Origin of the sequence: Alishewanella longhuensis (assembly GCF_014653435.1) — a bacterium.
In the GTDB taxonomy this organism is placed as follows: Bacteria; Pseudomonadota; Gammaproteobacteria; order Enterobacterales; family Alteromonadaceae; genus Alishewanella; species Alishewanella longhuensis.
In genome coordinates, this window is record NZ_BNAO01000002.1 from 160,672 (window position 1) to 218,342 (window position 57,671).

Consider the following 57,671-nt stretch of genomic DNA (forward strand, 5'->3'; position numbering starts at 1 on the left):
CCTTTGTAAACTCTACTAAATATTAGCTCAGCTGTGAGAACACCACCCACTCTTTACTAAGACACGGTTGCCACTGGTTCGAACCCAGTACAATCCACCAAATCCCTTTTTGTCCCGATGAAATTGTTAGTAACGTGCAAGAGCACCGCCCACTCTTTACCGCTTGAATTCTAGCAGCTTGCTTTAGTCGAATCGCCAGGCTGCTTATAGCCGATATTGCACACAAAGACGCCGTGAACCCATCCTTGGGGGCTCCTGTCCGGCATCCATGCCGTACACGCTTTGTTTAGCAATATCGGCTCGCTGCCTGGCTGCATCGGCGTTTTTTAATAGATAGCAAAATGGCTCCCTGACATTAGTTTTGTGTTAGTTTGTTGGCCATTTTTCGGCGTAATGCGAAAATCGAACAAGGTGGTAAACGCATAGTACACTTTGCTCTGGGAGGTGTTTTTCAGGGGTGAAAAACAGACAAATTCGTCGGGAACGAATTTGAACAGCGCTTGTGCTGGCCCGCAGGGCAAACTTCAAGAAGAAGTTTGTAACCCCCCAGGGAAGGGTTCACAGCGTGCCCCGACAAAGTTGTACGGCGCGTTTAGCCGCCGGATGCACCAATCTTACGCCAGCTCAATCTGCATAAAAAGCTAAAACGGCACAGCGCAAATTTGCATGGTCTTTTTACAGCGGATAAAAAAAATACTAACCACCTTTCATTCACAATCATAAAATCAGGTAAAGCGAATTAAGCCAAAATTAGCAAACTAAGACGTAACAGTGCCTGACAAAGCACAGCGGAAAAGCAAATAATACCTATGGATTACTTACCAATTTCTAAATTTCCTTCCACAAACCAGCAATAATTGATCTTTAACAGTTATTCTGTACGAAAAAATTGCTATAGTATGATCATCTCACCCACGCTGGATAATTGCTGTAGATGGATAGTTCGCTAAAACGCAATGAACGTATTCTGATTATTGATGAACAATCATTATCTCAGAGCTATTTGCGCTACGCTTTAGAACAGCTTAATTATCAAGATATCACCATTGCCGACCGGCCGCAGTTAGCATTAAACCTTTGTCGCGACAACCAGTTTGATCTAGTTATCTGCTCTTACAATCAGGGCGATGGTAAAGACGGCTATCAGTTATATGAAGAGCTTAAACTAAGCGGTCTGCAAAAACATACCACCGGCGTGATCTTCATTAGTGCGGAAACCGATCCCACCCTGGTGCATAGCGTTATCGAATTACAGCCAGACGAATTTCTGGCCAAGCCTTTTGTGATAAAAGATCTGCAGCTTCGGATTGAACGGGTACTAAAACGTAAAGAACAATTAAGAACCTTATATCAGTTGCTCGACTCGGGTAATCACCACGCTGCCTTGCAATATATCGACGAACAATTATCTAACGCCGCACAACGCAAATGGTTTCCCCTTTTGCTCAAATTAAAAGGTGATATTTTGCTTATCCAGCAACAATATGCCGATGCCGAGCAATTCTTTAAAGCCATGCTTGCCATTCAGCCATTCAGCTGGGCAAAGATGGGCTTGGTGCGCTGTTATCTTCACCTTGGCAAAGAAGCGGAAGCCTTTGGCGAACTAGAATCGATGCTCATGCGCACAGATAGCCGACTGTTCGCACTGGATTTACTGGCGGAGCTGGAGTTTAAGCAGCAACGTTACCAAATAGCTCAACAACACCTTATCGATGCGGCCGATCTAGCGCCCCGCAATTTACTGCGGCAACAGAAGCTATTGCATTTATCGCGCTTAAATCATGATTACGAAATACAATACCGGGCGGCCAAAGATATGGTGAAATTTGCCCGTTATTCGATCTTCGAACAACCAGACCTTTACTTAAATCTCGCGCGCGCCAGTATTGATTTTGCGTTGAGTAGCGAAGACGAAGAACAAAGCAGTCGGTTAAACCGACAAGCCAGCCAAAGCCTGCAAAACTTACAAAAGCAGTTTGCGAAGCAAGATCTCAATGAGCAGCAACAAATTTTAAAAGCTCGCATCTTGTACTTGCAAGATCATAAAGATAAAGCCAAGGCGCTATTACGTGATTTGAAAATTGATAGCCCAATAGCATCACTGGAAGATGCGCTGGATAAAGCAAAAGCATTACATGAAGTCGGTTTAACAGAAGCATCGCAACAACTGTTCGAGCACATTAGCGAACATTGTATCAAGCAGCAAGCTGATCCCATGTTTAGCGCTTTTCTGGCACAAGAGAAAACCGAACGAAAACAGATGCAGCAGGGACCACGGGAACTTAACAATAACGCGGTACAGTTATATCAACGCGGGCATTGGGAGCAAGCCTTTGAAGCCTTTGCCTTGGCGCATCAAGTTATGCCTAAAAACGCAGGTATTGCACTAAACCTCTGGCAAACTTTGCTAACGTCTCCAAGGCAACTGTGTTCGGTACAGGAAAAAAGCCGGCTATTACAACAATGCTTACAAATCATTGAACAAGCCAATCTCAAACCTGAGCAAAAGAATCGCTATGAACAGCTTAAACTACGCTTAGCTGAAAATACCATGAGAAGTTCTGTCGGCTAAGCAAGCCATGTTACTTTTTTATCACTGGCTCCGGCCACTCCCGAAAAATAATCGGCAAAGTGCTAGACCTTACTAACCAAAATAAACATAACCCCAAAGCCACCACAGACACTAATCGCCAGGGCGCATCCAGAATGGCATCTGTCGGTAAATCATAAAGCGTGTAGATTAGATCTGCACTACAGCAAAGCAAAAGTAACGGCTGACTGACGCGCCAAACTGGGCGCCAGGCCGCACTGCGCTTATCACTGCGCTGCGTTAGAGCCACCACCACCAGCAACACCGGCAAAGCGATTAAACAGGCCATCAAAAAATCTTGTTGTTGTGGATAAAACAGCTTTAACAGATCTTTCTGCTGAGCGGGTAAGGTCAACACCAGCACCCAGCTCAAATAAGGCCGCAGTAATACTAATAACAGCCAATAAAAACGCTGTGGAACGGGCGTTAAGCCGTATTTATCCAGTAAGGGCCAGTCGTTCATACTTGCCGCTTACGCTGCGCTAACATGCCTAAACCGCTAAATACCGCCAGACAAAACCACGGCAACCACAGGTTGCTAAACCCCGCTAGTTGGCGGGCGACCCAGGGCGTTAAAAACAGGGTTAAAGCGCCATAACCAAAGGCACAAACCAGAATAAACACTAAGGTTCGCCAAACAAAATGCCAGTGGGCAATTTGCCGGCGAATAATCCGATTCAGATCATCCCCAAATACCACCAAGCTAGTAGCAACCATCGCTAAGGCAATATCTCGTGCATAAGGGCGAAATAATGCTCCCCACTGCTGCAACAATTCCATCAACCAATCTGGCATGACTGACCGCTCCTACTACTTACTTAATTTAAGCCCTTGCTGGCCCGTTCTAATTTGCCACGCCATACTGTTGAAATAATGCCAACATCTGCTGTTCATCCCAGACTGGCACTTGTAATTCGGCAGCTTTTGCCAGTTTTGAACCGGCATTCTCACCGGCTATAACGGCATGCGTTTTTGCCGACACCGAACCCGATACCTTAGCGCCCAAGCGCTGCAGTAAGGCTTTAGCATCATCCCGCCCCATAGTACTTAGCGTTCCGGTAAGTACTATGGTTTGCCCTGCTAGTGGTTGCTCACTACTTTGCACTTTAGCAATTGCTGGCCACTGTAACCCTTGCGCTAACAGTGCGGCCACGACTTGCTGATTATGCGGCTCGCGAAAGAAGTTATACAAATGCTCAGCGACCACGGTACCCACATCCTGTACTGCTAATAACTGTTCCAGACTAGCAGCGGCCAGAGCATCCAAGGTCGTAAAGTGATTCGCTAAATTAAGTGCCGTAGCCTCGCCCACTTCACGGATACCCAGCGCATAAATAAAACGCGGTAAGCTGGTGTTTTTAGCCTGTTTAATCGCATTTAACAGCTTAAGAGCCGACTTTTCTGCCATCCGCTCTAAACCGACTAACGACGGCATATCCAACGCAAAAATTGCATCTGGTGTTTTTACTAAGCCCTGATCGACTAATTGTTCTACCAACTTATCGCCCAGCCCTTCAATATCCAGCGCTTTACGCGAGACAAAGTGCTTTAGTGCTTCTTTTAACTGGGCGGCACAAAACAGGCCACCGCTGCAGCGTGCCACCGCTTCGCCACTTACCCGTTCAATACTGGAGGCGCAAACCGGGCATTGCTCTGGAAAAACCACTGGTCGCACCGTATCAGGACGTTGCTCTAACACCACCGCCACAATTTGTGGGATCACATCACCCGCGCGACGGACGATAACGGTATCGCCAATTTGCACGCCTAAGCGGTTAATTTCATCCTGATTATGTAAGGTCGCATTACTGACCGTAACACCACCAACATTGACCGGTGCTAAACGGGCAACCGGGGTAATAGCACCGGTGCGCCCAACCTGAAAATCGACATCCAACAAGGTGGTGAGCATTTCCTGCGCTGGAAATTTAAAGGCAATAGCCCAGCGCGGTGCCCGGGCGACAAAGCCCAGTGCTTGCTGCTGGTTTAAATTACTGACCTTAATAACCACACCGTCGATTTCATAAGCCAGGCTAGCGCGCCGCGTCAAAATATCCTGATAATACGCCAGCGCTGCTGTTTCTCCTTCAACCAGACGAATTTCCGGACAAACCGGTAGGCCCCAGTCTTTTAGCTGTTGTAAACGTTGATAATGGCAACTGTTATTGAGGTAACCTGCAGGATCGTCTACCAGACCAACGGCATAAGCATAAAACATCAGTGGGCGCTTAGCGGTAATCGCCGGATCTAACTGCCGTAAGCTACCGGCAGCGGCATTACGTGGATTGGCGAAGACCTTGTCACCTTGTTGTCTGGCCTGTTCATTTAACTGCGCAAAGCCCGCTAGCGGCATAAAAACCTCGCCGCGCACTTCCAGTACTGGTGGCAGGTTATCGCCCTTAAGCTTCAATGGAATAGCCCGGATGGTGCGGATATTAGTGGTAATGTCTTCACCGGTGTTGCCATCACCACGGGTAGCAGCCTGCACCAGCACACCATTTTCATAACGGATGCTTACCGCTAAACCGTCCAGCTTGGGCTCGCAGCAAAAACTAAATTCACCAGCAAGATCCAATCTATCGCGCATCCGTTTTACAAAGGCACTAAAGTCGGCCGCATCAAAAGCATTATCCAGCGACAACATAGGAATGCTATGTTGCACCTGCGAAAACTTGGCTAAAGGGGCACCGCCTACCCGCTGTGTCGGTGAGTCACTACTTACCAACTCCGGGTGTTGCTGCTCAAGCTGCTGTAATTCACGATAAAGCCGATCGTATTCGGCGTCCGGCACTGTAGGGGCATCTAACACGTAGTATTGATAATTGTACTCGGCAAGTTGCAGGCGCAAGGCGGCTATTTGCTGTTCGGGGCTTTGTTTCATAATGGAACTCTTCAATAAAAACGGCAGGTATATACCTGCCGTGTTAATTTAACTGTGGCTCTTAGCGGCGGATTAAACGCTGGCGTTGAAACTCACGAATACGTTCAACATAATGGCGCACAGTTTGCACTGTCAGCACGCTACGTTGCCCATCCAACACCTGACCACCGAATTCCTCTGCTAGTTTTTTCGCAGCGTTATGCATTACATTAAAGTTCTGCAACGGCTCGCCTGGTCCAGGTAGCGTCATAAACAAGCTTAAACCGCGAGTGCTGAGCTTATCCATATTATCGATATCAAAGGTGCCGGGGTTAAACATATTCGCCAGGCTGAATAGAACTTCACCGTTACCTGCACTGTCTTGATGGCGATGAAAGATATCCATCTCGCCATATTTAAAGCCTAATACCGTTAACGCCGACAGTAGCTCCTGACCTTTTAATTCTTGCTGCTCAGGTAACAACACATACAAAATCAGGACTTCTGATGGTTCAGCATCGCCAGCATCCTCTGCAGGTGACTCAGCGGCCGGCTCGTCATACTCATCATAGTCAGGGGCGTCTTGCGTTGTGGCAGGCGGTAAGTCTTCGTCGGCTAACGCAGAAAAATTTAACACCGGTTCCTGCGGTTCCTGAAACAAGTCATCTTGCTCAGTAGGCTCAACCCGGCGCTTTAAGTCGATAGGTCGACTTTGCGGTTTAGCATCTGGCTTAGGTGTTGTGGTAAAACGCGGCTTGGGTTCAACTGGCTTTTTGCCCGCACCCTTTACCACCCGCACCGGGCCTATACCCAGCTCGTCGAATCCTTCACCACTACTATTGTCTCTTTCGTTATCCTCAGGATGGTAACGATGCTGTGTTTTGCTACTATTTTTGCGCACCGTCCATAAGCCATGTAAGAATAAACCACCCAATACCAGGGCACCCAAAATAATTAACACTAAACGCAACTCGCTAGCCATTTCTTATACCTTTAACTTTTTAGGCTACTGCCAGTTTGACAGCATCATCCACATCTACCGCCACGACTCGGGAGACACCGGGTTCTTGCATCGTAACACCCATTAACTGCGCCGCCATTTCCATGGCAATTTTATTGTGGCTAATATAAATAAATTGTACCGTTTCAGACATTTCCCGCACCAGATTACAAAAACGCCCCACATTGGCATCATCTAAAGGTGCATCTACTTCATCCAACATGCAAAAAGGTGCCGGATTAAGTCTGAAGATTGAAAACACTAATGATAAAGCGGTTAACGCTTTTTCACCACCGGATAATAAATGAATTGTACTGTTTTTTTTACCAGGAGGGCGCGCCATGATGCTTACCCCCGTTTCCAATAAATCCTCATCGGTTAAATCCAGGTAAGCACTGCCCCCACCAAAAACTTTCGGGAACAGCTGTTTTAGGCCTTCGTTAACCTCTTCAAAGGTATCTTTAAAACGCTGTTTGGTTTCCCGATCGATCTTACGCATCGCCGTTTCTAACGTCTCCAGCGCGGAAACTAAATCCTGATGCTGATCATCTAAATACTGCTTACGCTCAGCCTGTTGCTCATATTCTTCTATCGCTGCCAGGTTAATCGCCCCTAAGCGGCTAACAGCATCCACCGTTTTATCCAGTTGCTGCTGCCACGTCTGTTCATCTGCCGCTGCAGGTAGCTCTGCCAATACCTCTTTCATACTGACCTGCTGTTCACGTAACAGTTCCAGCATATTATTAGCACGGATACGATAGCCTTCTGCATCCAGCCGCAGCGACTCTAACGCCTTTTGCTGCTGTGATACCCGTTGCACTATACCTGATTGTCCTTGCTCCAGCTCACGGATTTGCTGCTCGAGTGTACCCAGAACGTTATTGGCCTGTTTTAATGCTGATTCGGCATCTTCACGCAGCAATAAGCTTTCTTGTAATTGCTCTTGTAACAATAACGCCGGATCATCATCGGCGGCAAGCTGCTGTTGTAACTCTGTAATTTGCTGTTGCAACAAGCCTTGCTGTGCAGCTGCTCGCGCTAAATTTTGTTCCAAGCTTTGTTGCTGGCGCTGACAGAGTTGACTTTGCATTTGCAGTTGCACTAAACGCTGCCGCTGCTCTGCACTTTGTGAGCGCAGTAACTCTTCTTGCTGACGCGCCAGTTGCAACTTCTGTTGATACTGCTGCTGTTCGGTTTGTTGCGCTTGATAAGTGTGTTCGGCCTCATCCTGCAATACTTGTTGTTCGTCATATCGCGCTGTCAGTATCTGCCGCTGTGCACTCAGCTCGGCAATGCTCTGCTGTAATTGCTGACGTTGTTGTTGCACTTGTTGCAAGGTTAACTGCTTAAGTTGGATGGTAGTATTAACTTGTTGCAGTTGACTTTTATAATCTTCTTGCTGTTGTGCAGCCATTTGCACTAACCGCTCAAGCTGCTGGTAACGTTGCTTAGCCTGCTCCGCTGCAGCACTTGCTAAGGCGAGCTGTTCGGTCAGCTGTTGCAGTTTTTCAGTTAGCTGCTGTAAACGCTCTTGCCGCAGTAATGCACTGTCTGTGGCATTAGCATCAGGTTGCATCCCCCAGTTTATGCCAAGCCACACACCTTGCGGACAAATAACGGATTGCCCGGCACTAAGTGTCGATTGCTTCGCCAAAGCCTCGCCTAAGGTGTCAGCTAATAAAATATGCCGGAAGCTTTCCGGATAAGGGCCGCGCTTTATCGCACTGGCCAAGGTGCCTTGAACTGCTAATGACTTGTCGGCCTGTGAGTTGGCACTTTGCCAATCTGTTGTCAGGTAACTTGCTATGCCTGACTCATCCAGATGATCCGGATGCTGCTCAACAATATTGGCATGTTGTAAATTCCCCAAGGCAAAAGCCACAGCCAAGGCCCAACCGGGTGATAATTCCAATTGCTGCAATAGCTGCTGTTCGCTCGCGGGCAGAGCTTGTTGCAGTTGCTCAAGCCTTTGTTGCTCGAGCTGTAATACCTGCTGTTGATTCTGCCATTGTTGTAACTCTTGCCTGGCGACAGTAAGCTCTTGCTCAGCTCGGCTTAGAGCTACTTGTTGCTGCTGCCAAGTCTGCTGTGCCTGTTGTTGGGCGCAAAGTAAGGTTTCGTGTTCGTGTTGCAGCACTGCCAATGCCTCGGCCAGAGACGCATCATCCAACAAAGCCAACTGCTGCTCTTGCCGCAACTGCTGCTCTGCCAACTGTTGCTGCTGTTGCTGTAGATGCTGTAGCTGCAGCCGCAACTGCTGCGCTTGTTCACGCAGACTAAAACTATTTTGCTGCCAGCTTTCAAAATGTTGCTGTTGCTGACGAACCTGCTGCGTAGCATCTTGTAATCGCCATTCCAGCTCTGCAGCCTGCTCTGCTTGTAGCTCAGTGTCCGGCTCTAATTCTTCTAACTGGGCGACAAGTTCTGCCAATTGTTGTAAATCAGTTTGCTGGTGTCGGTTAAACTCCTGCAGGCTTTGTTGTTTTTGTTGCAACTGGCTCTGCAGCATCTGTTGTTGCTGACGCTGCCCCAGGATTTGTTGCTCTAGCCGGCTAATCGTCGCACCGAGTTGATAGAAGTGCTGTTGCCGCTGCTCTTGTTCACTGCGGGCATTTGCCGCCTGTTCTTTCAGTTCCAACAAAATCCGCTGATCACCGGACTGGGCTGCGAAGTATTTTTCCAGCTCAGTTTCTTGTTCGCGTAATTGTTGCTCTAGCTGTGTCAATTGCTGATTAAAGCCTAACCATTTAATGGTGGTAACTTCAGCTTTTAATTTACGCTCTTGCGCTTTTAACTCTTTATAACGCTGCGCTGTTGCGGCCTGACGCTTTAGTTTTTCAATATTTTTACCCAGCTCCTCGCGCACGTCTGCTAAGCGATCCAGATTGTCCCGGGTATGTTTAATCCGATTTTCTGTTTCGCGCCGCCGTTCTTTGTACTTGGAAATACCCGCCGCTTCTTCAATAAAAACCCGCAGCTCCTGCGGTTTAGATTCAATTAAACGGGAGATCATGCCCTGTTCGATAATGGCATAGCTGCGCGGCCCCAAGCCGGTACCTAAAAATATATCAGTAATATCACGGCGGCGGCATTTACTGCCATTGAGAAAGTAACTGGACTGGGCATCGCGGGTGACCAGGCGTTTAATAGCAATTTCACTGCGATCAGCTAACTGACCAGCTAAACGCCCCTGGGTATTTTCAAACACTAATTCAACCGAGGCTTGTGACACCGGTTTACGCTGCGCTGAGCCATTAAAAATGACATCGGTCATAGCGTCGCCGCGCAGGTTTTTAGCCGAGCTTTCACCCAGCACCCAGCGCACTGCATCTATGACATTAGATTTACCACAGCCATTGGGACCCACTACCGCCGTCATCGCTTCCGGAAACGGCACTGTCGTCAGGTCAACAAAAGACTTAAAACCGGCAAGTTTAATTTGTTTTAAGCGCATTTAGCCGCAACTTGCTTTTATGCAAGCCGCTATTAAGTTGTTATTATTCAGTTTGTTCAATCTACCGAATTTGTTTTGTACTGTCACTTGCTAATTCTGCTGATTGAACGGGTTTGCAAATTTTTCTTACGCCAACGTTCGGCTTTAACTAACACATCTAAACTTTTTCGCACAGCAGGCTTATCTACTACCGAACTGACTATGACTACAGGTCTGGAAATAATCAGGTTATTAGGGTAGATAATACGCTCTTGCTCTTTGGTAGTGAGCACGGTGTTAAACAGATGAATTTCCGAAATATCCCCTTCCAGCGAGTTATTGCCATCGATAATCCGCACTTTGCTGCCCTCGGCGAAGTCTTTTTGCCCCAATAAAATAAAGAAGGCGGTAACATTACTAATCAGTGACCAGGAAGCAAATAAGGCGACACCCGCTACGGCAATAATGGACGAGGCCAATACCAGCAAACCGCGAATATCCACCCCCCAAACGATACTTAGCACTACCATAAGTAACAGTAGCAATAAGATATGGCATACCACCAAGGCTCGTTTATTCATCTCTGGCCGCATACGATTGCCAGCCAGCAAATTATACATCACTGGCACTAATCGACGGCTGATAATGATATAGGCTAAGAAAGCGAATACCGATAAACCTAACTGGATAAAGGTGGGGCTCAGGTAGCTGCTCAGCTCTGTTAACAGATCACTTTCCGCAATAATTGACTGCTCAACACTCATAGCTTAATCCAAATCATTTAACGGCCAGCTAACGATATAGTCTTCAAACTTATCCATATCGACCTGGTCCTCAGAGATGGTTTTATTCCGCACCGACATTTGCTTTTTGTGCATCAGACTTTTTTTGCCACCATTTAATAATGGATGCCAGGAAGGTAAACCACGCCCTTCATGTAAACGACGATAAGCGCAGCTGTTGGGCATAAAGAAAATATCTTTAAGGTTTTCTTTGGTTAGCTTAATACAATCGGGCACTAACACCGTGCGCAAATCGTATTGGGTACATTCACACTTGTGGCTATTTAAATAACGACAGGCAATATTGCTAAAGTGAACTTGCTCATCCTGATGGATGACTGCGGTAGGACCTTCGTCTTCATCATCATCAATAAATTTATTTAAACAGCATTTGGCACAACCATCACAGAGTGCCTCCCACTCTTCGGTATTCATTTCGGCCAGTGTTTTATGCTGCCAAAAGTTTTCTGCTAGTGTCATTTAGTTTGTTACCAGGGTAGTGATTGAGAAAAAATCGGCCAGTTGTAGCTGCAAGGTATCGCCGGCTTCTAATGGCCCCACGCCAGCCGGTGTGCCGGTAAGTACCACATCGCCTGGCAACAGGGTAAAATGCTGGCTCATTTCGCTAATTAATTGACTAATGCCACGGATCATATTGGCACTGTTACCCTGCTGACGCAGTTCGCCATTTACCGTTAGGCTGAAATCTAATTGCTGTGGATGTTGCACCGCCTGTTTCGGTACAAAGCCACTTAGCGGGCAAGCACCGTCAAAACCTTTGGCAATTTCCCAGGGACGGCCCAGTTGCTTTAATTTAGCCTGCACCTCACGTAAGGTTAAATCCAGCGCCAAGCCATAACCCCAAATTGCCTCATTGACTTCGGCAAAGCTGGCCTGCTTTAACGGTTTGGCAATTAACACGGCAATTTCCAGCTCGTTATGCACGGCACCTTGCGTTGTAGGGATGCTAAAGCCCGGAGTCAAAGGTACCAAAGCCGTAGTCGGTTTAATAAAGAACAAGGCCTCTGCAGCCGTTTTGCTCTGCATCTCAGCAATATGATCTTGATAGTTTTGACCAATGCACACCACCTTACCCAGCGGTAAATCGATGTGTTGTAATGCTACAGTTTGATGCTGGTACATTTAGCCTTGCTCCGCCACGATAAGATCTGCCAGATAGCCGACACTGGTAACAAAATAGTAAGAGCGGTTCCAGTGCATCAGGCTTTTGTAGTTATGATAGGCTAAGAAAGCCCGGCCATCAGGGCCGTCGGGCAATACCAACGCGGCCTGCAAATCACGTTGTGGCAATTGTTCACCGCTTAGTCTGCGCACGCCCAGTTTATGCCAGTCAGCAAGGCTGCGCTCTGACGCACTCCAACGTTGTAACCATTCGTTGCGGGCTAAACTACCGCGCTGAATAGCATGCCCCGCATCAAAGCCTTTGGGCAGCAACACTTCACGGCCCCAGGTACCATTATTGTCCCAGCCCTGTTGCTTTAAGTAGTAAGCAATAGAGGCAAACACGTCCAGCTCGTTCGTCCAGATATCTTTTTTACCATCACCATCGCCGTCTTGCGCATAGGCTAAGAAGGAGCTTGGCATAAACTGGCTTTGCCCCATAGCACCAGCCCAGGAACCTTTCATATCTTCCAGGCTAATATGGCCTTGTGCCAAGATGTCGAGGGCATTAAAAAATTCTTGCTTAAAAAAGGTTTCTCTGCGGCCTTCGTAAGCCATGGTGGCAAGCGCTGAAGGAATAGAAAAATTACCCATAAAACGACCAAAACTGCTTTCTAAACCCCAGAGAGCGATAATAAAGCGCGGTTGCACGCCATAACGTTTGCCGATTTCTTCTAATTGCGGCAAATATTTTTGATAACGTTCACGCGCCATCCGGATCCGCGTCTCACTGACTCGCTTAGGTAGATAGGTATTTAATGTCTCTACTATTTCAGGTTGACTTTTATCCGCACTGATGGCTCTTTCATAAAAGGTGAGTGAACTAAAAACGGCATCTAACAACGCAGCATCATAACCTTTGGCTTGCGCTTCCACTTTTAATGCCGCTGTGTATGCAGCATAGTCAGGCTTAGTATTATCAGTACTGGTTTGAGCAAAAGAAAACTGACTAATTGCTAACATGAAACCCGCTACCATGCAGCGATTTAATGAGAAACCCATAATAAAAACACTCCCTTTCCTCTTAACGGCTTAGATTGTTCGCCGCCTTATGCGCAGCTAACAAATTTTCTGGTGGTGGTGGTAATTGCAAATAAAAGCCTTGCTCAACTAAAGCGGCCCTTAACTTATTGATATCAATCTGTGCCAGATGTTCCCGTTTTGCCAGATTAATTACAGTCACCAGCTCGGGTTTACCAAAGCTTTGTAATAACAACGCAGGAACTTTACTAAAGTCGTCCCGCTTTTCTATATATAAATAGGTGCCTTCTTTGCGCAGGCTACGATAAACGGCGCATAACATACAATAAAACTACTTCGCTAACTTGCCTAACAGATAGCAAGACTATAACATGAAGCGCATGTATAACGCTGCCACGGCAGTGATAATAATAGTAAAAGCGCTGAATTTTTATGTCTGAACACTCCTTAGAATTAAAGGGCAGTTTATTCCCTTTGTCCGTGTTACATTGTACTGATGCAAGTGCCGCCACTCTCGGCCCGCTGTTAAGCGCTAAATTAGCGCAAGCACCCGGTTTTTTTTATCAGGCGCCCATAGTGCTTAATCTGCAAGACTGCGTGGATGTACCCGATTTTGCAGCATTAAAGCACTTATTTAGTGAGCTGAAATTGGTATTAGTTGGGGTAACAGGAGCCAGTGCCAGTGTTAAAACAGCGGCGCAGCAGGCGGGGTTAGCCGTACTGCAAGCCGGTAAAGCAGCTACAACAAAATCTGCAGCCAGTGAAGCGCATAGCACATCATCGTCAGCGCAATCAGCTCAGAAAACAGCGGCAACGCACTCCCTCGCAGCACAACCAGTGATGATGGATAGTAAAGTGGTTGAACAAACTGTGAGATCCGGCCAACAAATTTATGCTAAAGGTGCCGATTTGATTGTTAAAGGTGCCGTTGGTGCCGGTGCGGAAGTGATTGCTGATGGCAATATTCATATTTATGGTTCATTGCGCGGCAAAGCGATTGCAGGGGCCAGTGGTGATACCAGCAAACGTATTTACTGTTATAACATGCAGGCTGAACTGGTATCCGTGGCCGGAAACTATTGGTTAAGCGAAAGCCTGCAAGGTGAGTTTTGGGGCAAACCGGCTTGCATTAAATTGCAGGACGAGACGTTAGTCATTTCAGAATTAGTGTAAGGAACCTCACTATGGCAAAGATTATTGTGGTTACATCGGGCAAAGGCGGTGTCGGTAAAACCACCTCCAGCGCGGCTATTGGCACTGGGCTGGCACTTGCCGGACACAAAACAGTTATTGTTGACTTTGATATCGGTTTACGCAATTTAGATTTAATTATGGGCTGCGAGCGTCGGGTGGTCTATGATTTCGTTAACGTCATTAACGGCGAAGCGAACCTAAAGCAAACGCTGATTAAAGATAAAAGAGTCGACAACCTGTTTATCTTACCCGCTTCGCAAACCCGTGATAAAGACGCCCTGACGAAAGAGGGTGTAGAGCGGGTATTAAACGAACTCGCCCAGGACTTTGATTTTATCTTATGCGACTCGCCAGCAGGTATTGAGTCTGGTGCTATGATGGCATTGTACTTCGCTGATGAAGCTGTAGTTGTGACTAACCCGGAAGTGTCATCGGTACGAGATTCGGATCGCATTATAGGTATGCTTTCCAGTAAGTCTCGTCGGGCCGAGCAAGGCTTAGAGGGCATTAAAGAACACTTGCTTCTTACTCGCTACAACCCTGAACGAGTGCAAAAGGGTGAGATGCTCAGCGTAGAAGATGTAAAAGAAATCCTGGCAATAGAACTTATTGGTGTTATTCCAGAATCACAAGCTGTGTTAAATGCATCAAACTCAGGCCAGCCAGTGATTATGGATAAAGACAGTGATGCCGGTCAGGCTTATTTGGACACTGTACAGCGCCTGCTCGGTGAGAAAGTGCCGTTGCGCTTTTTAACCGTGGAGAAAAAAGGTTTTATCAAAAGGATTTTTGGAGGATAACTGATGTCGTTACTGGACTATTTTCGTTCAAAGAAAACCAATACCGCCAGCACGGCAAAAGAGCGGCTGCAAATTATTGTAGCGCATGAGCGTAAACGTCGCTCTGGTCCGGATTATCTGCCACAATTAGAACGTGATATTTTGGAAGTAATTCGTAAGTATGTTGATATTCCAGCTGATCAAATTGCCGTATCGCTGGAGCAACGCAGTGACGAACTGTCAGTACTTGAACTGAACGTCACTTTCCCCGATGAAAAGCGCTAGTTGCGCTTTTCTTTTAACTTCTGTCAAAGGAGCAGACAATGCGCAAGACCCTCATCGCCGCCGCAATCATAGCCGCAGGCGTAGCTGGCTATTATGCCATCAATAAAACATCTTCACCTGCAAGCGTAAACCTGAGCGAGCTGGAGTACGTTCCTGCTGATACAGCATTGTTTTCCGGCCAGTTTACCGCCATTGATCTGGTGTCGTATTTAAAAAGTCTTGGCATGTCATCTGAGCAGTTAAACAATGATGAAATGCAACAGGCCATGGCGGCATTATCCGCAGAATCGTCGCCAGCAGTGAAATTTGGTGTTGCACTGTTTCAAGACTATATGACTATTCTGGGTGCACCAGATGATTTTGTAAAAAACACTGGTATCGCCGCAAAAACTCGCTCTCTTACCTATCTGGTAGGTGCAGCACCAGTAGCACGCTTTGAAGTAACAGATGCTGCCGCCTTTCAGGCATTTTTTGAGCGTGCAGCAGCGAAAAGCGGTGTTATTTATCAAACCCAACAATTAGCCGGGCATAGCTATCAGGTTTATTCATTAAGTGAATTACTCGATGGCTTAGAACTATTGGTTAGCGTTGATCGCGGTTGGGGCACAGTAGCGCTGCATAGCAGTAAGCTACCAGAAACACACCGTGCTCAAGCTTTAGCACAACAAAAACCGACGCAAAACCTGGGCAATAACAGCAAGCTTGCTGATATCAGTAAGAAGTACCAGCTAAAACAAGATGGTTTAGGCTTTTTCAGTACGGAACAACTCGGTTTAGCCTTTACCACAACCGACGGTAACCAACTGGCTAAAGATTTACAGCTAACTTTTACCGGTGGCTTACCAGAACCATTACACATTTGGCACACCGCAGAGTGTCGTGCCGATGTTGCCATGCTCACCAAAACCTGGCCAGGTTTAGTGATGGATGCGGAGATTAAGCAGCAAAATGCCTCTGGCATGGCGATGAGCAGTAAAATGCTATTTCCAACGGAGAGCAAAATTGCGCTGGAGGGGCTACAGGGCCTGCAAGGTTATATTCCAAGCAGCCTAAATGGTAGCCTGCACTCATCAATGTTCTATATGGCATTAGGGACTGAGATTAGTCAGCTAACACCCGCTATCAGCAAAATCTGGGCGGGTATGACAGATCTCAGCCTGAAGTGTGAACCACTAGTAGCCGTGCAGCAACAGCTGAAAGATCAAAACCCAATGATGATGTTAGCAATGGCAGGTATGGCAGCAAATGGTTTACAAGGCGTTTCTGTGACCATCAACGGCTTTAGTATGGATATGGCTACCGGCCAACCTACCTCTGCCGATGCGCTAATTACCTTATCTGCCGATAACCCGCAAGCGCTATTAGCCAATGCTAAAGCTATGGTACCGCCATTAGCAGGTATTACACTACCGGCGGATGGTGAAGAAATTTCTGTAGCGGAAATTTTCCCGCCCATCGCCATGATGGGTTTAGATGCCAGATTAAAAGCTAGCGGTAATCACTTATTACTTTATGTTGGCGACAAAGCGAAAGCGCAAGCCGACGTTATTGGCAAAGAAAAGCTCCGTAAAAATGGTTTAATGTCTTTCGGTATGGACTATAAGCAATTCTTTACTGCGATGTCTGACATGATCACCATGTCTGGCCAGCCAATGCCACCTGAGCTAGAGTCTATGATGAATACCGATATGCAGTTAGGTTTGTCTTTCGGCATTGATCAACACGGCGTGGTCATCGCTACTGATATGAAATTAGCGGAGTAATTCCTGCTAAGCTAACAGTAAAGCCAGAGCATTGCTCTGGCTTTTTTTATTTAGACTACTCGGTTACGTCTTGCCCTACTCGCCAACCAAGCATCCACACTGTAACAACATAAGGCCAGCCAAATTAAACCGAAGGTAAATAAGCGCTCTGCCGCAAAAGGCTCTTTATATAACCAGACACCAAAAACAAACATTAAGGTTGGGCCTATATATTGGAAAAACCCCATAGTAGATAACTGCAATCTGCGGGCTCCGGCAATGAAACACAGCAAAGGAACCGTTGTCACCAGACCTGCAGCAATTAAATAGGCATTTAAACCAAGGCTGTTTTGCGCGAAATTGGCAGCAGAACTATCGGCCAATGCCCACCAATACCACAAGGCTACCGGCAGTAATAACAAGGACTCGAAAAATAACCCTTTAATGGCATCAACCGCTAATTTTTTTCTTAGCAAACCATAAAGTGCAAAAGAGCCCGCTAGCACCAGGGCTATCCAAGGGACAGCGCCATAGCTGATGATTTGCCACAACACCCCGCTAGCTGCTAACACTACCGCAAACCATTGCAAACGCCGTAAACGCTCACCTAAAAACAGCATCCCAAGCAGCACATTAAGCAAAGGATTAATGTAATAGCCTAAGCTCGCATCCAGCATATGAGCATTATTTACCGCCCAAATAAATAACCACCAGTTACCGCCCAGTAACAGTGAAGAAAGCAGTAACCAAAGCAGTAATTTGGGCTTGGCTAATATCGCCAGCGTATCACGCCCTTGCTTTAGCAGTAAAATAACCAGCAGCAAAAGTAAAAAAGCCCAGACAATACGATGCACCAAAATTTCCGGTGCAGGGATGAAATCAATTTGCTTAAAATAAAGCGGGGCTATGCCCCAGAGGGTGTAAGCACTGGCAGCAAAAATACCACCAAGCTTTTGTTCACGCGTTAAAGACATACTAACTCCGCCATGCAAGCGGCGATTATAAAGCTTTACGCTCTGGCTGCCTAACCTAATCTGGAAAAATAATGCTCCAGAGCACATCGTCGTTTTGCAGGAATAGTTAGGGTGTGTTGACGTTTTATGCAAAAAATAAACCCGGCTTGCACCGGGTTTATTGTTAAATGGAAGGAAAAACTGATTACTCTACAGCAACAAAGTCATCTAACAGAATTAAACCTACATCACCGGTCAAACCTGCACCGTCACGCGCTATTGCGGTGTAGATACGGTTTGCCGCTAGGTCTAATGCTACAGGGCCTATTGCCGCTGTCTTGCTACCCGTTGGTGTTACCGTTACTACGTATTCACCGGCGTTTAATGATACATAACCTGTTTCTTGTTTAAACTCTACTGCAGCAAAGGCTGGCGTCGCCTCGCTAATATCGTTGGTTGCTGTGACATAGATATCAACCGGACCAGCCAGAGTAGAACCGTGGACGATACGAACCTGAGCTTCTGTTGCAATACGTCTTGGCATGTCGGCTAACACTAGCGGTTCAATACTGCCTTCACCTAAGGAACCCACCGCTAACACGCTGTAAAAGGCCCCTTTCATTAGCTCTAAATCAGCATTGATTACCACTACGCTGTTATCGGCTGCCGCAGCAACTTTAACATTGTAAGTGTCAGGCGCGACACCGACGTAATCGGTAAAGTTAGGGAAAGACAAGGCTTCAACCAATTTGATGCTGTCGTTCACGATAACATCAACCGCAGGAGCATCTGAGACGTTGTGCACTACACGCACTGAGGCGGTAGTATCAACATCGGTAATATCAAAGAAACTGCCATCCGGTGCAACGGCTAACAGCGATACCGGTGACATGCCTGACAATCGGTTATTTATTGCTGCAACAACCAGATCTGTACCACCAGCAAGTTCCAACGCACCTGAGTCGAATACGACTGTCTGTTCACCAGGTAGCGTGATGCGCACACGATAGTTACCCGCTGGCACCTCTACAGCACCGGTAAACTGTTTAAAATCTAAGGTTGCTAATGCCGCACCTAACGCATCATCTGGTGCGGTTACATGCACATCTACCGTCGGTGCAGCTGAGGCAGCATGTACCACTTGCAGGCGCACATTACCAGCAGCTAGGGCCTCAACATCTGAGGTTACAACCAGCGGCTCTAAGGTCTGCGCAGCGACTGAACCGACTGCAAATACTTTATAATTTGTGGCTTCTTCTAGCGTAAGATCCAAAGGTCCTATAACTGTGGCCGTGGCATTGCCCGGCAAGATAGCCTGTACTGCGACGTTGTATGTTGCAGGAGGCAAATCAAAATTATCAGAGCTTTGAGCGTACGCCAGGTTTTCGATTACCGGCTCGCCGCCCACCAGTACATTAACGTTAGGGGCATCGGAGGAGGCATGAATAACCCGAAGTGTGGCGTCAACCACAACTGGTGGTGGCGGTGGTGGTGGTGGCGGTGGTGGAACAGCCACCGGATCACTACTGCTGTTACAAGCACTGAGGGTCGCCAATACAGCGGCGGCTAATGAAAGCTTTAGGATTTTTTTCATTGTTGTTGCCCTTTAGTTGATTTAAGCGAAAAAACTTACGCGCTAAAAAACTTAAGCGATCAACAATTATTGTTGGTAAATTTCGGCTATTACGTTGCAAATTTTGCATAGATCCAAAAGCCTTTGTGAAACGTACTGCAACACCTTCCTTACAACATGATATGAGCGGGCATAGGTAAATAAGGCATTAATATCGTTTTACGCCAACCACTTAGATACTCTGGCGTTGGTAACAAAACGCGCTCAGCATCCGTCACCCGCCAGCACCAATTAAAAAATTCGTGTAATTGCCGACGCGTAGATAAAAACGAGGCCGGAATTTGGGTGGCGGCGGCGGCCTGTTTCACCGCCTGACCTAACTCGGCCAGCACCACTTTTTCACCGGCGAACTGCTCCAGATGATAAAAACGTTGCGGACACAACTCCGCTGGGATCCCTTTGGCAGTATCAATTAACTCAACCAAAAGCTTGGCATGGCGACGCATATCGCGACCAGCCATGCCAGGAATGTTCAGTAAACTCTCTGCAGAGGCAGGACGGCGTTTGGCAAGCTCTAATAGCTGCGCGTCTTTTGCCACCAAACCCAGGGCAAGATCACGGTTGCAGGCATATTGATAGCGCCAGCTGACCAGCTCCCGCAATACCGCCAGCTCGCGGCTGTTTAATTGGGTGCTGTTTTTCACTTCCAGGTATTTAAAAGCATCCGGTAGCTGTTGCTGCCGCCGCTTTAGTAATTGTTGCCCCTCTGCCAGTAACAACTCTAATTTTAAAGATACAGTAAATTCCGCTAGCAGCTTTTGATAAACGGGGAGCAAAAACTTCACATCGTTGGCAGCGTATTCGAGCTGCTTTTGTGCTAGAGGTCTGGCTAACCAATCGGTGCGGGACTCACTTTTGTCCAAGACTGCGCCGGTTAATTGCTCAACGATACGGCCATAACCGATACTAGCGCCCCAATCTAAAATCTCTGCTGCCAGCTGGGTATCGAACAAGGGGCAAATTTCAGTGATCCCAATAGTAGCAAAAGCTTCTAAATCTTCGGTACAGGAATGTAGGATCTTTGTGACCTGAGTTGCCGCGAATAACTGTTGTAATGGCTGCCAATCGGTAATGGCTAAAGGATCGACCAAGGCCAATTGCTCGCCATCGAACAACTGAATCAGGCCAAGCTTGGGTGCCATGGTGCTTTGCCGGATAAACTCAGTATCTACCGCCAGAAGGGGCTGTAATAGCGCTTGCTGGCAAAACTGGGCTAAACTCTGGTTATCACTAAGCAATGACATTATTAACTCTCTGTATCTACTGTGCTTACTATCTTCTGCCTCGCTTAGCCGAGGATAACAAACAGGATAAAGGTGACAAAAAAGCCGGCTTTAAGCCGGCTTTTTTTATTAACCGCGTAATTCGCGGCGCAAAATTTTGCCTACATTGGTTTTGGGCAGCTCGCTACGGAATTCTACCAGTTTTGGTACCTTGTAGCCCGTTAAATGTTGTTTACAATGGGCTATTACTTCCTGCTCAGTGAGTGAAGCGTCTTTTTTAACAATAAACACTTTCACCACTTCACCGGTCGATTCATTCGGGACACCAACAGCCGCTACCTCTAGCACCTTCTCGTTCATCGCAACGACTTCTTCGATTTCGTTCGGGAACACATTAAAGCCCGAGACTAAAATCATGTCTTTTTTGCGATCAACGATATAGAAGAAGCCTTGCTCATCCATACGGGCGATATCACCGGTATAGAGCCAACCGTTTTTAATGGTCTTCGCGGTTTCTTCCGGCCGGTTTAAATAACCTAACATCACCTGAGGACCCTGGACAATCATTTCACCAGACTCGCCCAGCGCCACGTCATTATCATTTTCGTCAACCAGACGGATATCAGTGGAAGGTGCGGGTAAACCGATACTGCCGTTAAAATCTTCCAGATTAAATGGGCTTAAGGTAACCAGTGGGCAGCACTCTGTTAAACCATAACCCTCTAACAAACGGGTTTTGGTCGTTTTTTTCCAACGCTCTGCCACCGGGCGCTGCACTGCCATACCACCGCCTAACGAGAGCTTCAGGTTACTGAAATCTAACTCAGCAAAACCTGGGGTATTCAGTAAGCCATTAAATAGCGTGTTAACACCGGTGATAGCGGTAAAAGGGAACGTTGCTAACTCTTTGACAAAGTTAGGCATATCACGCGGGTTGGTAATGAGAAGATTAGTACCACCGTGCTTAAAGAACACAAAGAAATTCGCGGTCAGCGCGAAGATATGATAAAGCGGCAAAGCCGTTACTACATTCTCTGTACCTTCATCCAGAAACTGATCTAAGAAGCCACTGGCTTGCTCCAGGTTAGCCACCATATTACGATGGCTTAACATGGCACCTTTTGATACACCAGTAGTACCACCGGTATACTGTAAAAACGCAATATCATCACCGCTGACCGTAGGCTTTTGCCAGCTTAAACTGGCGCCACGCGCTAAAACCTGATTAAAAGGGGTAAACGTTCGTAACTGATAAGCAGGGATTAACTTTTTAAGGTGTTTCACCACTAAATTGACAATAGTACCTTTTACGGTACCTAGCATATCGCCCATTTTGGTTAAAATAACATGCTCTAACTGAATATGCTTTTCCACTGCCATCAAGGTATGGGCAAAGTTTTCAACAATAATAATAGCTTTAGCTTTAGAGTCGGTAAGTTGGTGTTGTAACTCACGTGGCGTATAAAGTGGATTAACGTTAACCACGCTACAACCTGCGCGTAACACCCCCATTAAAGCGACTGGGTATTGCAGCAAATTTGGCATCATAATCGCTACAGCGTCGCCAGGTTTTAAGCCTAACTCATGCTGTAAGTAGGCAGCAAAGGCTTGGCTTTGTTTATCTAACTCACGATAAGTAATGCTTTTACCCATGTTGATAAAAGCAACCTTATCTGCAAACTTCTCAATGCTTTGACTGAAAATATCTAACAAAGAGGAATAATGATCAGGATCGATTTGCGCCGGAACGCCCTCGGGATATGAATTTAACCAGACTCTGTCCACCGTCTACTCCTTAATAAAGTTGTTATACTTAGCGCAAGCATTGATATTAAACTGCTAGTAAGCTTGGCTTTTTTATAGTTATTTTAGCTGCATTTAGGCAATTTGCGGTGTTATTGCTTGCTTGCAGCGGTTAATCTGAGTTTTTGCTCTAATGCCATCATCCCATAAATGGGCGAAACAGACAATCTGTCTACTATCTGCATTTTTACAACGTTACATACACCTGTAGGCACGATTCTTTAAACTAAGCCTCATTCTGGTGAATCCGCAGAGTTTGGTTTAACAAATTTCAACGTCATGCGATCGCTTTCACCAATACTTAAATAATAATCACGATCTTCCAACCCCAATGCTAGCGTTGGCGGTAAGGTATAAACCCCTTTGGTATAGTCTTTAGTGTCTTTCGGATTGGCGTTAATTTCACTAGTTGCCACCAACTGAAAACCGACCCGTTCGGCAACGGCAATTAAATAGGCTTCATCGGTATAGCCTTCTACGGCATAACTGGTCAATTCAGTTACTCTGGCGGCACGATGTTCAACCATACCCAGTACGCCACCGGGCTTAATGACCTCATACAAATTTTGCATGGTCGCCAACAAGTGTCCACGTTGATCCCAAATATGAGCATTGCGAAAACTCAGTACCATATCGAACTGGTTAGGTGCTAGTGCTGGAATAAACTGTGGCGGATCTAAAGCTACTCGGGCAATGGGGCCAAATTCTGCTGCTTGTTGCAAAATGCGTTGTTCTAACCGAGCGCTTAGACGGGCCCAGAACAAACTGCGTTCATCTTGAACGTTGCCACCATCTAGGCGAAAATGTGCTACGGTAAGTTGGCCTTGATCTTTTAAAAACGGCGCTAGAATTTCTGTATACCAGCCACGCACCGGCCAAAGCTCTAACACAGACATATGCGGCTCTATCCCAAAGAATGACAAGGTTTCAACGGGATTACGATATTGATTGCGGTGTAAATGAGCGGCACCGCGTTTTGGATTTTCGGCTAATTCAGTTAAACGTGCTTGCCACTGCTCCGAGGCGCTGGCAAAACTGCTGTTGCAAAATATGAAGTGCAGCAAACTTACTACTACTATGCTTGTTGTTATTTTTTTCATAGTTAAGACCTTGGATTAGCTTAATACTGTACTGACGGCCAGGTTGCGTAGCTCAAACGGCAGATTAATTACCAAATTCAGGCTATTAGCCCTAAGATAACGCCCTATTTGCCTAAAAGTCCAGCAAAAGCGCATCACACGCTGATGTCATATTTTTGCAACCTTGTCGCAAGCGGCTTGGTCTAAAACCGATGCTGCTTTAAACTAAGTTTGGTTTTATTCGATTATTAAGGTTACCAGATGCGCGCGTTATCATTTTTGTCGCTATTCGTATTAAGCAGCACAACGGCATTGGCTGCACCCAAAAATGTTATTTATATGATTGGCGATGGTATGGGGCCAGCTTATCTGACGGCCTACCGTTACTATCAGCATAGCAATGAGCATGGCACCAACGCCAGCAGACAGGCAGTTGCCAATACTATTTTTGATGATTTACTAACCGGCATGGCCAGTACTTACCCTGACGATGATACGCTGGTTACCGATTCTGCAGCAGGTGCTACTGCACTGGCGACCGGCGTGAAAAGTTTTAATGGCGCAATTTCGGTCAATCGTCAGCATATCCCTATTGGCACTATGATGCAGCTTGCTAAGCAAATGGGTAAAGCCAATGGGATTGTCGCCAGCTCCCAGGTAAATCATGCGACACCAGCAGCCTTTGTTTCACATAATGTGAGCCGCCGCAACCTTAACGCTATTGCCGATATGTATTTTGATTATCGGATTAATGGTAAGCCGGTAGCCGATGTCATTTTAGGTGGCGGTACCGATTACTTTGTCCGCGAAGATCGTAACTTAATAACCGAGTTTAAAAGCGAGGGCTATCAATATGCCGACAGCTGGCAGCAGTTAGACATTTTAACCCGCAAACCAGCAATAGCGTTGTTAGATAACGTAGGCTTACCCGCAGCGTTAAATACCAAGCAACCACGACAGCTCGCCACGCTGACTGAGAAGGCGCTGCAACTGTTAAGCCCGGCAGAGAAAGGCTTTGTATTGATGGTTGAAGGTAGTCAAATAGATTGGTGTGGGCACGACAATGATATCGCCTGTGCTATGGCTGAAATGCACGATTTTGCGCAAGCTATTGCTGTAGCCAAAGCCTATGTTGATGCTAATCCTGATACCTTGCTGGTAATTACTGCCGATCATGAAACGGGGGGGATGTCGTTAGGTGCCGATGGTAAATACCTGTGGTTGCCTGACGTTATTCAAAACGTAACCGCTACCGGCCGTAAAATTGCCGACGAGCTTAATGCAGCCAGTAGCGATGAAGCGGCCCTAAGTCGTTGGTTAGAGCTGACTAAAATCAAATTAACCACTGAACAACAACAACAACTGTTGGCACAGCGCGGTAAAGAGCAAAAAGACTTACGAGAAGTGGCAGTAGCATTAATAGCAAAATATTCTTATACCGGCTGGACGACCGGCGGTCATACTGCTGCAGATGTGCCGCTAATGGCTTATGGAAAAAACAGCGCGGATTTTCATGGCTTTATGGACAACACTGCCATTGCTAAACAATTACTTCGCTATATTAGCACTAGCCCACAATAACTTATTTGCAAAGATTGCTTTGTTTAAAAAGCCCAGTACATCCCTGGGCTTTTTTGCAACAACAGGCATTTACTCACTGCTTTGGCCGGTTAATTGCTCTCTTAGCTTTGGCGCACTTGTTGCGCTGTCCAACCAAATATTAAAAAATGCCGGGCCAAAGGCCGCGTCGTCTAATATTCCGGTTTTAGTGCCGTTAAAATAAAACTCTACAGACTTATCAGGTAACAGCACTGCAGCTAACTTATCGCCCTTCTTCACATCTTGCCACAGTGTTGCCAGTTGGTCAGCCCATTGCTGCTGTTGTTCATTGCTAGTTTGTTTCAACTTTTTCCATTCATCAACCGTCGCTTTGATAAATTGATCACGGCTTATATTGCGCTTGTAGGTAAGCTCTAATAACAAAGGCGTGCTTTGCTGATAGTTAACAAAACGTCCGTCCTCACTGGCAAGCCTGGCATCGTAAAGTTGCCATAACATATAACGATAACTCCCCTGCCCTACGGTTTCAAGCTCAGGTACAGCCATCAAGGGTGAAGACAAACTCAGGGCAAAAATTACGCTAAGTATTTTACGCATACCATCTCCTGCTATAACCAAAAAATACACCAAGCAAGCCCCACACTAGGGCTAATATCCCATAAGACCACAAACCCGCTGGAAAGCTCATTATGCCGTCGCTAAGCGCCGCACCGCCGATATAGGATAACGGACCGCCTACCGCTGCAAGTAGAAAGGCTAACCAAGGTTTAGTTAAAAAGCGACTCATCACTTCCACCAATGCCAGCGCAAAGATCCCCCAAAGCAAAATAAACCACAAGGGCAGCCAGGCTAGCTGGGCGAAACTTAAGACTCCAGCAAATACCAATAGGCTATCAACCGTAATACCTAGAGCGGCGGTGAGTAATACGGCAAACTGTGCTCTGCTTGAGGGGAGTTGCCACAGGCCATAGAACAAGTAAGCTAACACGGGCCAAAATAACAATTGCTGAAAAAAGACCAGTAAAAACCAACATAACTCAAAGCCGATCAATGCTCGCCACGGAACCTTGCTTTTCAATTCACTCATGATTGCTTCATCCGGGCAGCTAATTTTGAACGCATACCATAGGGCAGCAAACTTAACGCTCTTAGCAAATAACCGAGACGTCTTGGAAAACGCAGTCTTAATTTCCCGGCATTAATCCCGTCAAAAATCCGCTTAGCTGCCTTAGCAACCGGCATTAGAAAAGGCATAGCAAAATCATTTTTTTGGGTAAGGGGGGTATCAATAAAGCCTGGCTCGATTAAGCAAACGTTAATGCCGGTATTAGCTAAGTCCACCCGCAGACTTTCGGTAAAATAACTAACCGCTGCCTTGCTTGCACCATAGGCTTCGGAGCGGGTAAAGGGGAAAAAGTGTGCCATAGAACTAACAATTGCCAGAGTATTGCCGGCTTTAAGCCTTGGAAGTAACAATTTGGTGCTGGCGACAACCGCTTGAAAATTGATAGCAAAGGTTCGCTCAAACGCGGCTAAATCGAGATCAGTGGCATCTACGTATTCACAATTGCCGGCATTGAGCAACACCACATCAAAGTTAAGCGTGACAGGCAAGGTACTCAGCCAGATTTGCATCGCTGTCATATCGGTTAAATCCAGGCTTACCGGCACAATTTTGTCAGAAAATTGCATCGCTAATTCAGCTAATTTATCAGTAGAGCGAGCTAACGCGTAAACATTCCAACCTTGTTGGGCATAATAAAGCGCCGTTTCACGTCCTATACCTGAACTAGCACCGGTAATTAAAATTGTCGCAGACATAAGAACTCCTTTTGTAGTTTTGAGTTATACGTAAAGGAATAAGAACAGTTCAGCGTAAAGGTAAAATGGGTGGCGTAACTACGTAAACTGGCCGTCTAACTGAACATAAACAGTGTGACTTTAAAAATGTCACTAACAACGAGAATAGGAAAAGGAGGGAGAGAAACTAACACTGCAGCTATCAAAATTAAGCGTAGAGATCGACCCCCAACATTGCTTGCACTTCGCTACGACGTTGGTCATTTTGCAAGCTTTGGTATGCAGCAATAGCTCGCTCGTTTCTTTGTTCGCTGTTATCACGAAAAGACTGACGGTTACTCTGAGCTTCTCGCTCATTGTCTAAACGCTCAATAACATCACGATCAAGACGAATGCCAGCAGCTTCATTAACCACAGTTTCACGATCTGGCGTAAGGGCGCGCGTGGGCTGCGGCCGATTCGTTGCCGGATTAAGCAAACTGCTGGGGTTAATATTATTACTGGCGTTTATGCTCATTCGCGTAACTGCTCGGTTATTAGTGCCGTAATTATAGGCAACTTTTCTATCTATTTACCAGCGCTTTTAAAATTATCCACACAACTCCGGTACCGGCCTGAGCTCAGAGGACCGACCGGTACCGGAGTTGTGTGGATAAGTTTTAACGGCCGGGGAGTTTTTGCCAGGTGACTTCGTCGCGTACGTACACCGGCTCAGCCTGTTCAGCCGCTACAAAGTGGCCGTTTTGCCAGGCGCTGTTGGCAAAAGGCAGCATAAACTGAGCGCTGGGGTACAAAATATCTGTGGCAATATTAGCAGGCATTACGGCGTGTAGCTCATTAGCATAGGTTTGCCAGCCAGTACCAACCCCCAGCACCTCTGTATTGAAGGAAAGCGCTGTAATGGCTGCCGGCAAGTTGTCGGGCTTGGCCGCTACTTCGCTGCTAATCGCCTGCATTAAGCCTTGTTCATTCAATGCATAGGCGGCCAGATAAACTTCAGCCATTCGCGCATCAATAGCGGCAATCACTTGCTTCGAATCCCTTAGCTTAGCCGCAGCTTGCGCCATGGCAGCCAAGGTCGATACACCGTACAGCGGCACATCTACACCAAAGGCCAAACCTTGGGCGACCGATACGCCGATACGTACTCCGGTAAAACTGCCTGGTCCACGGCCAAACACAATACCATTTAACTGATTTAGGCTAATCCCGGCATCAGACAGTAATTGCTGCACCATAGGCAAAATACGTTTGCTATGTTGCTGCGGGCAAACTTCGTCTAATGCCAGCAGTTGGCCATGATAGCTCAGCGCTACGGAACAGGCTTCGGTGGAGGTATCTAAAGCTAAAAAGATCATGTATTTCCTTGTTGCAGCTGTCTTAAGAACTCGCTGGCTTCTGCCAGATCGCGGGTACGACGCATTGGCGGCAAGCTCTTTAAAAAAGTGGCACCATAAGGCCGGGTTACCAGTCTATTATCGCATATTACTAACACGCCGCGATCAGTAACATCACGAATAAGCCGCCCTACTCCTTGTTTTAAGGTAATTACCGCTTGTGGCAGCTGTACTTCGGCAAACGGATCCTTGCCACGCATAGCACAATCTTCACTGCGCGCCTGTAACAAAGGATCGTCCGGTGAGGCAAAGGGTAGCTTGTCGATAATGACGCAACTTAAGGTATCACCACGCACATCGACCCCTTCCCAAAAACTGCCAGTGCCCAGCAAAACGGCATTTTCCAGTTGCACAAATTGCTCCAACAATAAACGCTTCCCGGTGCTACCCTGCACCAACACAGGCTGGCGGATTTGCTCGGGTAGTGCCGCGGCCATCATCTGCAACATGCGGTGGCTGGTGAATAAAAAGAAGCAACGACCATTATTGGCGGTAATCAGTTCTATGGCCATGGTGAGCAGCGCATGCGCCATGGCTGGCTCGTGTGGCTCGGGCATAAAGCGCGGTACACAGAGCAGAGCCTGACTGGCGTAATCAAAAGGGCTTTCCAGCAATAAGGTATCAGCCGCTGTTAAGCCCATCTGCGCCTGATAATGCCCAAAACCTTCATCGACTGATAAGGTCGCAGAGGTAAAAATCCAGCTGCGTTGTTCCGCGAACACCAATTTATTAAATTTATCGGCAATACTGAGTGGCGTTAAGTGTAAACCCACATGCAACTTGGTGGTTTCAAACCACAGGCTCACCCCGGTTTGCTCAACTTGCAGTAGTTTTTGCAGTTGTGCTTTTAGCTGCGCTAAACGCTCATAGCAATTATCCAGCGTTTGGCTGCGCCCTAAGCTACTTTTAACAATCTGATACAGCATATCCAGCGCATCATTAATGCGAGTGATGGCGGTTTGCATGGCGGGTTGTTGATATGCTTGCCGCCAATTACCCCGGGCTGGATCAGCAGCAAATTGCAGGCGCCAATCGCGGGTTAAGCTGGCAACCTTGTCGGCCGCTTTGCTAAGCTGGATCACATCTCTTAGCTCGCTTTTACCCACTAACTCAATGTCTTTACAGAGATCCTGCAAAATACGGCTGGAGAAGTGCTCACCAAAATACTCGCTGGCGATATCAGGGATCTGGTGTGCCTCATCAAAAATCACCACTTCCATATCAGGCAATAACTCGCCAAAACCGGTGTCTTTTAACGCCAGATCGGCAAAAAACAAATGGTGATTCACCACCACTAAATCGGCAGCTTGCGCTTCTTTGCGCGCTTTTAATAAATGGCAGTCTTCATACACCGGGCAATCTTTGCCCAGGCAGTTGTCAGTGGTGCTAGTTACATAAGGCAATGCCTTGGAGTCTTCTGCAATATAGGTTAGCTCGCCAATATCGCCGCTTTGGGTCTCGGATGACCATTTCTTGATTAAGCTCAGATCAGAAATAAGCTGTGGATCCGCCACCGGCACATGCTGATAATGTTGCTCCAACCGGAACAAACACAGATAGTTAGAACGGCCTTTTAACAAGGCCGTTTTAATGGGCAGCGCCAGCGCCTGCAATACCGTCGGTAAGTCACGGAAATACAATTGCTCTTGCAGGTTTTTGGTCCCGGTTGATAACACCACCTTTTTACCCGACAGCAAGGCTGGTACCAAGTAGGCATAGGTTTTACCGGTACCGGTGCCAGCTTCTACTACTAAGGCGCCATCCTTTTGAATGGCTTTTTCAACGGCAATGGCCATTTGTAGCTGGGCGGCCCGCGGTTTAAAACCTGGGATCTGCTGCGCTAGCGTACCCTGTTCAGCAAAAGCACTGGCAGACTTAATCGCCATAACGCGACCCGCTGCCCACCGAAAAATTGAAATAGCTCACTTAAACTCCATCTGGCAACAAAAACCTGCGCCAGCTTAATTAATCCAATACCAGCAAATAAAAAGCTTATTATGCCTTGTTTATTGCTAAATTCAGACAATATTTTCACATTCGCACAGCTTGTAACCAAAGCCAGGCGCTAGCAACAAGATGGTGATTAATGGCAGGCTTGGCCAGGACAACTACTGATAGACTATTGCTGACAAAAAGTACCCAGTGGCTGACAACACTTTTTACGAATTTTCTGACAAGAATGATGCACCCAGCAAGGAAGGCAACGCAGCAGAGTAGCTAAACAAAAATATCCAGGTGACCGTCTTTATCAACATGCTGATCTTCTTCAGGGGTAGTATAAGGGGCTGGCGGGTACTCTTCGTTCTCGCCTTTACGTTTACCGTAGCGGCGCAAAATTAAAAACTTCTGCTCGTACTTATTTAGCGGTTCTAAACGTGCTTCTTTAAAAACAGGCAGCACTAGTCTCGGGTCCTGCTCTACTGGCGTGCCCGGGGTGCGCTGAATAAATGGCATAAAGACATCCATTATACACTCCTGTTTAATTAAGCTTACTGTTATAGGTTATCGGCTGCTATCCACACAACTTAAGTACCGCCCACAAATGACTATACAACATGAGCAATAATTAGACAAAGCAATACCTATATTTAATGGACAACTAAGAATACAAAAGATTCATAAATCACGAGATAAAAATAACAAATTGATATATATCAACATTATTAAAAAAGGTGTTTTTGAAACTAACAAAAAATGATTGCACTTTGTACTGCTCAGAGGTAACTTGTATAACATCAGATTACGAGTTAAATAATATGAATCGACCAACAGTAACACAGCACCACCATCATATCACCTAGCCTTCCGGCTTAGGCGGAGGGCTATTGTCTTGGCCTCCGGTGGACTTTGTTACAACCAACCCCGCAGGCCAAGGCCACGGGGTTTTTGTTTTTTAAATGATTAGTTTTTCGGGAGTAACCAATGAGTCCAGCGATTGAAAGTAAAAGATTACGTATCGGTATGCAAAAGTCAGGGCGCTTATCCACCGAGTCTCAAGCCTTGCTGACTAGTTGCGGCCTGAAAATTAACCTGCGCGAGCAGCGGCTGATTGCCCATGTTGAAAATATGCCGATTGATATCCTACGAGTGCGTGATGACGATATTCCCGGCTTAGTGATGGACGGGGTCTGCGATCTGGGCATTATTGGCGAGAATGTACTAGAAGAAGTGTCACTGCAGCGGCAAATTGACAATGAATCAGCAGAGTATGAGATCTTAGCAAGACTGGATTTTGGTGGCTGTCGTTTGTCTATTGCGGTACCGCAGGAAGAAGAATATCAGGGCACCAGCAGCTTGGAAGGCAAAACTATCGCCACCACCTACCCACGCTTATTAACGCGTTATTTAAAGCAGCAAGGCGTCAATGCTCGCGTGGTGATGTTAACAGGCTCGGTGGAAGTGGCGCCGCGCGCGGGTCTGGCCGATGCCATATGCGATCTGGTTTCAACTGGTGCCACTTTAGAAGCCAATGGTTTAAAAGAAGCCGAAGTGATTTACCGCAGCAAAGCCGTACTCATTCAGCGCAAAGGCTTAAGCGATGTGCAGCACTTAAAACTGATTAATAAGCTGATGCCGCGCATTCAGGGTGTAATGCAAGCGAATGAAAGCAAATACATTATGCTACACGCACCACGCGCCAAACTCGCCGACGTGATTGCGCTGCTGCCAGGTGCCGAAAACCCGACGTTGTTACCCTTAGTAGGAAATGACGCTATGGTCGCTATCCATGTAGTTAGCAGTGAAACGCTGTTTTGGGAAACTATGGAGCAATTAAAACAACTGGGCGCCAGCTCTATTTTAGTGTTACCCATTGAAAAGATGATGGAGTAAGGCATGCAACGCTTTAACTGGAGTCAACTTGATAGCGCTGGCCAGCTAACTGCGCTGGCCAGACCGGCCTTAGCCGATTCGGCTGATTTAGCGGCTAACGTCAAAGCGATTATCGCCAAAGTCAGAGCAGAAGGCGATGCCGCACTACAGCAGTTTAGCCAGCAATTTGATGGGCTGTCCGACAATCCGCTGCGCTTAAGCGAGGCTGAGCAACAGCGCTTACTTGGTTTACTACAACCTGAGCGCAAAGCAGCGATAGAACTGGCCTATGACAATATTCGTAAGTTTCACGCGGCGCAATTACCGCGCGATATTGAAGTAGAAACCAGCGCTGGGGTGATTTGCCAGCTAAAAAGCCGCCCGATCGGTAGCGTAGGATTATATATCCCCGGCGGCAGTGCACCCTTGCCTTCTACGGTATTAATGTTAGGCGTACCCGCCCAGTTAGCCGGTTGTCCGCGCACAGTGTTAGTCACGCCACCCGGCAAGCCAGCCGCAATTGATATTGCGCCTGAAATTATTTATGCCGCTAACCTCTGTGGTATTAGCGAGATTTATACCATTGGTGGGGCTCAAGCGATTGCTGCTCTGGCGTACGGCACAGCAAGTATTGCCAAAGTCGATAAAATTTTTGGTCCAGGCAATCGCTATGTGACGGAAGCCAAACAGCAAGTCAGCCAAGATGCCAAGGGTGCGCAAATTGATATGCCAGCAGGCCCCTCTGAAGTGCTGGTGTTAGCCGATGCCGAAGCTAACCCAGCCTTTGTTGCTGCTGATTTATTATCGCAAGCGTTAGTCAGCGATAGCAGCACCTTGTTGGATAATGTCGAAATTCAACTCGCTGCACAATTAGCGGCCTTACCGCGTAAAGAGATTGCCGCTCAGGCCTTAGCACATAGCCGAGCAATTTTAACCGCAGATCTTGCTACAGCGGTGGCAGTAACCAATGCCTATGCGCCCGAGCATTTAATCGTGCAAACGCGCGATGCCAGTGCGCTTACCGAGCAATTTGATAGTGCAGCCAGTATTTTTGTCGGTGCCTGGACGCCAGAATCTGCCGGCGATTATGCCAGCGGCACTAACCATGTGTTGCCAACCTATGGCTATAGCCGCACCGTGTCCAGTTTATCGCTAACGGATTTTTACCGCCGCTTTACCGTGCAGCAGTTATCAGCACAAGGTATGCGCAATATTGGCCCAGCCATTGTCACGCTCGCCGAAGCGGAAAGCTTAGAAGCGCACGCCAATGCGGTACGACTGCGTTTAGCTGCGCTAGAAAAAGCCGGCCAGAACACGGCAAATGACTAAGGCAAGCGACTAAGGTTATTAGTCAGGCCAATATTAAGAAAACGAATAAACAAGGTTGAGGTTTGTAATGACAACTGCCAATAACGCCAACAGCACCAGTAACAGCGTAAATACGCTGGCTCGGCAACTGGTGCAAGACATAGTGCCTTATGCCTCTGCTCGCAGCAGTATGAGTGGTGGCGCGGTATGGCTAAATGCCAATGAAAATGCTTTAGCCCCAGCTTATCAGTTGGATGATTGCTTTAACCGCTATCCGTCATGTCAGCCAAAAGCGGTGATTGACGCTTATGCCGCTTATGCCGGTTTGACACCAGAACAGGTGTTGGTAAGCCGCGGTGCCGATGAAGGTATCGAGCTGCTGATCCGTAGCTTTTGCGAGCCCAAACAAGATAGCATTACTATTTGCCCGCCCACCTATGGCATGTATGCCATTAGTGCCGAAAGCAATCAAACTGCGGTAACGAAGGTATTGTTAAAAGATAGCGAGCGCTTGGATTTACCGGGTATCTTCGCTACCAAGCCAAAACTGGTATTTATTTGTAGCCCAAATAACCCAACCGGCGATCTTATTCCGCGCGAAGATATTATTGCGGTATTAGAGCACTTTACGGACAAAGCGTTGGTGGTGGTGGATGAAGCCTATATTGAATTTGCGCCCACAGCCTCCGTAGTGCCGCTGTTAAGCCGCTATCCGCACTTGGTAGTGCTACGCACCTTATCTAAAGCCTTTGGCCTGGCAGGGTTACGCTGTGGTTTTACCTTGGCCTCAGCCGATATTATCAATGCGCTGAAAAAGATGATTGCGCCCTACCCCATTGCCGAGCCGGTAGCACAAATTGCTGCTCAGGCACTTTCGGCTAAGGGCATCGCCCAAATGCAGCAAAGCGTGGCGATCATTAATCAATTGCGTAACGACTTTAGCACCTTTGTCTCACAGCTGCCGGGCATTGTAAAAATTTGGCCCAGTAATGCCAACTATGTGCTGTTACAAGTGAGTAATGCCGCCGACTGTGTGCAGGCATTAATCGGCGAAGGTATTTTAATTCGCAATCAATCCAGTCAATTAGGCTTAACCGAAGTAGTGCGGGTGTCCATTGGCAATCCGGATGAGATGCAGCGTTTACAGCAAGCCATGTTAACCTATTTTTCAATGAATAAGAGAGCAAGCGCATGAGTGGCCAACCTATTTTATTTATCGACCGCGACGGCACCATGGTGGAAGAACCACCAATCGACAAACAGCTGGATAGCTTGGAAAAGCTAGCCTATGAACCGGGCCTAGTCCCAGCGCTATTAAAGCTGCAGGCCGCAGGTTATCGCTTGGTGATGGTGACCAACCAGGACGGCCTGGGGACCAGCAGCTTTCCGCGTGACACCTTTGATGCGCCGCATAACAAAATGATGCAGCTGCTCACCTCGCAAGGCATCGTTTTTGATGATGTACTGATTTGCCCGCACTTTGACAGTGATAACTGCAGCTGCCGCAAGCCCAAACTAGGCTTAGTCAAAGACTACCTGCAACAAGGCAAAATTGATTTTACTAATTCCTACGTGATTGGCGACCGCTTAACCGATGTGCAATTAGCTGAAAATATGGGTCTGCCGTCATTTCAATACAATCGCGAGCAGCTAGGCTGGGCCGAGATCACCAAACGCCTGTTAAGCCGCGGTCGTAAAGCTACAGTGCGTCGTACCACCCGTGAAACCGATATTGAAATTAGCGTTGATTTAGATAACAGCGGTAATAATTTCTTTGGTACTGGCGTCGGCTTTTTTGATCATATGCTGGAGCAAATTGCCACCCACGGCGGCTTTTCGCTGCAAGTAAAAGTGACCGGCGATTACCATATCGACGATCACCACAGTGTCGAAGATACCGCCTTAGCACTGGGTCAGGCCCTAAAACAAGCGCTAGGCAATAAGCGCGGCATTAACCGTTTTGGCTTTGTGCTGCCGATGGATGAATGTCGCGCCGAATGTGTAATGGATTTATCTGGCAGACCGCTGTTTGTTTTTAATGGTGAACTCGGCGAGGGTGCAGTTGGTGGTTTAACGCTGGAGATGGTGCCGCACTTTTTCCGCTCGTTAAGCGATGCCATGCTGATGTCGCTGCATTTAAGTATTACCGAAGGTAATAAACATCACAAAGTAGAGGGCCTGTTTAAAGCCTTTGGCCGTGCCCTGCGCCAGGCCATTACCGTCTCAGGCGAAGCTCTGCCCAGCTCCAAAGGAGTGTTGTAATGGCGGAACTGGTTATTGTCGATACCGGCTGTGCCAATATCAGCTCGGTGTATTTTGCAGTAAAGCGCCTCGGTACTGAACCGGTGATTAGCCGCGAAGCCGACGTAATTAAAGCGGCTAGCCGAGTAATAGTGCCTGGTGTCGGTAGCGCCAAAGCCGCTATGGCGAACTTGGCCGAGCGCGAGCTGATTGCTACCTTACAAAGCTTAACCCAGCCAGTGTTAGGTATTTGCTTGGGCATGCAAATGCTTACCGCCCATAGTATGGAAGGCGATGTCGCCTGTTTAGGCTTAATCCCAGGCGAGGTGGCGCCACTGAATGCCGCAGGTTTACGCTTACCCCATATGGGCTGGAATACGCTGCATAGCATAAGCAGCCACCCTATTATGCAAGGCTTTACCGAGCAGGATTACTTGTACTTTGTGCATAGCTTTGCGGTTGTGCCCAGCCAATACAGCTTAGCGCAGTGTCACTATGGTTCTGACTTTGCTGCCGTAATTGGCAAAGATAATGTGGCGGGCGCGCAATTTCACCCGGAACGTTCAGGCAAGGTGGGTGCGCGTTTATTACAAAACTTTTTGGAGTGGCAGCTGTGATTATCCCAGCGATAGATTTAATTGACGGCAAGGTCGTCCGCCTGTATCAGGGTGCTTATGATAAAACCACTGAGTATCAGTTTAGCCCTATTAGTTTGCGCGATCGTTATGCCGCAGCGGGTTCGCCCATTTTGCATGTGGTCGATTTATCAGGCGCTAAAGATGCCAGTAAGCGGCAACTTACATTACTCACCGAACTGATGACGGACTCGCCCTTACAAATTCAAGTGGGCGGCGGCGTGCGTAGCGAGCAAGATGTGAAAGATTTACTGGCCGCCGGCGCCAGCCGGGTCGTTATTGGCAGCTTAGCCATTCGTGAACCTGAGCTGGTACAGAGTTGGATCAAACACTATGGCGGCGATCGTATTGTGCTGGCACTGGATGTCGCCATCAATGCCCAAGGCGAAAAAACCTTACCCAGCCATGGCTGGATTGAAGAATCAGGCGTAACGCTGGAACAAGTACTCGATGGCTATATCGCTGCCGGTGCTAAGCATGTATTGTGCACCGATATCAGTAAAGATGGCACCCTAAGTGGCTCCAATGTGGCGCTATACCGCGAACTGTGCAGCAAGTACCCGCAACTGGCTTGGCAAGCCTCGGGCGGCATTGGCGCACTGAGTGATATTCAGGCTCTAATTGGCTCTGGCGTAGCAGGTGTGATTTTAGGGCGCTCGCTATTAGAAGGTAAATTTTCGCTTGAGGAGGCCATAGCATGCTGGCAAAACGGTTAATTCCCTGTTTAGATGTACGCGATGGCAAAGTAGTGAAAGGCGTGCAATTTCGTAACCATGAAATTATTGGTGATATCGTACCTTTGGCTCAGCGTTATGCCGAGGCCGGTGCTGACGAGCTGGTGTTTTATGATATTACTGCCTCCAGCGATGGCCGGGTGGTCGATAAAAGCTGGGTACGGCGTATTGCTGAAGTAATCGATATCCCCTTTTGTGTCGCTGGCGGGATTAAATCGGTCGCCGATGCCGGCAAGATTTTAGAAATGGGTGCCGATAAGGTATCGATTAATAGTCCTGCGCTGAGTAATCCACAATTAATTGCTGATTTAAATGCGACCTTTGGCCAGCAATGTGTGGTGATTGGTATCGACAGCTTTTTTGATGTCGCTTCAGGCCAGTATCAGGTATACCAGTTTACTGGCGATGAAACGCGCACCCAAAAAACCCAGTGGCTAACGCGGGATTGGGTAAGCGAGGTACAACGTTTAGGTGCCGGTGAAATTGTGCTTAACTGTATGAATCAGGATGGCGTGCGCCAAGGTTACGATATTGCCCAGCTCAAAACCATTCGCGATCTGTGTAAGGTGCCATTAATTGCCAGTGGCGGTGCCGGCACGATGCAACACTTTACTGAGGTGTTTCAGCAAGCCGATGTCGATGGCGCTCTGGCGGCTAGTGTGTTTCATAAAGGCATTATTCAGATTAGCGAGCTAAAAGCGAAGTTAATTGCCGATGGCATTAGTATTCGGCCCTAGCGTCGCCGTTAGGTACTTCGAACACGCCAGCGCTACGTACATTTTTTTCTGAGGTACGCCGTGAATCCCTCCCTGGAGGCTCCATTCAGGCATCCATGCCTTCAAGGACCCTCAGAAAAAAGTACATCCGCGCTTGCTCACTGCGGCAGCTAAATTAGATGTCATTGGCGCAACATCGACACTACTAAGCAAAGCGTGTACGGCATGGATGCCGGACAGATAAATTCGTCAGGAACGAATTTAAACAGTGCTCGCGCTGGCCCGAAGGGTAAACTTCATGATGAAGTTTATAACCCTACATGGATGTATTTACGGCGTCTTTGCGTCTAGTGTCGGTGTGGAGCCCACACTCAATTTCGAGAATTAAACATGAATCAACAACAAATCAGCCAGCTAAGCTGGCCCGACAGCCAACTGCTACCAGCCATAGTACAACATGCCATCTCTGGCAAAGTGCTGATGCAAGGTTATATGAATCCAGCAGCGCTAGCCCATACGCTGGATAGCGGCAACGTCACCTTCTTTAGCCGCAGTAAGCAACGCTTATGGACTAAAGGCGAAAGCTCTGGCCATACCTTAAAGTTAGTCAGCATTGACAGTGATTGCGATGCCGACAGCTTGTTGGTGTTAGCCTTACCGCAAGGTCCAACCTGCCATATCGGCACTGAAACCTGCTGGCACGATAATAGTGCCAATAGCCCACAGCTCAGCTTTTTATATGACTTAGAACAAGTGATTCAAAGCCGGGAAGGTGCAGATCCCAAAAGTAGCTATACTGCCAGCCTGTTTGCTAAAGGGGTAAAACGGATTGCCCAGAAAGTCGGCGAAGAAGGCGTTGAATCGGCACTGGCGGCGATGGCCGGTGACCAAGAAGAGCTGGCTAATGAAGCGGCTGATCTTATCTTCCATTTGTTGGTATTGTTACGCAGCCAAAAGCTGGAACTTAACGATGTCATCAAAGTTCTGCAACAACGCCATAGCAGGTAAGGCTAACGTTATTTAAGCCCGACAATAGTAAATGATACTTCAGTAATAATAAAAAGCCGCCTGAACTGACAAGGCGGCTTTTTGTAAAACTTAAACTAGGTCTCAAATTTACTACTGATTTTCTGCAGTGAGCTTGCCAAAGTTTGCAGCTCTGCAGCAATGCCACCCACATCTTGCTGCACCGATTTAGAGCTGCTGAAGGAAGTCAGCATCTTATCGGTATTATGTACTATCTGCTCTGCAACCATAGTTTGCTCTTCAGTAGCCGCGGCAATTTGCGCATTAAGCAAGCTTATATGCTGCACTTCAGTACTAATTTGCTCAATAGAGGTCCCAGCATCAGTCGCCAGAGATGCGGAGTGTGCTGCATTATCCACGGCTTGTTGCATAATACTAACTGCTTTACTGACGTTTTGTGTCAGTTCACCGACAACCTGTTGCACTTGCACTACTGACTGTGCAGTTTTTGTTGACAGGTTGCGCACTTCATCAGCCACCACTGAAAAACCACGACCATGCTCGCCTGCTCTGGCCGCTTCAATAGCTGCGTTTAGTGCCAATAAGTTGGTTTGATCGGCAATGGCATTAATGCTACTTAAAATTTGTGTCACATTTTTAGTTTTTTCTGCCAGTTCAGTGATGACCGATTGCGCTTGTGAGATTTCCGCTGCTAAACCTTTCGAAAAACTCACGGCGTTACTGGTCTTATCAAAACCCTGTTTAGCCAAATGGCTAGCTTTCTCTGCCGATTGCGCAGCGTCATTTGCTGATTGGCTAATGTCTTTTACCGATAACTGCATTTCCGCCATACTTTGACTAACTGTCTCAGAGTCATGGCTTTGCTCAGCTGTCATCTCCTCTAAGTTTTTCATACCCGATGACAAATGGTTGGCGCTTTGCGTGAGAGGATCGATTGCCCGAGCGAGCTCATTAAAAGAGCCTTGTAACATCTGAATAAACGTATTAAATTCTCGCGCTACTACACCCAGCTCATCGTCGCTGCTCACTGGCAAACGACTGGCTAAATTGCCTTTACCACTGGCCAGCTCAGCTAAAGACAAGCCCAGTGTTTTGGCTGATTGGCTAATTCTATTCGCGATAAAATGCCCCAAACCAGCAGTTAGCACTAATAACACGCCACCTAACAGCAAAATAACCGTTAGGGCTCTTTCAGAGTTGTCTGACACATCTGAAATAGTGTTAGCAAAACGCTGGTCGGCCTGTTGTTCAAACTTAACAAAGTCTGCTGATAAAGCTTCGTATAAGCTGGTTTTAGTCGCGACTTGCTGTTGAATAACCTCGAAATCCACATCGCCATCAATAAAACGTTGGGCAATACCTGAGGACAACTCAGCATACCGGTTGGTATCTTGCGACATCTTTTGTAATGTTGGTGCCCATTCTGGATTAAGCGTGGTTAATCTGGCGAGCGTTTCAGCAATCCTTAATTGGTGTTGTTGTGCCGTTGCTAAAAGATCGGGATCGGAAAGGGTTACGGCTTGAGTAAAAAACTCATCCAACGACACAAACCCCGTACGCACCTGCGAAGATAACTTTGCAGTCTCATACATAAAATCCTGCATTTTTTGCGTGGCATCATTATTTTTTAGCGTAAACAACAAACTGACGGTAACTACAGCCGAAAATGCCACCACAGCTAACGCTATAACCAACCAGATTTTTGCAATAATAGAAAAACTTTTCATCGGCCGCCCTCAAGCCCGGCGCACAAGGCGCCGGTTTTTGGTTTAGTTGATAGTGTGTACCACTTTTACTGCTGAAGTCACTTTATCAGCGCCAACATAGCCTATGGCTTGCGGATTATTTGCCACAAAATCCAATACGGCCTCTTCACTGGCAAGCTCCGCAGGAGGAGTGCCTTTACCGGTAAACACTAATTTTGACCAATGTGCTTTTAGCTGAGCAGAGCTACGTCCTACTCCTTTTTCGTCAAACTGTGCTCGCAACGGCGCAGATTCGGCGAGATTAACAGCATTAAAGGCATTGGAACGCCCAGTGTAAATTCGCACGATCTCCTCAGCACTGATGCTACTTTCGTTTGCCGGATTCACGATAACAACAATATTGGATAAGGCTGAAAACGAACAAACCAGCAGTGTGCTTAATAGCATTTTTCTGTACATAACAACCCCTTAAAATACTAAATCAACGCCAACAGCAATTAAGCCAGCGCGAACGCCACTAGTGTCGTTTTTCTCAGACGAATATTGCACTTTAAATGCTGCTGATGGGTGAAAGTCATAGCGGGCGCCCAAATTCCAGGTTTTAGCACTGCGCTCTTGTGAGCGCACTAAACCTTGCACTGGTGCTAATAATTGCATAGGTAAACTGGCCTGATAAGGCTGAAAAAGTTCATCACGACTCTCGTTATCTTCTACTTCGTAAGAAATATAAGGTGTAATGCTATTAAATCTCTTACCAACAGAAACATAATAATTATTTTGATCAGCAATAAAGCTATTAGCAACTTTTACTTTGGTAATTTCACTTACCGCTATCCAATCACCATTATCATAGGTTAAACCAAACCCGATGAAGGTGCCTTTCTCTTGCTGGATATCGATGCTGGACACTAAATCGCTCAGCCCCAGGCTACTCAATGTGGCAAAGAGATTACCAATGGTAAAGTTTTCAGCTAAAGAGGCTGCGGCGGCATCAACCGTTGCTTTACCGGTTAAGTATGCCAAACGGCCACTTAAATTACCCTGTGTCAGTTCCCAGGTGATCCCAACAATATTTTTGATCTCGGCATCGACTTCTAAACCACTGATTGTCGCTTTACCATCGTATGCACCAGCCACGAGCTGTAATGTCGATTCCACAGATCCCAATTCAGCGGTACGATAAAACGAAAGACCTTCGATATTATCAAAACCAAAACCATAAACGCCTTGTGGCACGCGCAACCAATCATAAGCATAACCAACATCTTTAAAGTCAGAATATTTATAGAATGGTGTCCGCAAACGGCCGGCATTGATATGCATATTGTCTGCCAGCTCATAGGTAATAAAAGCCCATTCAAAGCCAACATCAAAGTCTTTACTGCCCCGGCCCATAAGCTGGCCGGTGACGGACAATTTATCACCTAAGTCGGCTTTTAATTGCAAAGCAAAAAGGCTTTCATTTTTTAAATTAAAATCATCATCGTAACCATATAATTGTTCATCGCTACCGGTGGTCATGCCACCTTTGATTGAAGCAAAGCCATTTATGGCCACGTTAGCTGTGGCGGAACCGGCAACAAAACAACTCAACAAAGCTAATGTCAGAACCCTTTTTTTCATATTAACCTCTTTGAATACAGCAAAAGCTGCTGCTGTTATAAGCGTACAAAATTAAGTCTATTTTAGCATAACATGATAAACAAGATACTCCTAAGGCCTTGAAACTCCATTTATTTATAGGCCCTTCACAACCGGTAGCCGTGTTAGATATTTTGTAACAGAAGATTGCAACCTATTGACAACAAACCCTGCGGCCAACGACTATACGGTCAGGCAACATCGCCGGTCCTCTCCCTCTAACTAGAAAGCGAATTATGAAAAAATCCCTAATTGTGTTAGCAATAACCAGTAATTTTGTTTTTGCCGATGAAGGCATGTGGATGCCACAACAACTACCAGAAATTGCACCTCAACTAAAAGCAGCGGGCCTTGAGCTTGATCCGGCTAACCTAACAAAACTCACCGAATTCCCAATGGCAGCAATTGTTAGCCTGGGTGGCTGCTCTGCGTCCTTTGTTTCACCACAGGGCTTAGTAGCGACTAATCATCACTGTGTTTATAACAGCATAGCTCACAACTCGACAGCCGATAACGATTTACTAAAAAATGGCTTTTTAGCCATGTCTTTTGCTGAGGAAGTGCCCGCTGCTCCTGGTAGCCGTATCTTCGTTACCAAAGCAGTGGATAACGTTACTGCGCAAGTAATTGATGCAAAAACGGCAAAATTGTCTGGAAAAAAACGGGTTGATGCGATTGAAGCAAACCAGAAAACTATTGTTGCACAATGCGAACAAGACATTGGCCATCGCTGCTCTGTTGCTGCTTATTACGGTAGTTTGGAGTACTATTTAATCAAACAACTGGAAATTAAAGATGTGCGCCTGGTACATGCACCAGCAGAAGGTGTAGGTAAATTTGGCGGCGATACCGATAATTGGATGTGGCCACGCCATACTGGCGACTATAGCTTTTTGCGCGCCTATGTTAGCCCAGATGGCAAATCAGCAGACTTCCATGCCGACAATGTGCCTTATACACCTGACTTTCACCTAAAACTGGCTAAAGAGGGCCTGAAAGAAGGTGATTTCGTGATGGCATTGGGTTATCCAGGCCGCACTAATCGCCATCGCTTACCCTCTGAAGTGGCCAACACCTTTGATTGGAGCTACCCAGAAACAGTTACTTATTTAGCCGAATTACTGGAGATCATTGACCGGGAAACCACTGATAATCGCGATGCCGCCCTAAAATATGCTAGCCGGGTAGCAGGCCTGAATAATGTCCTTAAAAATCGTCAGGGTATGCTGGATAGCTATGCACAAAGTGACTTTTTAGCGCGTAAACAAGCCGAGCATCAAGCGCTCAGCGCCTGGGTGAATGGTAATAGTGCCAATAAAAAAGCCTACGCCAAAGATCTGAGTAATATCGAAAAACTTTTGCAACAGCAACAACAGTTTGGTCGTGATAATTACCTACTAAGTAATGCTACGCCACGCCTGCTGGGCACAGCCAGAAGCTTATATCGGCTAGCACAAGAGGGAACCAAAGCAGATACAGAACGTAAAGCAGGTTTCCAGGAACGCGATTTACCACGCTTTAAAGCCTTTGTCGCCGGGATGGATCGCTCTTTTGATGCCAAGGTTGAGCAAGCCTTGGATCTGCATAATCTAGCCAAGTATGTTGCTCTGCCGAAAAAACAACGCAATGCTGATTTTGATAAAGCGTTAGGCATTAAAGACGGCATGGATCAGCAAGCTTTAAGCGCGTTAATTGCCAGTTGGTACAATACCACGGTACTGACGGATATGGCACAGCGTAATGCCATGCTGGAGAGCACTCCAGACCAGTTTGCACAAAGCAGTGATCCCTTTATCAAAGCCGCGGTTGCCTTATACAGCGCGGATATGAAGCGTGAAGCAGAACAAGAGGAATTAGCTGGTAAGATCCAACAAGCTTATGCCAGCTATATGCGAGCAAAAATTGCTTTTATGCAATCTCAAGGTAAAGCCGTCTATCCTGATGCCAACAGCACCCTGCGGGTGACCTATGGTAATGTGCAAGGCCGCGCGCACGGTAATGAAGATGGTAACGCCTGGAGTGCCTTTACCACCTTGCGGGGTATTACCGCTAAAGCGACCGGCGAGGGCGAGTTTAATGCTCCACAAAACCAACTGGACGCCATTAAAGCCAAGAATTACGGTCCCTATGCTGTAGAAAGCATAAATTCTGTTCCGGTGAATTATTTGGCAACCTTGGATATTACTGGCGGTAACTCAGGCTCTGCGATTCTAAATGGTAAAGGCGAATTTGTTGGCCTGGCATTTGACGGCACGCTTGATTCCATCATTTCAGATTGGGACTTCAACCCGGCGAATACTCGCTCGATTCAGGTAGATTTGCGCTTTATGCTGTGGCAAATGCAGATGGTTGATCAAGCAGACAACTTACTGAAAGAGTTAGGTGTATTATAACCTAATTGACTGAAAGCCACTTTTGCTGATGTGAAAGTGGCTGTTTCATTGGTCGGTTTTGCTAGTTACTGCGTCACAGTTGCTCGGCGCATATTATCGAAGTACATGGCTAACAACCGTTGTACCATCTCAATATTAATCTGTTCATGCTGCTCACGTAAGATTGTCAGGTATAACCCCATGACGTAAGATTTTAAAGACAAGGCTGCCAGTTTTTCGTCTAAATCCGCGGCAACACGGCCTTGCGCGCGCGCGCTGACAAATAGAGCTTCGCAGCGCTGTCTAATGCGGTTGTGTAACTCTATATCATGTTGATGAAGATCGGCTAAGTCACCAACTTGTTCGCAACGCGTTAACAGAATAGCATGAACTCTGTAGTGCCGTTCATCTTCGAATAATTGCATTAAGCTAGCATGGCACATCTCATACAATGCTTGCAGTGGATCAGTCTCTTGCTCAATTTTCTGTTCAAACATGCGCTCCATTGGTAGTTTTACCCGCTGCAGCATGGCGTTAAATAAACTCACTTTATCGGAAAAATGCCAATAAATAGCACCACGGGTAAAACCACCGGCTCGAGCTATCATCTCCAATGAGGTTTTACCGTAACCATATTCCAGAAACATTTGTTCTGCCGCATCTAAAATTCTATCACGGGTTTGCTCAGAATCCGCTTTGCAAGGTCTGGTCATAGTAATTGGTCTTCATCTCAACTGCACTATATCTATTTAATATTGGCTTACCTGCGTTAAAAACTACTGGGAAAAGCCTAGCAGCTAAGAAACTAACATTCATGAATGTTTGCTACAACGCTTTTACGCTGAATAACCAAACAACATAGACCAGTTGAACAAGCATTGTCAGATTATGCCAAGAGTTCTACCGCTAATCGTACAAAATCAGACGAAGTCAAAATACCAACCAGCTTATTTTCTGGTGTTATCACCGGCAAACAACCATGCCGGTTTTTCACAAAAAATGTAGCAACCTCACGCAAATTTTGGTCTGCAGTGACAGTGGCAAAATCAGTTAGCATTAAATCAGCAACCAATTGTTGTTTTTCTTTACGCTCTAGCGCAGTAGCTCCATATTTGGCCAGCAGGCCAATCACCGCCGCCATCATTACCTTTTGAGTTAGCATACCAACTAGCTGCCCCTGCTCATCGATCACCGGGATATGCCGGATGTTTTTCTCACGCATTAAATCATGCGCATCCTTTAATGACGCAGAACGTAATAATGATAAAGGATCTGCTGTCATCAGATCCGCTACAGTTTCAATAGTCATATCCTATCCTTCAAAGTGTTTATACCGTGCTGATTTTGGGTTAGCCCGACAACAGGGCCTCGTCTGTTATGGCTATTTATAACCAAAAACAGCCGCGATTGCGTCAACCTGGATCAATTTTTTCGTCAAAAGCAATTTGAATATTGCTCAATTTTTGAATTGGATTCATAATCACCCTCCCTAACGGAGAAGATTTTGATCTTATGACGGTAACAGAACGTAAAGAGCGGCAACGCGCGGAGCGAGAGCAACTTTTTTTAGATAAAGCAGCGGAACTGATCGCAACAGACGGTATTTTGCAATTACAAATGGCGCCACTAGCTAAAGCCTGTGACTACGCCACAGGCACACTCTACCAGCACTTCAGCTCGAAAGAAGACCTGCTAGTGGCCTTGGTTGGTCGCAATAGTTGCCACCAACTGCGTTTTTTCCAAGGGATCTCTGCCCTGCCCATTAGTAGCCGGGAAAAAATGCTTGCTATCTGCGTAGCAGAAAACATAAATCAACAGCACAACCCCAGCCATGCCGGACTTGAGCAGTATGTGTTTACAGAAGTGGTATGGCAAAACGCCTCAGCAGCAAGGCGACAAACCATTTTAGCCAACAGTAAACCACTGGCTGATTTGGTGAGTGGCATTGTGCAGCAAGCTATCGACAATAAGGAATTACCAGCACACAACTGTGATGCCTTTGCCTTGTCTGTCGCTCCTTGGGCTCTTTGTGTTGGCAGTAATACGCTGGAACAAACCGAAGGCTTATTGGAAGCCTTCGGTGGAAACAAGGATCCACTGCAACGATACCGCCATCTGCATATGCTACTAAATGGCATGCAATGGCAACCGTTAATCGATTTGAATGACCGAGCCTTATTGGCTGAACAAATTCAGCGTTTAGAAACGCTGCTAAAACCCTGGTTTAGCAGTTGTAATGCCGACTAATGGCTGAAACTGATTTTTAATTATTGTTACTTTCGGGCCTAGCCCTTTCAAGGAGAAACCATGTTTAAGCGTATGCTTATTATGCTGATTGTTGTCGTAGTGTTGTTTGGCGGCATCTTTGGCTACAAAGCCGTTGGCAATTATTTTATGAATCAGTTCTTTGACAATATGCCAATGCCACCGGCAGCTATTACTGCCACCAAGGTAAGTCAGGATAACTGGCAGCCTTATCTTAATGCGGTGGGTAGCTTTGCAGCCCTTAACAGTACTGAGCTTACCACCGAAGCTAGCGGTATTATCAGCCAGATACAGTTTGAAAATGGCGCGGCCATTAAAAAAGGCCAGTTGTTAGTACAATTGGATGACAGTGTCGATCAGGCTGAGCTGGCAAGGCTGCAAGCAGCAGAGCAGTTGGCCAAGTTAGAGCAAAGCCGTTTGGAGCGTTTATTTAAGGATAAGGGCGTTTCCGAGTTAGAGCTACGCCGCAGAGAAAGTGAAGCAGCACAAGCTAGTGCTGCCGTCGCCTCCCAACAAGCCCGTATTGCGCAAAAGTCGTTATATGCTCCGTTCGATGGTATTGCCGGCATCCGTCAAGTTAGTTTAGGCCAATTGCTAACGGGTGGTACACCAGTGGTAAGTTTACAATCGTTGGATCCTATTTATCTTAATTTCACCTTGCCTGAACAACAACTGACGATGGTTGAACTGGGTAAACCTTTATCTATTCAGGTCGATGCTTTCAAAGACCAACGCTTTAGTGGTGAAATCACGGCTATCGCTCCGGCAATCCGGGAAAGCAGCCGTAGTATTGAGGTACAGGCAACCTTTGCCAATCCACAGCACCAATTACGCCCGGGAATGTTTGCTAGAGTGCAATTAAATAGCGGTAATGGTAATCAGGTTACACTTATTCCGCAAACCGCTGTGCAATTTAACCCTTACGGCAACTCGGTATTTGTCATTACTGAACAAGAAGGCCAGCAACAGGCACAACAACGCTTTATTACTACCGGTGAAGCACGTGGCGATTTGGTTGCAGTAACGGCAGGTTTAGAAGTCGGTGAGCTAGTAGCCACGTCAGGGTTATTAAAGTTACGTAATGGCGCTGTAGTCAAGATCGTTGAAAATGATACCACCAAACCAAGCGCTGATTTAAACCCTACGCCAGCTAACCAGTAAGGATTTTGCCATGCGCTTTACCGATATTTTTATTCGCAAGCCGATCCTGGCCAGTGTAGTCAGCTTACTCATTTTGCTGTTGGGTTTAAGAGCCATTAGCGAAATGAATGTGCGACAGTTCCCGGAAATAAAAAATGCCGTGGTCACCGTTAGCACTGTTTACGTTGGCGCTGATGCAGATTTGATCCAGGGGTTTATCACGACGCCACTAGAACGGGAAATTGCAGCAGCGGAAGGGATTGATTATCTGGTCTCTACCTCTGTTGCGGGTTCCAGTACCATTCAGGCTTATTTGCGCCTGGATTACGAACCGAATGAAGCACTCACGCAAATCGCAGCCCAGGTAAACAAGATCCGCTCTGAGCTGCCAGAAAATGCCCGCGATCCAGTGATCTCATTAAAAATGGGCCAGAACGTTGCAGCCATGTACCTATCGTTTTACTCAGAAATACTGGGTAATAATCAGATCACTGACTATCTGGTGCGGGTGGTTGAACCACAGCTGGCGACTATACCTGGCGTGCAGCGCGCAGAAATTTTAGGTGCCCGCACCTTTGCCATGCGCATCTGGCTTGACCCCGCAAAAATGGCAGCCTACAACCTTACTGGCTCTGATGTAAGCGCAGCCTTACGCAGCAATAATGTGTTGGCGGCGCTCGGCAGCACCAAAGGGCAAATGGTTACGGTAGCGTTAAATGCCGCTACCGATTTACGCAGTGTCGAAGAGTTCAATGCGCTGGTGATCAGTGCCGATGGCCAAAGTTTAGTGCGTCTTGGCGATATTGCCGAGGTTGAACTGGGTGCAGAAAGCTATGATAACTCAGTAAGTTTTAATGGCCTGGCCGCCACCTTTATGGGCATTGAGATTTCTCCGGATGCCAATGCCCTGGATGTGATTGCCGAAGTACGGAAAGTCTGGAACCGCGATATTATCCCGCAGCTACCGCAAGGTCTGGACGCCGATATTCCCTATGACTCAACCGAGTATATTGAGAGCGCCATTGATGAAGTCGTCATCTCTATTGTTTTAGCGCTAGTGATCGTAGTACTGGTGATCTATGCCTTTTTGGGATCGGTGCGCAGCGTGATTATTCCAGCGGTCGCCATACCAGTATCCTTGGTGGGTACCTTCTTTTTAATGTGGATCTTAGGCTTCTCGATTAACTTATTAACCTTACTAGCCATGGTGTTAGCCATAGGGATAGTGGTAGATGATGCCATCATTATGCTGGAAAATATCCACCGCTTTATCGAAGAAGGCCACTCGCGGATTGATGCGGCGATCCTAGGCGCTCGCCAACTCGCCTGGCCTATTATCACTATGTCGACAACGCTGGTCGCGGTATTTTTACCCATTGGTTTTGTTGGCGGCCTTACCGGCGTGCTCTTTGTCGAGTTTGCCTTTACGCTGGCCGCGTCAGTAATTTTATCCGGGATAGTGGCACTCACCTTATCGCCGGTAATGTGTGCTTATATCTTAAAACCACATCAGAACGCCGGTAAAAAAGAAAAATCCTTGGAAGCCTGGCTGGATGCCCGGTTTGAAAAGCTGCGTACCGGTTATCAGCGGCAACTGCATAGCACCCTAAATACCATGCCGGTAGTGCTAACCTTTGCGGCCATTGTTTTAGTCTCTTGTTACTTCTTGTTTGTGACCAGCCCCTCTGAGCTGGAACCGGCTGAAGATCAAGGCTTTGTGTTCTCTATTCTGGAGGCCGATAGCTACGCCACGCTAGATTATCTGGAGCGTAATACCGCCGAGCTAAACAAACTGCCAGAGCAAGCGCCCGAAATCCGCAATGTGTTTATCATTAATGGTATGGGTAGTACTAACTCAGCCATTGCCGGTTTTGTATTAGCGCCCTGGGATCAGCGTGAACGTAGCACTGCCGAGGTACTAGAACAAAACATTCAGCCACACCTATCTGGGATCCCGGGCTTAAATAGTTTTGCTTTAGTTCCGCCCTCTTTACCCTCGCCCGGTGATGGTACCCCTATAGAATTTGTGATTGGTTCAACCTTGCCTTTTGCTGCCTTGGATGAAGTAGTGCAGGAAGTCTTGGGCCGCGCCATGGCATCAGGCCGTTTTATCTTTGTCGATAGCGATCTGAAAATCAATAAACCACGGCAAACGGTGCAGATTGATCGGGAAAAAGCCGCTTTAATGGGCGTATCGATGCAGCAAATTGCCGCAGATCTTGGCAGCTTGTTATCGGGTGCTGATGCAGGGCGCTTTGCGCTCGATAATCGTTCTTACCGGGTTATTCCGCAGGTAGAACGTGCAGAGCGCTTAAACCCGGCTCAGTTAACAGACTACTACACCCGTAATCAACAAGGCGAATTAATCCCTTTATCAACGCTGGTTACCCTTACCGAGTCAGTTCAACCGCAAGCGTTGCGGGGCTTTCAGCAGTTAAATGCGGTGAAAATCTCCGGTGTACCACGCCCTGGCGTGCCACTAGGTGAAGCCTTAGCAGTACTGGATCAAATTGCGGCAGAGGTGCTACCGGCAGGCTTTAGTGTCGACTATGCCGGTCAATCACGCCAATATAAGCAAGAGGGGCAGCAACTAGTTGTGACCTTCTTCTTTGCCTTGATTGTGATTTTCCTGGTCTTAGCCGCCCAGTTTGAATCCTACAAGAACGCCATTATTATTATGGTAACAGTACCGATGAGCGTATGTGGTGCGTTAATCTTCACCAGTTTAGGCGTAACCAGCATCAATATCTATACCCAGGTAGGCTTGCTGACTTTGGTCGGATTGATCGCTAAACATGGTATTTTGATTGTCGAATTTGCTAATCAGCTGCAACAAGAAGGCAGAAGCAAACGCGATGCTATCGAAGAAGCCACTGCCCTGCGCCTGCGCCCTATCCTTATGACGACGGCGGCGACAGTGTTGGCGGTTATTCCGCTATTGATTGCCAGTGGCGCCGGAGCCGCCTCGCGCTTTGCCATGGGCGTAGTGATTGCCAGTGGTATGACTATCGGTACTTTCTTTACTCTTTATGTCGTACCGGCCATGTATCTACTGCTAGCACGGGATTATCAACAAGATCCTGAGATAAGCGGCGATAGTAAAGAGGTAGCTCAACCTGAAGCTTAACGGTCTAAGAGAATATTCACTCACTGTACAGCGCATTTAACGAGCTGTAAAAATAAGGCGGGAACGCAATCCCGCCTTATTTTATCCGTTGCTGATTAACCAAGAGCAGCTATAAGCCCTAATTTGTTGCAGGCACGGCAGCCTTTCTCTGGCCTGACAAGGTACTTCCTAACGATGCCCCGATAACCAATAGGATCGCCAACCACTGGCTAAAGCTAAGTAACTCGCTGAGTAATAAAAACCCGGCCATTGCTGCAATAGCAGGTTCTAAGCTCATTAATACACTAAAGCTTTGCGCTGGTAAATTCTTCAACGCCACCATTTCCAGACTATAAGGTAATGCACTGGACAAGGCTGCGACGGCTATGGCTAATGGGATCACCTGCCAACTTAAAAGAGCACTGCCAGCACTGACCACTCCTATAGGGACCAAAAAACAGGCTGCTACCGTCATCCCTAACGCGACAGTAATGCCACCAGAAGCCAGATTACCAGCGCGCTGCCCAAATAAAATGTAGCCAGCCCAGCAGGCTCCGGCACCAAGCGCTAACATAACACCAACAGGATCTAAGGCATCGACACTACGCATATCCGGCAGTAATAATAAAATACCACCGAGCGCCAGCGCGACCCAGAGTAAATCCAAACGCCGCCGCGATGAAAACAAGGCTACTGCCAAAGGCCCGGTAAATTCTAACGCTACCCCTATACCCAGCGGGATACGAGCGATGGCTAAATAAAACAGTAAATTCATACCGCCCAGACAAATACCGTACACGATGACCGCACGCCAGTTCCGTCCTTGTGGCAGGTGACGCCAGGGGCGAAATACCAGCCAAAGCATGATAGCCGAAAAACCAACACGCAAAGCCGTGGTGCCAGCAGGACCTATTACCGGAAATAACTGTTTGGCCACTGAGGCCCCGGATTGGATAGTGACCATCGCCAGCAAAACACTGACAATGGCGAGCAATACCGCCTTATTGTGTTGCAAGACAACTCTCCATTTAAACTCTTTTCAGTGCGACTTTTATGTCAGCACCGTCTTACTACTATTGTATGTCAAGCGCGGCGGCTATAGCGTGTTTTGTCCGGTTATTTTGCACCGAAAACAGGCAAATTGCTTTAACCTGACGCATCGCCCGCCATGACTCAAGGTGAACTAGCTGGTAACTCATAAAAAATTCATAATATTTTTAGATATTTGTCATAGCTTTACCGCAATGTTGGCTACTGCCAAACGACTGGCATAGTAGCTGCAACTTGTTCGTTGGACATTAGGACGAAACAAGCAACACTGAGGTGATTTATGGAAAGTCTGTCCCGCCGTAACCATCCACTACGTGATGTATTAGATAAAGAACTGCAACAGCGTACCTTTCCGCCAGTTACTGCTCCCTGCCGCCTGTGTCATTTTATGCTAACAGTGACACCGGCTTCCAGAACGCTGGAATTTCAACTAATGCAACAGCTAGCTTTACAATTGGGTAGTCAGCTCGCAGAGAACGCTCAGGATATTACCCTACCACTTTATGGCCAATGGCTCCGTTGGGAGCGCCATGGAGAGTTTTCCAGCTATACCTTTATCCGACAAGGTGCTGAGCAACCCTGGTTTGATGATCCGCTGGATTTTTTACCCGCACGGGATTGGTTTAGTGAGATACCCGGCCAGATTTTTCGTATTGTGCAACTTACCGTTGTTGCCAGTGAACAAGAATTAATTGCGTATGACGTCGCCTCACTGTTTAACGCTGAGAACTGTATTAGTAGTCAATTGGCCGCAGGTAAAGCACGGATCTGGACCGATTTTCAGAAACATGCTGAAGGCGCAGGCCGGATGCTGCTGGTCAATGCAGGCTTATCCGCAGGGGCGTTGGGGCGCCTGGTCCAGCAGCTGTTTGATTTGGGCAACTATCGAAAATTATCCTTATTGGGCTGGCCAGTGTCCAGACAAAGCTTACATAAGCTTAATCAACTAGAACAGGAATTAGCACAACTCACCCAACGTATTGAACAAGAACCACACAATGATGAGCAGTTATTAAAGGAAATTATTCAGCTAGCAGCCGCCACTGAGCGTTTAATTGCTGAAAACAATTCACGCTTACAAGCTACTGCAGCCTATTATCAGTTAACACTAGACCGGTTAAAAGCGCTAGAAGAAATAGCTATTGATGATTTGTTGTCGCTGCAAGACTTTACAGCGAGACGACTCACCCCAGCCTTTCGAACTAGTGAATCGGTACAAATGCGACAAAATACCCTGTCTGGACGGCTCGGTCGCTCTACCGAATTATTACGCACCCGAATCAACCTAAAGCTTGAACAACAAAATCAGCAACTCTTGCTCTCTATGGAACAGAAAGCTAAGCTACAATTAAAATTACAACAAATGGTAGAAGGTTTTTCCTTTGTTGCTATTAGCTATTACGCTGTGCAATTAGGTGATAAATTATTAGCTGCTACATCGTATTGGCTAACTGATCTGAACTTGGCGTTCTGGCAAAGTTTGAGTGTGCCTATCATCGTGTTAACGGTAGCAATACTCCTAAGTTGGCTTGGTAGGCGCGCAAAAAAACAACACTAAGGATCTATCTGGTGCAACGCTATTTATCTATCCTGGTAATTTGGGCCTGCTTAAACCAATTAGGTTATGCCACTGAATTACCAGTCAATAAACCACAGGTTAAGCTTTCTCCATCTGCGGCACCGGTTCAATCCATCCCAGTACAAGCTAAACCGCAGTTTGTGGTTTACAAAACCGTGTCGGCCGATGGGGTAGCACATTTTTCTGATCAACGTCCGCGCGCAGTACCCTTTGAATTACTACGGTACGATTGCTTTGCCTGTGCCCCCGCTTCCAGTATTAATTGGCAAAATACGCCCTTATTTACACAACGTTTTTCCAAAATAATTAGTACCGTAGCGCATGAGCAGCAACTTGAGAAGGCGTTAATTAGAGCGGTTATCCATGCGGAGTCTGCCTTTAACCCTGCCGCCATTTCGGCAAAAGGTGCGGCAGGGTTAATGCAATTGATGCCAACAACGATGCAGCACTTTGCTGTACAAAATGCGCTGGAACCCGAGCAGAATATCCGGGCTGGTAGCCAGTATTTAGCCAAACTATTAGTCGACTTTAACGGCGATTTACCCTTGGCACTGGCAGCTTACAATGCCGGCCCCGGCGCAGTAAGGCGGTACAATGGCATCCCCCCTTTTCCAGAGACACAGGCTTATGTAGAGCGAGTGCAAATTTTACTTGCCCGATATGCACAAAACCCCTAAGGCTTTTGTGCCGATTTCGCAAACAAGGCGGCTTTGACGACATCTTTCCAGGAGAGCAATCCAAGCAAATGATTGTGCTTGTCAGTCACCACCAAACAGCTGATATTGTTTTCTACCAGCATAGCCGCAGCCGCTCGTAAACTAACATCTGCTTGCACCGTGATAACGGGGGAAACCATCACCTGATGAACTTTACGGGTTCGCATAAAAAGCCCGATAGCTTGATCACTAGCGGCGTCCATTACCGGACTAAGCTGTTTAAAATAATCTTTTACCGAGACAATGCCTATTACTTTGTCGGTACTGTCAACTACCGGAACGTGCTGAAAACGTGCTTGGCTAAATACCTGACGTAGTGATGCCAGATTAGCATCACCATGGGTGGTAATTAACTTCGCTCTTGATGTCATAATAGCCAGTAGCGACATAGGTCACTCCATTTTACAACTCGTTGTCCATACGATCTAAAGTCACCCCAGACAAGAAACCTGAGCCTTTAACTTCATTATTCCGTAGTTTAATGAGTAAGCGCAGATCGTTCGGCGAATCAGCATGGTGGATAGCATCAGCATAACTAATAACGTTACGCTGGTATAGATCATAGAGTGCCTGATCGAAGGTTTGCATGCCTAACTCTCTGGATTTAGTCATCACACTCTTAATTTCACCAATTTCCCCCTTGCTGATCAGATCAGCAATTAGCGGTGAATTTAACAGTACCTCAATAGCGGCAACCCGGCCGTTGCCATCAGCAGTGGGGATCAATTGTTGTGCCACTATACCGCGCAAGTTTAATGATAAATCAAACAATAACTTGTCATGCATTTCTTTCGGCACCAAATGCATAATACGGTCAATAGCCTGGTTAGCATTGTTGGCGTGCAAAGTTGCAATACAGAGATGCCCGGTTTCTGCAAAAGATAAGGCATATTCCATCGTGTCTTGCGAACGGATTTCACCGATTAAGATCACATCAGGAGCCTGACGTAGGGAGCTTTTTAATGCCGCATCGAAAGACTCAGTATCAATACCGACTTCCCGCTGGGTGATTAAACTTCGTTCATGCTGATGCACAAACTCTATCGGATCCTCGATGGTTAAAATATGTCCCTTCGCATTCTTATTACGATAGCCAATTAATGCCGCTAACGAAGTTGACTTACCGGTACCCGTTCCCCCAACAAACAATACCAGCCCGCGTTTGGACATGATAATTTCTTTTAAAATGGGCGGCAGGCCAAGATCATCGACGTTAGGTATAGTAGTGACGATACGGCGCATCACCATGCCAGCTTGATCACGCTGCCAAAATGCTGATACACGAAACCGACCTGCGTCATTTGCAATCGCAAAATTACATTCTTTGGTGGTATTAAACTCATGCTGCTGTTTATCATTCATCGCCGATAACACCAGACTAAGCGAGTCAATTTCACTTAGCGGTTTATCGTCAATCGGCAGTAATTCACCATTTACTTTTGCAGCCACCGGCATACCTGCAGTAACAAATAGATCCGATGCTTTCAGTTCAACCATTTTTTTCTGATAATCAACTAACTGCATAAAAACCTCTACATTCGCCCCATACCACCAAAGGTATTTTTGTCTTGCGCCTTGGCTGCGGCATCTTTTTGGCTAACCAAGCCACGATTAACCAAATTCACCAAACACTGATCCATTGTTTGCATGCCGTGAGCTGCTCCCGTTTGAATCACAGAATACATTTGAGCGATTTTATCTTCCCGGATCAGGTTGCGGATAGCGGGTAAACCCACCATAATTTCATGCGCAGCGATACGGCCACCACCCACTTTTTTCAAAAGCGTCTGTGAAATTACTGCCCTTAATGATTCTGAGAGCATAGAACGTACCATCGCTTTTTCCTCTCCCGGAAATACGTCAATAATCCGGTCAATGGTTTTTGGTGCTGAGGTAGTATGCAAGGTACCAAATACTAAATGGCCCGTCTCAGCCGCTGTCATCGCTAAGCGAATAGTTTCCAAATCTCGCAATTCACCTACTAGGATCACATCAGGATCTTCACGTAATGCAGATCGCAGCGCATTACTGAAACTATGCGTGTCTCTATGCACCTCACGCTGGTTTATCAGGCTAAACTTATTGCTATGCACAAATTCGATTGGATCTTCAATTGTAAGGATGTGATCAAACCGGCTACTGTTAATATAGTCAATCATCGCTGCCAAAGTGGTGCTTTTCCCCGAACCGGTCGGTCCGGTAACTAACACTAAACCACGAGGGTTTTCTGATATGGTTTTGAAAATATCCGGAGCGCCTAAATCGTCCAGTGTTAATACATCACTGGGAATGGTCCGAAATACTGCTGCTGCGCCGCGGTTTTGTACGAAAGCATTAACCCGGAATCGAGCCAGGTTTGGTACATCAAACGAAAAATCTGATTCCAGTCGCTCTTCGTATTCTTTACGCTGCTTATCCGTCATAATCTCATAGATGAGTGCGTGGACCTGTTTATGTGTTAAAGGCGGGATATTTAATTTGCGCACGTCACCGTCTACCCGAATCAGTGGCGGTACACCGGCAGAAAGATGTAAATCAGAGGCCTTATGTTCCACACTAAAGGCTAATAATTCGGTAATATCCATACTATGGAATCTCCACATTAACTACTTATGATGAATAACATAGCAGAACAACTTGCCGTCGCCTATCAGAAGCTAGCGAAAAACTGTGAGCAAAGACCCGATAGCTCAGTTGCAGTGCAATTAATCGCCGTTAGTAAAACCCAACCAAGCGCTGCAATTGAAACCGCCTATCGGGCAGGACAACGACACTTTGGTGAAAACTACCCACAGGAACTCGCAAGTAAAGCCATAACCCTAACCCATTTACCCGAATTAACCTGGCATTTTATTGGCCCCTTACAGTCCAATAAAACCAGGTTGGTGGCCGAACATGCCAACTGGGTGCATAGTATTGATCGACTAAAGATAGCCCAACGCCTCAGCGAACAGCGCCCGGCAGGACTGCCGGATTTGCAGGTACTTCTGCAAATCAACATTAGTAATGAAGCAGCTAAATCGGGCATTGCTGCAGTGGAGATGCTAGCGCTGGCTGCGGCAGTTAACGCCTTACCCCGCCTGCAATTAAAAGGCTTAATGGCTATCCCTGCCCCCGGTGAACAACAAAAGCTGGCGGAAGATTTTGCGGCTATGCAGCAATTATCAATGCAGTTACAAAAACATTATCCAAACGCTTCCGAATTATCAATGGGTATGTCTGATGATTGGCCGTTGGCTCTAAGTTACGGCGCAACTATGATAAGATTAGGAACCGCAATTTTTGGCGCAAGGAATTATGACAAACATGAATGATAACAGAGTCGCCTTTATCGGCGCCGGCAATATGGCACGCTGTGTGATTGCCGCCATGCTTAAAGCCGGTTATCC

The 57,671-nt window shown here is 46.9% G+C and carries 53 protein-coding genes (1 of these 53 running past the window's edge); 22 read left to right on the forward strand and 31 right to left on the reverse strand.

Annotation, left to right across the window (positions count from 1 at the left end; genetic code table 11):
- The first annotated feature begins 934 nt into the window (after positions 1 to 934).
- Entirely contained in the window at positions 935 to 2,572 is a 1,638-nt protein-coding gene (locus IE163_RS04745; protein ID WP_189430757.1) for a response regulator, read from the forward strand.
- 10 nt (positions 2,573 to 2,582) lie between these two features.
- Here the strand turns inward: IE163_RS04745 and IE163_RS04750 are convergent, their stop codons facing one another.
- The 10 genes from IE163_RS04750 to IE163_RS04795 form a co-directional block, all read right to left on the reverse strand.
- A complete protein-coding gene (locus tag IE163_RS04750) occupies positions 2,583 to 3,053 on the reverse strand; it encodes a DUF2919 family protein (protein ID WP_189430759.1) in 471 nt (156 codons plus the stop codon).
- Positions 3,050 to 3,385 carry a DUF3392 domain-containing protein gene (locus tag IE163_RS04755; protein WP_229833436.1) on the reverse strand — a complete coding sequence of 112 codons (336 nt, stop codon included), beginning with the start codon at positions 3,383 to 3,385 and terminating at the stop codon, positions 3,050 to 3,052. Before IE163_RS04755 ends, IE163_RS04750 begins: the two co-directional genes overlap by 4 nt.
- Positions 3,386 to 3,434: 49 nt before the next feature.
- Positions 3,435 to 5,471, reverse strand: coding sequence for an NAD-dependent DNA ligase LigA (gene ligA / locus IE163_RS04760; RefSeq protein WP_189430761.1), 2,037 nt, complete (start codon positions 5,469 to 5,471; stop codon positions 3,435 to 3,437).
- Between the two features lie 61 nt (positions 5,472 to 5,532).
- On the reverse strand, positions 5,533 to 6,432 hold the full coding sequence (zipA, locus tag IE163_RS04765) for a cell division protein ZipA (RefSeq protein WP_189430763.1): 900 nt from the start codon (positions 6,430 to 6,432) through the stop codon (positions 5,533 to 5,535).
- A 19-nt stretch (positions 6,433 to 6,451) separates the two neighbouring features.
- Positions 6,452 to 9,904, reverse strand: coding sequence for a chromosome segregation protein SMC (smc, locus tag IE163_RS04770; RefSeq protein ID WP_189430765.1), 3,453 nt, complete (start codon positions 9,902 to 9,904; stop codon positions 6,452 to 6,454).
- An 83-nt stretch (positions 9,905 to 9,987) separates the two neighbouring features.
- Positions 9,988 to 10,647, reverse strand: a complete 660-nt coding sequence (locus IE163_RS04775; protein ID WP_189430767.1) for a mechanosensitive ion channel domain-containing protein — start codon at positions 10,645 to 10,647, stop codon at positions 9,988 to 9,990.
- Between the two features lie 3 nt (positions 10,648 to 10,650).
- Positions 10,651 to 11,145: a YcgN family cysteine cluster protein gene (locus IE163_RS04780; protein WP_189430769.1), complete on the reverse strand. Its 495-nt coding sequence runs from the start codon at positions 11,143 to 11,145 to the stop codon at positions 10,651 to 10,653.
- Positions 11,146 to 11,808, reverse strand: a complete 663-nt coding sequence (locus IE163_RS04785; protein ID WP_189430771.1) for a fumarylacetoacetate hydrolase family protein — start codon at positions 11,806 to 11,808, stop codon at positions 11,146 to 11,148.
- Positions 11,809 to 12,825, reverse strand: a complete 1,017-nt coding sequence (locus IE163_RS04790) for a lytic murein transglycosylase (protein WP_373297871.1) — start codon at positions 12,823 to 12,825, stop codon at positions 11,809 to 11,811.
- A 46-nt stretch (positions 12,826 to 12,871) separates the two neighbouring features.
- A complete protein-coding gene (locus IE163_RS04795; RefSeq protein WP_189430775.1) occupies positions 12,872 to 13,150 on the reverse strand; it encodes a YcgL domain-containing protein in 279 nt (92 codons plus the stop codon).
- 110 nt (positions 13,151 to 13,260) lie between these two features.
- Here IE163_RS04795 and minC point away from each other — a divergent pair, with 110 nt between their 5' ends.
- The 4 genes from minC to IE163_RS04815 are packed head-to-tail and all read left to right on the forward strand — an operon-like array spanning position 13,261 to position 16,849.
- Positions 13,261 to 14,001: a septum site-determining protein MinC gene (gene minC / locus IE163_RS04800; protein WP_189430777.1), complete on the forward strand. Its 741-nt coding sequence runs from the start codon at positions 13,261 to 13,263 to the stop codon at positions 13,999 to 14,001.
- Positions 14,002 to 14,012: 11 nt separating this feature from the next.
- Complete coding sequence (minD, locus tag IE163_RS04805; RefSeq protein ID WP_189430778.1) at positions 14,013 to 14,822, forward strand: septum site-determining protein MinD; 810 nt, start codon at positions 14,013 to 14,015, stop codon at positions 14,820 to 14,822.
- A gap of 3 nt (positions 14,823 to 14,825) precedes the next feature.
- Positions 14,826 to 15,086, forward strand: coding sequence for a cell division topological specificity factor MinE (minE, locus tag IE163_RS04810; protein ID WP_189430780.1), 261 nt, complete (start codon positions 14,826 to 14,828; stop codon positions 15,084 to 15,086).
- Between the two features lie 38 nt (positions 15,087 to 15,124).
- Positions 15,125 to 16,849, forward strand: coding sequence for a hypothetical protein (locus IE163_RS04815; RefSeq protein WP_189430782.1), 1,725 nt, complete (start codon positions 15,125 to 15,127; stop codon positions 16,847 to 16,849).
- A 50-nt stretch (positions 16,850 to 16,899) separates the two neighbouring features.
- On the opposite strand, the gene rarD is transcribed toward IE163_RS04815, so the two are convergent.
- The 5 genes from rarD to IE163_RS04840 form a co-directional block, all read right to left on the reverse strand.
- Positions 16,900 to 17,802, reverse strand: a complete 903-nt coding sequence (rarD, locus tag IE163_RS04820; protein WP_189430784.1) for an EamA family transporter RarD — start codon at positions 17,800 to 17,802, stop codon at positions 16,900 to 16,902.
- 184 nt (positions 17,803 to 17,986) lie between these two features.
- Positions 17,987 to 19,375, reverse strand: a complete 1,389-nt coding sequence (locus IE163_RS04825; RefSeq protein ID WP_189430786.1) for a DUF4397 domain-containing protein — start codon at positions 19,373 to 19,375, stop codon at positions 17,987 to 17,989.
- 149 nt (positions 19,376 to 19,524) lie between these two features.
- The gene (gene rnd / locus IE163_RS04830; protein WP_189430788.1) at positions 19,525 to 20,658 is read right to left on the reverse strand and encodes a ribonuclease D; all 1,134 of its coding nucleotides are present in this window, start codon (positions 20,656 to 20,658) and stop codon (positions 19,525 to 19,527) included.
- 108 nt (positions 20,659 to 20,766) lie between these two features.
- A complete protein-coding gene (gene fadD / locus IE163_RS04835; RefSeq protein WP_189430790.1) occupies positions 20,767 to 22,422 on the reverse strand; it encodes a long-chain-fatty-acid--CoA ligase FadD in 1,656 nt (551 codons plus the stop codon).
- A gap of 251 nt (positions 22,423 to 22,673) precedes the next feature.
- Positions 22,674 to 23,540: a class I SAM-dependent methyltransferase gene (locus IE163_RS04840; protein WP_229833437.1), complete on the reverse strand. Its 867-nt coding sequence runs from the start codon at positions 23,538 to 23,540 to the stop codon at positions 22,674 to 22,676.
- Between the two features lie 240 nt (positions 23,541 to 23,780).
- Between IE163_RS04840 and IE163_RS04845 the strand changes: the two genes are divergently transcribed.
- On the forward strand, positions 23,781 to 25,100 hold the full coding sequence (locus IE163_RS04845; protein WP_189430792.1) for an alkaline phosphatase: 1,320 nt from the start codon (positions 23,781 to 23,783) through the stop codon (positions 25,098 to 25,100).
- A 69-nt stretch (positions 25,101 to 25,169) separates the two neighbouring features.
- On the opposite strand, the gene IE163_RS04850 is transcribed toward IE163_RS04845, so the two are convergent.
- The 7 genes from IE163_RS04850 to IE163_RS04880 form a co-directional block, all read right to left on the reverse strand.
- Positions 25,170 to 25,676 (reverse strand): chalcone isomerase family protein, encoded by a 507-nt coding sequence (locus IE163_RS04850; protein ID WP_189430794.1) that lies wholly within the window; start codon positions 25,674 to 25,676, stop codon positions 25,170 to 25,172.
- A complete protein-coding gene (locus IE163_RS04855; RefSeq protein ID WP_189430796.1) occupies positions 25,669 to 26,166 on the reverse strand; it encodes a DUF2878 domain-containing protein in 498 nt (165 codons plus the stop codon). The genes IE163_RS04850 and IE163_RS04855 overlap by 8 nt, the downstream gene beginning before the upstream one ends.
- Complete coding sequence (locus tag IE163_RS04860) at positions 26,163 to 26,900, reverse strand: SDR family NAD(P)-dependent oxidoreductase (RefSeq protein WP_189430798.1); 738 nt, start codon at positions 26,898 to 26,900, stop codon at positions 26,163 to 26,165. Before IE163_RS04860 ends, IE163_RS04855 begins: the two co-directional genes overlap by 4 nt.
- A gap of 187 nt (positions 26,901 to 27,087) precedes the next feature.
- Entirely contained in the window at positions 27,088 to 27,396 is a 309-nt protein-coding gene (locus tag IE163_RS04865; protein WP_189430800.1) for a hypothetical protein, read from the reverse strand.
- A 142-nt stretch (positions 27,397 to 27,538) separates the two neighbouring features.
- Positions 27,539 to 28,237, reverse strand: coding sequence for a tRNA (adenosine(37)-N6)-threonylcarbamoyltransferase complex dimerization subunit type 1 TsaB (gene tsaB, locus IE163_RS04870; RefSeq protein WP_189430802.1), 699 nt, complete (start codon positions 28,235 to 28,237; stop codon positions 27,539 to 27,541).
- Positions 28,234 to 30,162, reverse strand: a complete 1,929-nt coding sequence (gene yoaA, locus IE163_RS04875) for a DNA repair helicase YoaA (RefSeq protein ID WP_189430804.1) — start codon at positions 30,160 to 30,162, stop codon at positions 28,234 to 28,236. The genes tsaB and yoaA overlap by 4 nt, the downstream gene beginning before the upstream one ends.
- Before the next feature lie 331 nt (positions 30,163 to 30,493).
- Positions 30,494 to 30,742, reverse strand: a complete 249-nt coding sequence (locus IE163_RS04880; protein WP_189430806.1) for a hypothetical protein — start codon at positions 30,740 to 30,742, stop codon at positions 30,494 to 30,496.
- Between the two features lie 456 nt (positions 30,743 to 31,198).
- Between IE163_RS04880 and hisG the strand changes: the two genes are divergently transcribed.
- The 8 genes from hisG to hisIE all read left to right on the forward strand — a co-directional run bounded on the left by hisG (position 31,199) and on the right by hisIE (position 38,728).
- Positions 31,199 to 32,107, forward strand: a complete 909-nt coding sequence (gene hisG, locus IE163_RS04885) for an ATP phosphoribosyltransferase (protein ID WP_189430808.1) — start codon at positions 31,199 to 31,201, stop codon at positions 32,105 to 32,107.
- A gap of 3 nt (positions 32,108 to 32,110) precedes the next feature.
- Entirely contained in the window at positions 32,111 to 33,415 is a 1,305-nt protein-coding gene (gene hisD, locus IE163_RS04890) for a histidinol dehydrogenase (RefSeq protein ID WP_189430810.1), read from the forward strand.
- Between the two features lie 67 nt (positions 33,416 to 33,482).
- Complete coding sequence (gene hisC, locus IE163_RS04895) at positions 33,483 to 34,589, forward strand: histidinol-phosphate transaminase (RefSeq protein WP_189430811.1); 1,107 nt, start codon at positions 33,483 to 33,485, stop codon at positions 34,587 to 34,589.
- Positions 34,586 to 35,656 (forward strand): bifunctional histidinol-phosphatase/imidazoleglycerol-phosphate dehydratase HisB, encoded by a 1,071-nt coding sequence (hisB, locus tag IE163_RS04900; RefSeq protein WP_189430812.1) that lies wholly within the window; start codon positions 34,586 to 34,588, stop codon positions 35,654 to 35,656. Before hisC ends, hisB begins: the two co-directional genes overlap by 4 nt.
- Complete coding sequence (gene hisH, locus IE163_RS04905) at positions 35,656 to 36,252, forward strand: imidazole glycerol phosphate synthase subunit HisH (protein WP_189430814.1); 597 nt, start codon at positions 35,656 to 35,658, stop codon at positions 36,250 to 36,252. The genes hisB and hisH overlap by 1 nt, the downstream gene beginning before the upstream one ends.
- The gene (gene hisA / locus IE163_RS04910) at positions 36,249 to 36,986 is read left to right on the forward strand and encodes a 1-(5-phosphoribosyl)-5-[(5-phosphoribosylamino)methylideneamino]imidazole-4-carboxamide isomerase (protein WP_189430816.1); all 738 of its coding nucleotides are present in this window, start codon (positions 36,249 to 36,251) and stop codon (positions 36,984 to 36,986) included. Before hisH ends, hisA begins: the two co-directional genes overlap by 4 nt.
- Positions 36,968 to 37,741 carry an imidazole glycerol phosphate synthase subunit HisF gene (gene hisF / locus IE163_RS04915; protein WP_189430819.1) on the forward strand — a complete coding sequence of 258 codons (774 nt, stop codon included), beginning with the start codon at positions 36,968 to 36,970 and terminating at the stop codon, positions 37,739 to 37,741. Before hisA ends, hisF begins: the two co-directional genes overlap by 19 nt.
- A 369-nt stretch (positions 37,742 to 38,110) precedes the next feature.
- Positions 38,111 to 38,728, forward strand: coding sequence for a bifunctional phosphoribosyl-AMP cyclohydrolase/phosphoribosyl-ATP diphosphatase HisIE (hisIE, locus tag IE163_RS04920; RefSeq protein ID WP_189430821.1), 618 nt, complete (start codon positions 38,111 to 38,113; stop codon positions 38,726 to 38,728).
- 95 nt (positions 38,729 to 38,823) lie between these two features.
- Here the strand turns inward: hisIE and IE163_RS04925 are convergent, their stop codons facing one another.
- From IE163_RS04925 to IE163_RS04935, 3 genes are read right to left on the reverse strand one after another with little or no spacing between them, the layout of a single operon-like run.
- Positions 38,824 to 40,434, reverse strand: a complete 1,611-nt coding sequence (locus IE163_RS04925) for a methyl-accepting chemotaxis protein (RefSeq protein WP_189430822.1) — start codon at positions 40,432 to 40,434, stop codon at positions 38,824 to 38,826.
- Positions 40,435 to 40,476: 42 nt separating this feature from the next.
- The gene (locus tag IE163_RS04930; protein ID WP_189430824.1) at positions 40,477 to 40,872 is read right to left on the reverse strand and encodes a type 2 periplasmic-binding domain-containing protein; all 396 of its coding nucleotides are present in this window, start codon (positions 40,870 to 40,872) and stop codon (positions 40,477 to 40,479) included.
- Positions 40,873 to 40,881: 9 nt separating this feature from the next.
- Complete coding sequence (locus tag IE163_RS04935; protein ID WP_189430826.1) at positions 40,882 to 42,036, reverse strand: porin; 1,155 nt, start codon at positions 42,034 to 42,036, stop codon at positions 40,882 to 40,884.
- 254 nt (positions 42,037 to 42,290) lie between these two features.
- Between IE163_RS04935 and IE163_RS04940 the strand changes: the two genes are divergently transcribed.
- Entirely contained in the window at positions 42,291 to 44,447 is a 2,157-nt protein-coding gene (locus tag IE163_RS04940) for a S46 family peptidase (RefSeq protein ID WP_189430828.1), read from the forward strand.
- A gap of 65 nt (positions 44,448 to 44,512) precedes the next feature.
- Here IE163_RS04940 and IE163_RS04945 read toward each other — a convergent pair whose 3' ends face one another.
- Positions 44,513 to 45,139 carry a TetR family transcriptional regulator gene (locus tag IE163_RS04945; RefSeq protein ID WP_189430830.1) on the reverse strand — a complete coding sequence of 209 codons (627 nt, stop codon included), beginning with the start codon at positions 45,137 to 45,139 and terminating at the stop codon, positions 44,513 to 44,515.
- Positions 45,140 to 45,312: 173 nt separating this feature from the next.
- Positions 45,313 to 45,735 (reverse strand): CBS domain-containing protein, encoded by a 423-nt coding sequence (locus IE163_RS04950; RefSeq protein ID WP_189430832.1) that lies wholly within the window; start codon positions 45,733 to 45,735, stop codon positions 45,313 to 45,315.
- Positions 45,736 to 45,938: 203 nt separating this feature from the next.
- On the opposite strand from IE163_RS04950, the gene IE163_RS04955 reads away from it, so the two are divergent.
- Genes IE163_RS04955 through IE163_RS04965 form a run of 3 tightly spaced genes read left to right on the forward strand, consistent with a single transcriptional unit; the run spans position 45,939 to position 50,958 of the window.
- A complete protein-coding gene (locus tag IE163_RS04955; RefSeq protein WP_189430835.1) occupies positions 45,939 to 46,673 on the forward strand; it encodes a TetR/AcrR family transcriptional regulator in 735 nt (244 codons plus the stop codon).
- A 60-nt stretch (positions 46,674 to 46,733) separates the two neighbouring features.
- Positions 46,734 to 47,852, forward strand: a complete 1,119-nt coding sequence (locus IE163_RS04960; RefSeq protein ID WP_189430838.1) for an efflux RND transporter periplasmic adaptor subunit — start codon at positions 46,734 to 46,736, stop codon at positions 47,850 to 47,852.
- A 10-nt stretch (positions 47,853 to 47,862) separates the two neighbouring features.
- Positions 47,863 to 50,958 carry an efflux RND transporter permease subunit gene (locus IE163_RS04965; protein ID WP_189430841.1) on the forward strand — a complete coding sequence of 1,032 codons (3,096 nt, stop codon included), beginning with the start codon at positions 47,863 to 47,865 and terminating at the stop codon, positions 50,956 to 50,958.
- 118 nt (positions 50,959 to 51,076) lie between these two features.
- Here IE163_RS04965 and IE163_RS04970 read toward each other — a convergent pair whose 3' ends face one another.
- A complete protein-coding gene (locus IE163_RS04970) occupies positions 51,077 to 51,952 on the reverse strand; it encodes an EamA family transporter (protein ID WP_189430843.1) in 876 nt (291 codons plus the stop codon).
- Positions 51,953 to 52,267: 315 nt separating this feature from the next.
- Here IE163_RS04970 and IE163_RS04975 point away from each other — a divergent pair, with 315 nt between their 5' ends.
- Together IE163_RS04975 and IE163_RS04980 are read left to right on the forward strand one after the other, a co-directional pair.
- Entirely contained in the window at positions 52,268 to 53,545 is a 1,278-nt protein-coding gene (locus IE163_RS04975) for a DUF3422 domain-containing protein (protein ID WP_189430845.1), read from the forward strand.
- 11 nt (positions 53,546 to 53,556) lie between these two features.
- On the forward strand, positions 53,557 to 54,243 hold the full coding sequence (locus IE163_RS04980; RefSeq protein WP_229833438.1) for a lytic transglycosylase domain-containing protein: 687 nt from the start codon (positions 53,557 to 53,559) through the stop codon (positions 54,241 to 54,243).
- Here IE163_RS04980 and IE163_RS04985 read toward each other — a convergent pair.
- Genes IE163_RS04985 through IE163_RS04995 form a run of 3 tightly spaced genes read right to left on the reverse strand, consistent with a single transcriptional unit; the run spans position 54,240 to position 56,867 of the window.
- A complete protein-coding gene (locus tag IE163_RS04985) occupies positions 54,240 to 54,671 on the reverse strand; it encodes a CBS domain-containing protein (protein ID WP_189430847.1) in 432 nt (143 codons plus the stop codon). The two genes, IE163_RS04980 and IE163_RS04985, sit on opposite strands and share 4 nt — an antisense overlap.
- Positions 54,672 to 54,684: 13 nt before the next feature.
- On the reverse strand, positions 54,685 to 55,806 hold the full coding sequence (locus IE163_RS04990) for a PilT/PilU family type 4a pilus ATPase (protein ID WP_189430850.1): 1,122 nt from the start codon (positions 55,804 to 55,806) through the stop codon (positions 54,685 to 54,687).
- Between the two features lie 8 nt (positions 55,807 to 55,814).
- Entirely contained in the window at positions 55,815 to 56,867 is a 1,053-nt protein-coding gene (locus IE163_RS04995) for a type IV pilus twitching motility protein PilT (RefSeq protein WP_189430852.1), read from the reverse strand.
- 30 nt (positions 56,868 to 56,897) lie between these two features.
- On the opposite strand from IE163_RS04995, the gene IE163_RS05000 reads away from it, so the two are divergent.
- Positions 56,898 to 57,596 carry a YggS family pyridoxal phosphate-dependent enzyme gene (locus IE163_RS05000; RefSeq protein WP_189431648.1) on the forward strand — a complete coding sequence of 233 codons (699 nt, stop codon included), beginning with the start codon at positions 56,898 to 56,900 and terminating at the stop codon, positions 57,594 to 57,596.
- A protein-coding gene (proC, locus tag IE163_RS05005) for a pyrroline-5-carboxylate reductase (RefSeq protein ID WP_229833439.1) crosses the window boundary here: on the forward strand, positions 57,589 to 57,671 show its beginning. Its footprint extends 733 nt past the window's final position; the window shows 83 of its 816 coding nt (coding positions 1-83); the start codon lies at positions 57,589 to 57,591; its stop codon lies off the right edge, out of view. The genes IE163_RS05000 and proC overlap by 8 nt, the downstream gene beginning before the upstream one ends.

What these genes read in the sequence shown, in the direction of transcription:
- IE163_RS05000 (WP_189431648.1), top strand. Translation starts at nt 56,898, where the DNA reads ATGAATAACATAGCAGAACAACTTGCCGTCGCCTATCAGAAGCTAGCG.
- IE163_RS04825 (WP_189430786.1), bottom strand. Translation starts at nt 19,375, where the DNA reads ATGAAAAAAATCCTAAAGCTTTCATTAGCCGCCGCTGTATTGGCGACC.
- IE163_RS04860 (WP_189430798.1), bottom strand. Translation starts at nt 26,900, where the DNA reads ATGTCTGCGACAATTTTAATTACCGGTGCTAGTTCAGGTATAGGACGT.
- IE163_RS04935 (WP_189430826.1), bottom strand. Translation starts at nt 42,036, where the DNA reads ATGAAAAAAAGGGTTCTGACATTAGCTTTGTTGAGTTGTTTTGTTGCC.
- IE163_RS04930 (WP_189430824.1), bottom strand. Translation starts at nt 40,872, where the DNA reads ATGTACAGAAAAATGCTATTAAGCACACTGCTGGTTTGTTCGTTTTCA.
- IE163_RS04755 (WP_229833436.1), bottom strand. Translation starts at nt 3,385, where the DNA reads ATGCCAGATTGGTTGATGGAATTGTTGCAGCAGTGGGGAGCATTATTT.
- IE163_RS04955 (WP_189430835.1), top strand. Translation starts at nt 45,939, where the DNA reads ATGACGGTAACAGAACGTAAAGAGCGGCAACGCGCGGAGCGAGAGCAA.
- rnd (WP_189430788.1), bottom strand. Translation starts at nt 20,658, where the DNA reads ATGTCATTGCTTAGTGATAACCAGAGTTTAGCCCAGTTTTGCCAGCAA.
- IE163_RS04785 (WP_189430771.1), bottom strand. Translation starts at nt 11,808, where the DNA reads ATGTACCAGCATCAAACTGTAGCATTACAACACATCGATTTACCGCTG.
- IE163_RS04865 (WP_189430800.1), bottom strand. Translation starts at nt 27,396, where the DNA reads ATGAGCATAAACGCCAGTAATAATATTAACCCCAGCAGTTTGCTTAAT.
- hisH (WP_189430814.1), top strand. Translation starts at nt 35,656, where the DNA reads ATGGCGGAACTGGTTATTGTCGATACCGGCTGTGCCAATATCAGCTCG.
- IE163_RS04940 (WP_189430828.1), top strand. Translation starts at nt 42,291, where the DNA reads ATGAAAAAATCCCTAATTGTGTTAGCAATAACCAGTAATTTTGTTTTT.
- minE (WP_189430780.1), top strand. Translation starts at nt 14,826, where the DNA reads ATGTCGTTACTGGACTATTTTCGTTCAAAGAAAACCAATACCGCCAGC.
- rarD (WP_189430784.1), bottom strand. Translation starts at nt 17,802, where the DNA reads ATGTCTTTAACGCGTGAACAAAAGCTTGGTGGTATTTTTGCTGCCAGT.
- yoaA (WP_189430804.1), bottom strand. Translation starts at nt 30,162, where the DNA reads ATGGCGATTAAGTCTGCCAGTGCTTTTGCTGAACAGGGTACGCTAGCG.
- IE163_RS04950 (WP_189430832.1), bottom strand. Translation starts at nt 45,735, where the DNA reads ATGACTATTGAAACTGTAGCGGATCTGATGACAGCAGATCCTTTATCA.
- IE163_RS04880 (WP_189430806.1), bottom strand. Translation starts at nt 30,742, where the DNA reads ATGGATGTCTTTATGCCATTTATTCAGCGCACCCCGGGCACGCCAGTA.
- IE163_RS04855 (WP_189430796.1), bottom strand. Translation starts at nt 26,166, where the DNA reads ATGAGTGAATTGAAAAGCAAGGTTCCGTGGCGAGCATTGATCGGCTTT.
- IE163_RS04840 (WP_229833437.1), bottom strand. Translation starts at nt 23,540, where the DNA reads ATGAAAAAAATAACAACAAGCATAGTAGTAGTAAGTTTGCTGCACTTC.
- IE163_RS04990 (WP_189430850.1), bottom strand. Translation starts at nt 55,806, where the DNA reads ATGCAGTTAGTTGATTATCAGAAAAAAATGGTTGAACTGAAAGCATCG.
- IE163_RS04995 (WP_189430852.1), bottom strand. Translation starts at nt 56,867, where the DNA reads ATGGATATTACCGAATTATTAGCCTTTAGTGTGGAACATAAGGCCTCT.
- IE163_RS04780 (WP_189430769.1), bottom strand. Translation starts at nt 11,145, where the DNA reads ATGACACTAGCAGAAAACTTTTGGCAGCATAAAACACTGGCCGAAATG.
- tsaB (WP_189430802.1), bottom strand. Translation starts at nt 28,237, where the DNA reads ATGATCTTTTTAGCTTTAGATACCTCCACCGAAGCCTGTTCCGTAGCG.
- hisC (WP_189430811.1), top strand. Translation starts at nt 33,483, where the DNA reads ATGACAACTGCCAATAACGCCAACAGCACCAGTAACAGCGTAAATACG.
- IE163_RS04925 (WP_189430822.1), bottom strand. Translation starts at nt 40,434, where the DNA reads ATGAAAAGTTTTTCTATTATTGCAAAAATCTGGTTGGTTATAGCGTTA.
- IE163_RS04975 (WP_189430845.1), top strand. Translation starts at nt 52,268, where the DNA reads ATGGAAAGTCTGTCCCGCCGTAACCATCCACTACGTGATGTATTAGAT.
- hisG (WP_189430808.1), top strand. Translation starts at nt 31,199, where the DNA reads ATGAGTCCAGCGATTGAAAGTAAAAGATTACGTATCGGTATGCAAAAG.
- IE163_RS04845 (WP_189430792.1), top strand. Translation starts at nt 23,781, where the DNA reads ATGCGCGCGTTATCATTTTTGTCGCTATTCGTATTAAGCAGCACAACG.
- hisD (WP_189430810.1), top strand. Translation starts at nt 32,111, where the DNA reads ATGCAACGCTTTAACTGGAGTCAACTTGATAGCGCTGGCCAGCTAACT.
- IE163_RS04775 (WP_189430767.1), bottom strand. Translation starts at nt 10,647, where the DNA reads ATGAGTGTTGAGCAGTCAATTATTGCGGAAAGTGATCTGTTAACAGAG.
- hisB (WP_189430812.1), top strand. Translation starts at nt 34,586, where the DNA reads ATGAGTGGCCAACCTATTTTATTTATCGACCGCGACGGCACCATGGTG.
- hisF (WP_189430819.1), top strand. Translation starts at nt 36,968, where the DNA reads ATGCTGGCAAAACGGTTAATTCCCTGTTTAGATGTACGCGATGGCAAA.
- minC (WP_189430777.1), top strand. Translation starts at nt 13,261, where the DNA reads ATGTCTGAACACTCCTTAGAATTAAAGGGCAGTTTATTCCCTTTGTCC.
- IE163_RS04945 (WP_189430830.1), bottom strand. Translation starts at nt 45,139, where the DNA reads ATGACCAGACCTTGCAAAGCGGATTCTGAGCAAACCCGTGATAGAATT.
- smc (WP_189430765.1), bottom strand. Translation starts at nt 9,904, where the DNA reads ATGCGCTTAAAACAAATTAAACTTGCCGGTTTTAAGTCTTTTGTTGAC.
- IE163_RS04790 (WP_373297871.1), bottom strand. Translation starts at nt 12,825, where the DNA reads ATGGTAGCGGGTTTCATGTTAGCAATTAGTCAGTTTTCTTTTGCTCAA.
- IE163_RS04750 (WP_189430759.1), bottom strand. Translation starts at nt 3,053, where the DNA reads ATGAACGACTGGCCCTTACTGGATAAATACGGCTTAACGCCCGTTCCA.
- hisIE (WP_189430821.1), top strand. Translation starts at nt 38,111, where the DNA reads ATGAATCAACAACAAATCAGCCAGCTAAGCTGGCCCGACAGCCAACTG.
- IE163_RS04795 (WP_189430775.1), bottom strand. Translation starts at nt 13,150, where the DNA reads ATGTTATGCGCCGTTTATCGTAGCCTGCGCAAAGAAGGCACCTATTTA.
- IE163_RS04850 (WP_189430794.1), bottom strand. Translation starts at nt 25,676, where the DNA reads ATGCGTAAAATACTTAGCGTAATTTTTGCCCTGAGTTTGTCTTCACCC.
- ligA (WP_189430761.1), bottom strand. Translation starts at nt 5,471, where the DNA reads ATGAAACAAAGCCCCGAACAGCAAATAGCCGCCTTGCGCCTGCAACTT.
- IE163_RS04965 (WP_189430841.1), top strand. Translation starts at nt 47,863, where the DNA reads ATGCGCTTTACCGATATTTTTATTCGCAAGCCGATCCTGGCCAGTGTA.
- IE163_RS04985 (WP_189430847.1), bottom strand. Translation starts at nt 54,671, where the DNA reads ATGTCGCTACTGGCTATTATGACATCAAGAGCGAAGTTAATTACCACC.
- zipA (WP_189430763.1), bottom strand. Translation starts at nt 6,432, where the DNA reads ATGGCTAGCGAGTTGCGTTTAGTGTTAATTATTTTGGGTGCCCTGGTA.
- IE163_RS04815 (WP_189430782.1), top strand. Translation starts at nt 15,125, where the DNA reads ATGCGCAAGACCCTCATCGCCGCCGCAATCATAGCCGCAGGCGTAGCT.
- IE163_RS04960 (WP_189430838.1), top strand. Translation starts at nt 46,734, where the DNA reads ATGTTTAAGCGTATGCTTATTATGCTGATTGTTGTCGTAGTGTTGTTT.
- minD (WP_189430778.1), top strand. Translation starts at nt 14,013, where the DNA reads ATGGCAAAGATTATTGTGGTTACATCGGGCAAAGGCGGTGTCGGTAAA.
- IE163_RS04745 (WP_189430757.1), top strand. Translation starts at nt 935, where the DNA reads ATGGATAGTTCGCTAAAACGCAATGAACGTATTCTGATTATTGATGAA.